Below are 56,907 nucleotides of genomic sequence, written 5' to 3'. Positions count from 1 at the left end.
CCGCGAACTGATCGAAACCTTTGTTAACGAAGATACCGACATGTTCGAATGGATGCTGGAGCACGGCTTAGCCGACAACGAATTCTCGTTAGACAAAGCGACCGGCGGCAAAGCGGTCTTCGCGCCGGAACATCAGTTATATTCCGTTCAGCGGACCTACAAACCGAAGGCCGACGACAAGGAACATTATTCCAGCGCAGCGCATGAGGTGCTCGATCAGTACATCAAGACGCTGGACAACGTTACGATTGATTTCAACACCGACGGCGTGAAGCTGCTGGCGAACGACAAGGGTCAGGTCTTAAGCGTTGAAGCGGTTGCCGAAGACGGCAAGACGATTAAATATACTGCCAACAAAGGCGTCGTGATGGCGACCGGCGGTTATTCCGGAAACTTCAAGCTGATGGGCAAATACGCGGAACACGGCGCGGATTACCTCAGCTCTACAACCTCGATGGGCGAAGGGCTGCGGATGATGCAGGAAGTCGGCGCCAACGTCGATGAGACAGCGATGAGCTACATCCCGACGTTCCCGATGGGCGTGCAGACAGGTCCGCAGAGCGGAACGATCGGTTCTACTTACACCTGGAAGGCCGGCGGCATCTGCGTCAATCAGGAAGGCAAGCGGTTTGTCAACGAACAGGAAGCGCGCGTCGATGTGCGTGAAGTCGCGCTGGAAGAACAGCCGGGCGCGGTTCAATATGATATCTTCACCGACAAGATCGTTGCGGATCTTTCTGCAGCCGGCGGCGATATGATGTATCAGCTTTATTTCAATCCGGAAACCGGACGGGCGAAGAACCTGGTGAAGTCGGCGGCGACGCTGGACGAACTGGCCGCGCTGATCAACGTTCCGGCGGATGCGCTGAAGGCTACGGTTGAAACTTACAACAAAGCCGTCGACGGCGAAGTTGAAGATGAATTCGGACGCAGCTTTGACGCGACGCCATCCGCTTACAGCCTGGCGGTCAACAAGATCGAAGGCGACAAGTATTATGCGATTCCGTTAAAAGCGTTGGTTGTGATGACGCTGGGCGGCGTTTCGATCGACACGCAGACGCATGTTCTGGATGAAAGCGGCAACGTCATTCCGGGTCTGTACGCGGCAGGCGAATGCACCGGCGGCATCTGGGGCAAGTTCGTTTCCGGCGGCACCGGCGTCATGGGCCCGATCACCTTCGGACGGATTGCAGGCCGTACAGCTATGACGGATACCTTGGCGGAAGGCTATACCGTGAAAGCGGCATCCAACCTGTTCGACGCTTCCTTGTTTGAGAAGGAAACGGCGTCCGCGGATCGCTTCGATATGAGCAAGACGCTGAAAGACGGCGAATACACGGCGACGGTCGAAGGTCAGGAAGGTCAGATGACAGTCAAGACAACGATTGCGGACGGCAAGATCAGCGCGGTTGAAATCGTTGAACAGCATGAAACAGCGGGTGTCGCCGATAAGGCGATCAGTGATCTGCCGGCGGCGATCGTTGCGGAAAACTCCGTCAACGTCGACACAATCTCGGGCTGCACGCTGTCCAGCGGCAGAATTCTGGATGCGGTCACCGACTGCCTGAACCAGGCTTCCGCACAGTAATTCAAGTTTACCTCAAGAAAGAAGACAGAATGATCCCAAACGATTGTTCTGTCTTTTCTTATAGTATGAATTGCAAAGAGTTTGCAGCGGATTCAGTTTATCAACTCAATGTTTTCTCCCAAAGTAATTGCTCTAAATCCATTAAATTCAAAGTCTCGCATAGATAACCAAATGCATCGAAATTAAATTTTTTGAGATAGAATAATGTTTTCAAAGGATCAGGTAACTTTCTAATTTCTTTGCAATTCACTAAATTAACGGTTTTTTCAAATTCATGATCCGTGAGTAAGCATCCGCAAAGATATAAAACTTTTGAGGCTTGATCTGCAGCAATATCCGGGTTATATTTGTAACCCAATAGATGTCCTTTTATTTTTCGTATCCCTTGTAAGAATAATTCATAATCATTCTTAAGTATAGAACCTTTAGCCATAATACATAGACAAGAACGTATCGTATCAATTAAACAGTCTTTATAGTGAATGTTCAAATTTCTGAATCCAATTTCCATTTCTGCTGTTTTGATGTAGGTTGCTTTTACTGCGTGAAAGTCCTCAAGTTCATCAAATAAACAAGCAATGTCGTTTAATTGCTTAATAATTTCTAACTCTTTATCCACACCAAATGGAATTCCTATTGTATAGGGAGCAAATGCCGTTAATTTATCTCCTAGAATACAATCCACAGTGGGTATCTTTACAAAAATGTTGGGTTGTTTAACATTCAGAAAACGATTTTCGATATTTCTCTCTAAAAGCTTAACATATGGACATTCCTCAAAAACGACATCTAAAATGATATTAGTATTTGTTGACTGGATAGGTGAGTCATAGTAGAAACGATAATGTCTTTTCTCAATGTTGTTTCCGCCTCTTCTGATATTCTCCTCCATGTGCTTAAATGGAAAAACTTGTTCTGCTTTATGCAAATATTCATTTAAATCAGTATTTGGTTCCACGATGATGTCAATATCCGTAGATAATCGTTTAGGATTATCCAAAAGTAATAACAAACATGTCCCGCCTTTGAAAATGAATGGCATTTTCACTCTCGATAAGGCTTCAAGTAATCCGAAGGCAAAGAGACATCTTTCTACAAGATTGCGGTCTGCTTTTATATCCTCGGTTAAACTTTGAATATAGTTTTGTGTATAAATATTGGTATCAATCATTTCCCCCGTTATCCTTTCACTTTATTTAATAGTTCTTTTATTTTTTTTTCTGCATTTCTCCTTCGCGCATAACGCAGAATTTTTTTTACATCAATGTTATATTGCTTAAAGCAATATTCATAGATGTCAGCAGTCTCTGAATTGTTAATCAGACCTGAAGTGAACTTATCAGCGACCAAATCTACTAATAATTTTTCTAACCTTAGTTGATGTGGAGTATCCATGTCGTATGGAGATTCAGTAATCAGTTTCTTAACGACAATCGTACCCCATTCAGCATACCTATAGAACTCCTCAACAGTAGGTGTTAATTGAACTTTAGAATACTTTTCTTTTAAAATATCAAAAAACGATTCAACAAAGGAAGATTCTACCTCAATGACGTAAGTCTTGTTAGCAAGTAAATGATTCAGAAACTCATTTAATTGAGAAAATTCCCATACTTGAAAGTTAATTTCTGGATATCGTTCTTCTAAAAAATCATGAATTTCTTTTAATTCCTGACTTAACTGATAAGTGTAAGTTTTTTTGTTGGTAATGACTGTGTATTGATCTTTATCTATTTTTTTAATTAAATTCTGTCGCAAATATCTCTCTAATAAAGAGCTAAGATTATTAAAATTAAAATCAGGATTTTTTTGCCTAATTACTTTTCGTAAATCTTTACGGCTAAATTCTCTTTCATCTCGCATAGAATCGATGATTTCATAATAAATCAAGACCATCACCTCCAACGTGATATTTTGGCAAAAATTTAAAATTTTGCCGATAATTCATCTACTGACATATTATACCACAAAATAGAATGAAGATAACTATCACGTGGAAAATTGGCAAATTTTTAAATTTTTGCCAATTTTCCACGTGGATCTTGTGTTGAGTAAATACCTCGTTGCTTGAAGTGTCCTGCTGCCAGTAGTAAAGAACGTGATTTTATGGAAGTTTAGGCCAGGAAAAAGCTTTATTTGGTATCAGATTATTTATCAAAATTGTTTACTGTTTACTGTTAATCAACGCAGAAGTTAAATGATATTGATGTCTGTAATTGAATTTTCATCTTTATATGCTTCTACTATAGTTCCAGATATTTTATTTTATAATAAACTAGGTAAGCTGTTGAAATTCCCTTTGTCAGAAAGCTTTGTAATCATTTCCAGAAATTAACAGGTTGCTTTGGTCAGGGAATTTCGTTACACTGTAAATAAAGCCGGGATAAATTCGAAGAGGCATAAAAAATGAGAAATGAACGGATAATCTATCTGATTATGAAGGAAGATAATTACATTACAGCGAAGCAGATTTCTGAGATTATGGGAATCAGTCGGAAATTAGTGGTTCAGTCAATACAGGAAATTAAAGACGAACTTCCGGAATATGGCGCCCTGCTTGAAGTGAAAAAGGGACGGGGATATCGTATCCAAATTCATGATAAAACGAATTTCGACGCTCATTTTCAGATTCCGCTGACTCAGAACATGATTAAAACACAGACTTCCGACAGTCATTCTGAACGTGTCATTTTTCTCTGCCGTAAATTATTATCCCAGGAAAAGCCGATTACCATCAGCAGTCTGGCAGCCCAGATGTATCTGTCCAAGGGCGCGATTGAAGAAGATCTGAAGCAAGCGTATGAACTGCTTGCCGACTATCAGCTGTCCGTGGAAGCCTGGCAGAATAAAGGCCTGATCGTCATCGGGGAAGAGAAAAACAAACGGTTTGCGATTACTGATCTGATTGGAGTTTATTATAATTTTTATCTGTTAAAGGAAGTCGATCCGGATTACTGGCGATGGATTGCCTGCGAAAATGATGAAGCTTCAAAAATCAGACATCTTATCTACGATGTTCTGCAAAGCTGTCATATCCGGATCAAAGATATCAACGTTCAGAGAATTACAGCCTATCTGATTGTAATGCGGCATCGCTGTTCGGCCTGGTATCCTTTATATTTGACTGACGAAGAGAAAGTTGAAATGCGGACATGGCCGGAAATTCAATATGTTCACCTGCTTTTTGATCAGCTGGTAAAGGAAAATCCGGATTTTTGCGTAGATGAAGATGAAAGAGGGATCGTTGCCCAATTACTCCGCATCAGTCAGGAGACTGCTGGAACTTCCGGTTTTCTTTCCTCGCCAGAACTTTGCAGCCGTGGGTATCAGGTTATCCACGCAATAGAAGAACATCCGGTTAATCCCTGGATTCGCATGTTAATCACGATTGAAACACTGCATGGAGCATTGATAAACCTGATATGCAAAGCATTATTCCGCAAGCAATGGAACTTGCCGGAAAACGGCCATTTCATCAATCAAATTACCGATATTGTCGTCTTGAACTCGCCGATTTGTTATTATGCTGCATGTAAGCTCGCCACCCTCGTTAAAGAAGAAATCCATTATTCATTCAGCGTGGAAGAAATCACAAAATTAGTTCAGATTATTTATCATGAATGCGAACAAATTGAAATTCCGCACCGGCAATTAAAAATGCTTACACACTGTGAGAACGGTATGGATATGGCGGAGCTGATGATCCAAAGATGGAACCGACTTTTCGGTGATTTCATCGAAAGCAATCAAGCTGTTGAGCTTTATGAGGTAAGAGAATTAGCGCGGAAGAATTACGACTGCATTTTACTTCTGACTTTGGATTTTGCATATAAAGAAACGATTCCGCCGTTTTTTACAGCGTTTATTCCTGACAAAGACGATATCAGCCAGTTTATTAACGATTACATTTTGCCTTGTTATGAGTTGGAATTTTATCTGCCAGACAAGGAGAAGATCTCACTTCATGAACACAGCGCGTTCAAAAGTGAAGCGCAGTTCATTCACCAACTCGCATACAAAGTCTGCCTGCAGATAAAAGAAGGAAAACTCCTTGAGAAGCAGTTAAAGCAAGATTTTCTTTCTTCCTTTCTCGTTTTAAACGAAGAAGTCATCGTATTGCTTGGCGATCAGGAAATCGTTAAAAAAGAAATTTTTCAAATTCACAGGTTTAAACATGCCATCCGCTGGAAAGGCCGAACGGTGAAGACGATTTGTTTCGCAGTTCTGGCTCTGGACAATCCTGTCAGGATGAAACTTCTGGAAATTTTATGCCGGAAACTCAGCGCAGGAAGAATTCTTTCCCGTTATGAGGTAAAAAGTAAAGCTTTGATTGAAGCCATGGAGCATGCGGTCAGAGCGGAATTAAAAATTAATTTAATTCGTTGATTTTTATCAGCGACGCTGAAAAGTACTCTTTTAAAGGAGTATTTTTCTTTGTTTCTTAAAAACAACAGTGTTCCTATAATAAAAGTATCTCATGAAAGCGCTTAAATTGAGAGGTGGGAGGAGAAGAGAATGATCACTCTATTTCGAATCGACGAACGTCTGATTCATGGCCAGATTGCGATTAAATGGTCTAAGCATTACAACATCAATCGGATTGTGGTCGCCAATAATCAGGCTGCGTCAAGTCCGCTGATTCAGAATACGCTGCGAATGGCTGCCCCCGATCAGGTGAAAACCGCTATTTTGCCGATTGGCAAGGCGATTGCTTTACTGAAGGATCCCCGCTGTGCGGAGTTAAGAATTCTGGTTTTAGTGGATTGCCCGCATGATGCCCGGCTGATCGTCAGCGAGCTGCAGGACATTGAAATGATCAATGTCGGAAACTATGGCAGGATTGGAAAAGAAGAAGTACTTCGTTCCCGCAGACGATATTCTAAGAATATTTATTGCAACGAACAGGAAGCCTCGGATTTTCTATCTTTGATCGAAACCGGCATTCCTTGTATCTATCAAACAGTACCGGAGGAAGCACCGGTAAATGTTGCGCAGTGGTTTACGCATAAAGGGGGAATTTAAAATGCTGCAAAGTGCGTTAATCTGTACCTTCGTCTTCTGGCTGGCAGGGGCTATGGACTTTACCTGCTTTAGCTGGGCTTTATTTACACGGCCGCTAATCTGCGGGCCGATCACCGGATTGCTTTTAGGCGATCTGAGGACTGGAATCATCATGGGCGGCGCGATTGAAGGCATCTACATGGGCGTCAGCAATATCGGCGGCTCCACGCCGGCAGATCCATGTCCGGCAACCATCATCGCCGTCGCTTACTCCATTCTGACCGGCAGCGATATTGCCACCGGCGTTATGCTTTCACTGCCGATCGGTACACTTATGCAATCCTTTACGAATATCTTAACGCCATTCTATGCTTCATTATCCGTTTACTGGGAGAAATTAGCGGCTTCGGGAAATACGAAAAAAATGGGGCGGCAGGTTGTCTTGTTTGATTTATTCCTGCAGCGGATTGCCCAGATGCTTGTTCTGTTTCTCAGCATCGCTTATGGAATCGAAGGAATCCAAACTGTTTTTAATTCTCTGCCAGGCTGGGTGCTGAACGGATTTAATGCGGCCAGTGGAATGATGACAGCGGTTGGCTTTGCAATTTTGATGACAATGATCTGGTCGAAGGAAGTCGGCGGATTCTTCTTTGTTGGATTTGTTCTGGCCAAGTATCTGGGGCTGGGTACACTTCCGATCGCGATTTTATTGGCGGTCGTAGCGCTGTGTGTCTTCTTTAACGAGAAGCGATTTATTGAAATCTCAGCCGTTTCTAAAAACGTCAAAGAGAGTCAAGAGGAGGATTTTTTCTAAATGGCGAAAAATCAGATAACATCGGCGGAAAAGAAGATTTTAAATTCTATGTATTGGCGGTCAGGATGTTGCTTTGCGACGTTTAATATGGTAAAGATGGAAGGCAATGCTTTTACCCTGACCATGGCTCCGGCGATCAATGAAATTTTTAAAGATGACGAGGAGGAACGCTGCCGGACACTGTTGAGGCATAATAATTTCTTCAATACACATGCGGTTTTCCTGCCCTTTATCGCGGGACTGTGCTTTGCGATGGAAAAAGAAAGAAAAGAAAAAGGGACGGTGGACGCTGATACCATAGAAAGTATAAAAGTTGCGTTAATGGGACCGGCAGCGGGGATCGGCGACGCCTTCTTCTTCAACTGCGTCCGCGTGATCGCCGCAGGGATTGGAATTGGTCTGGCGGCGCAGGGAAATCTGCTCGGATCGATCATTTTCGCGATCATTTATGGCGGTTCCCAGATGCTGCTGCGCTGGTATTTCCTGCATATTGGGTTTCATGCAGGTACGGATTTTATCAATACAGTATTTGAAACCGGATTGATCAAGGCGGTTACGAAGGCAGCTTCCATTTTAGGTGTGGGCATGGTCGGCGCTATGGCGGCTCAAATGGTAAATGTTCCGCTGGCCTGGACGATTCAGATCGGGGAAGCCGCGGTTGTGGTCAACGACGTGATCAATTCAATCATGCCGGGTTTCCTGTCCATCGTTTTGCTCTTTGTTCTGATGAACCTGATTCGAAAAGGCAAACGACCGGCGATGTTGATTTTCAGCATTATGGTTATTTCTCTGATTCTGGCATTCCTGGGTATTTTCTGATATGCTGCGGCAGATCGTCTGCCTGATCCTTGCCATCCCTTTTGCCGCGCTCGGTTCGTCGCTTATATTGAAAGCCGGGATCGGAGTTGGCGCCTGGGATGCGCTGAGCAAGTGTGCGGCGCAGCTGTGCGGAATCAAGATCGGTACACTCGGAATGATGACGAACAGTCTCTGCGTCATAGGACAAATCCTGTTGTTAAGAAAAGCGTTCAAGCCGCTGCAGCTGCTTCAGTTTGGAATGGCCTTTCTGCTCGGCAGTCTGGTCAACTTCTTCTATTATGACATCCTTAGCCAGCTGGCCGTTCCAACCTATGGTCTTTCGATCATATTCCTGCTTGTCGGCAATGGGATCAATGCCGCGGCAGTGGCCCTGATCCTCAGCCTGAATATTGTGACCTTTCCAGTCGGCGGCCTGGTTCTGGCCGTTTCGCAGGTGACAAACCATGCGTATGGGAAATGCCGACAGAGCTTGGATGGAATCTGCATCTTGATGATTCTGATTCTTGTTTTCGGATTTCAAGGGGAAATGACGCTGCGGGAAGGCACGATTGTCAGTATGCTTATGTTTGGTCCGCTGGTGGATCGGTTCATGGCTTTATTTCACACGTATTTAAAGAAGGGAGCAAGAATTTGATTATTGTTCATGGTAAAGTTTTTATTGACGGCCAGTTTCATGAAACTGACTTGAGAATCACCGGAAAGAAAATTTCAGAAATAGCTCCGCGGCTGCAGGATGAAGAAAAGATTGATGTGCAAGGGGCTCTGATTTTTCCAGGGTTTATCGACACGCATATTCATGGAGCGGAGCAGGTTAATTGCGGGGAAAGCGCAGCGGCAATGCGAAAAATCTGTGCGGCATTGCCCCGATACGGAGTAACAAGCTTTACGCCGACGCCGATCGCCGACGATATTGAAACATCGCAAAAGGCGGTTCAGGTAATCAGGGAAGCAAAGGGTTCTTTGGGAAGCGATATCTTAGGGATCTTTTTATACACCGGTTATAAAAACCGATCGATTTCGTATTACGCTCCGCCGACGCTGCCCACACCGGAACATACTCGGGCGTTAGCGGGGCAGGATCTGTCGCTGATTTTTTCGGCCCTGATCGCGCCTGAACTGGACGGCGGCCTGGAATGGATTGATTGGGCAGTGGAACAGGGGATGCTTCCTGTTATCGGCTTTTCAGAAGGAAGTCCGGATATCATTCATCAGGCTGTCGCCCGCGGTGCACGGCTGACCGATCATTTCCCAAATGGTTTTCCGGCGATCGATCATCATCTTTCACAAGGGGTCGTTCAGTGTTTGTTGGAAGATGATTTGGCAATGCAGGTGAATTGCGATTGTATTCATGTCGCGCCGGAGTTTTTAAGAATGATGATCCGATGCAAAGGCTTAGATCATCTCGTAGCGGTTTCTGATAGTTCCTGCCTGCTGGGGTGCCCTGACGGTGAATATCAAATGGGGGATAAGAAAGTGTTTTTGAAGGATGGAGCGGTTCGTGATGTTAACGGGAAACTGGTGACAGGAGCGCATTCTTTTGATGAGAACATGCGGACATTACGCGAAAGGGGTTTCACATTAGAAGAAATCGGGGCCTTGTGTGCTGAAAATGCGGCTAAAGCTTTGAATTTAAAAGATCGCGGGAAGATCGAAGTTGGCCGCAGGGCAGATTTAGTCATCATGGATGAAGGCTTGCATGTCCGGAAAACGATGATCGAGGGTGAATGGTGTTATCAGAATGATTAAGATTTTAATTGCCAGTCATGATCGGATGGCCAGCGGTATGAAGGCGTCAGCTGAATTTTTCACCGGTCCTTGCGACCGACTGATGGCGATTGATGCGTATACCGATGAACAAGATTTTGAGAAACAGATTCGCAATTATTTAGCGAAGCAGAACGATGCGGAACAGATTCTATTTCTTTCCGATCTGTATGGCGGCAGTGTTAATCAAATCATGGCCCGCGTGATGAGCGAAAGAAAAAATATCCAGCTGATTTCGGGCTTCAACTTTTCCTTGCTTCTGGAATTAATGGAGTGGAATGAAGCGTATTTGAGTGAAGCGCAATTAGATATTATGATTGAACAGGCCAGGCAATCAATGAGCCGGGTTATCTTGAAGGAATCAGAAGCTGAAGCATTCTTTTGAGGAACTGCCAGGCTGGGATAAACGAATTGGAAGGCCAATAATTTAAAATAAGGAAGAGGTAATTCTGGTTTAGGATAGTTCTTCCTTTTTTATATTATTTGAGGGAATTCTAAAGCCAGAACGCAAAGAGGTGTTTTTCAAGTAAAGCATTTTCCGGTTTATTTTTGTTTTGATGCTGGAATATCTTCGCGAAGCAGATCAGGATGTTTGACAAGCGCCGGGTTTAATAATAAACTTAGGGTGCAAAAAAACAGGCTAGAAAAGAGGTTTTTTCAATGAACGATACATTAATTCACGCAATCAGTGCGAACGGGCATATTCGGGTGCTGACCTGCACCTCCACGCAGCTGGCGGAACAGGCGCGGAAGCAGCATGATCTGTGGCCGACCAGTGCGGCGGCGTTAGGCCGCGTGCTGACGATCACCGCGATCTTGGGCAGCATGTTAAAGACGGAAAAAGAAAAGGTGACCGTCCAGATCAACGGCGGCGGTCCCATCGGAACGATCATGGCCGACGGCTGGGCGAACGGCAATGTGCGCGGATTTGTCGGCGATCCAGAAATTTATCTGAAATATAACGATACCGGCAAGCTGGCGGTCGGAACGGCGGTCGGCAAGGATGGCTATTTAAAGGTCATTAAGCGGATGAACATGAAGAACGACTTCACCGGTCAGGTTGCGCTGGTCAGCGGCGAGATCGGCGAGGACTTCGCGTATTACTTTACAATTTCTGAACAGACACCTTCCGCGGTATCGCTGGGCGTACTGGTTGATACGGATAACTCGGTGATAGCGTCAGGCGGAATTCTGATCCAGATGATGCCGGAGGCCACGGAAGACGATATCAAGCTGGCGGAAGCCGCAGTCGCGAAGCTGCGTCCGGTTTCGGAGCTGGTGAAGGAAGGCCATGACGCCAGGGCGCTAGCGGCGATGTTGTTTGACGATCTGGAAATTCTGGAAGAAAAGCCGATCCAGTGGCATTGCGACTGCAGCAAGCAGCGCTTCAAAGCAGCGCTGACAACGCTGGATCGCGCGGAATTGGAAAAGATGCTGGAAGAAGACCACGGCTGCGAAGTAAAGTGCGAATACTGCAACAATAAAGTTCAGTTTACCGAAGATGATCTCCGCAGCATCCTGGAGTTCAAAGCGGCATGTGGAAAATAAGAAATCTTGAAATTGCCAATCCGGTCGTCATTGCGCCGATGGCCGGGATTTCCAACGCGGCGTTCCGGACGATCGCGCATGAATTCGGCGCGGGTCTGATCTATACGGAAATGATCAGCGACAAAGCGATCTGTTATTCCAATAAAAAGACGATGGAGATGACACAGCTGGCTCCGAATGAGCATCCGATCGCGATGCAGCTGTTCGGTCATGAAGAAGCGTCGATGATTCAGGCGGCGCAGGTGCTGGATAAAACGGACTGCGACGTGATCGACATCAATATGGGCTGTCCAGTACCGAAGGTTGTCAATTCCGGTTCCGGCAGCGCGATGATGAAGGATCCGGAAGCGACCTGTCAGCTGGTGCGTAAAATTGTGGCAGCGGTGGAAAAGCCGGTGACGGCCAAGATCCGTCTGGGCTGGGACAGTTCTTCGATCAATGTGCTGGAAATGGCGCGGGGATTGGAAGCAGCCGGCGTCAGCGCGCTGGCGGTTCATGGCCGGACGCGCAGTCAGCTGTATGAGGGCAAGGCCGATTGGAGCTGGATCAAGAAGGTGAAAGAAGCTGTTTCGATTCCAGTGATAGGCAACGGTGATCTGCGCAGTGTGGAAGACGCTGTGGCAAAAATTCAGGAGACTGGAGTCGATGCGGTGATGATCGGCCGGGGCGTATTGGGCAATCCGTGGCTGATCCGCGATCTGGTCTGCGCGTTCTCCGGGGAAGGGTCAGCCGAACCCGTCAGCGATCATGAAAAATTTGAGATTGCGCTGGAACACGCCCGCCGGTTGTGCACATTAAAAGGCGAACGGATTGGTATGAAGGAGATGCGCGGGCACGCCTGCTGGTACATCCAGGGCATTCCCTACTCCAACCGGATGAAAGATCGTATCAATCAGATGACAACCTATGCTGAATTTGAGTCGATGCTAAAGCTTTATGAAGAAGCGCTGGTCAGCGGTAATTTCGACAGGCTGTATCCGGCAGAGTAAATGAATCAAGAACGAAAGCCATTCCTGAAATCCGGGAGTGGTTTTTTTCCTTTCGAAATTGACAAACGGAAAAGATTGTTATACTGTATTATTATGAATAGTACAGATTGCGGATACGCAATCCAGCAGATCCTTTTGCGATCTTGGGGGATAATCAGAATGGGAAAGAAATTGTTTGCGATGTTGACGATGGCCTTCATGCTTTGCGGGTGCGCAACGGAAATGAATGCGCTGCAGGAAGAAAAAGTGGGAGAACAATGCACGAAACCGGTAGAGCTGAGAGTCGCTGCATTATCTGAAGTCTGGTCAACCGCGCAGTATTATTATGGATATTGGAATCAGATGCCGGAGGATTTTGACTGAGATGAGAAATATCAGGAATTTTTACCGCGGGTGATGAATGCGGAAACGGATGATGAATATGTTGACGCCATGCGGGAATTTGTTGCTTTGCTTCATGATGGACATACCAACTTTATTCCCGCGTCAGAATATCAGCTGAACAAAGCCTACCTGCCTTTTGACCTGGAAGATCTTGATGGCAGGCTGTTTCTCAAAGCTGCCAGCCGGAATTATGAAGTTCCTTTAGGCAGTGAACTCCTTGAAGTGGAAGATCAGCCCGCACTCGATTACATCTTGAAGAATTTTGAAAAGTATGTACCGGTGCTGACGGAACCCGCCCATGAAATCGAAACGGTAGAGCAGTTTTTAAAAGATGAAAAAGGAAAAGAGATTACATTAAAATGGTTAACCCCGCAGGGTGAATTTGTAGATTCAAAAGCCAGTTATGAAACCTCAGGTTCCATTTATGTAAATCAGTTAAAAACACCGTCACTTTCAGATAAGAAACTTCTGCTTAAATCCAGTCCTTATTTTATGTGTGAACTTAACGAAGATCTTGTGTATTTGGAAATAACATCTTTTATGGGAGACAGTGAAGATCTCTATTATGAACAAGTCATGCCCCTGCTTGAACCATATTCAGGGGTAATTATTGATATTCGTCACAATGGCGGTGGGAATTCATATAATGGGGATATCGTGTTAAATTCTTTTACAGATCAGCCTTTACCAAGAACCTTCCGCTTTGAATCTGAATTTCATTCTTCCTGGATTCCGTATGGAGACAATGATGATTCTCTCTTCTATAGTGGAGGAGAACTTGACGAATCTGCTCAGCGCATGGTAAAACATGAGTATTATGGGATAGATGAAGAAATTGATGATTATCTGAGCCATATCGAAGAGCTTGAGGATCATCGGGAATTTCCTAAGAAACCTTTTACAATGGATAAACCTGTCGTTATTCTTACTTCGCCATATGCTGGATCGGCGGCAGATACTTTTTCTGTTACAGCGAAAGCTATGGATAATTTTACACTGATGGGTCTGAGAACCCATGGAGCGACAGGAAATATTTATGATGTCTCTCTTTCAGATGGAAGCAAGTATACTTTATCAATTATGAATTGTTACGGTCCAAATAAAAAAAGTATTTGGAATCGCGGTGCAGAGCCGGACATTGAAATGTGGACAACGCCGGAAGATTTACTGAGCGGTGAGGATACCGTTTTAAATGCCGCGATTGAAACACTGCAGCGCCAAATCAAGGAACGAACAGGAGAATGACATGTTTACAATAGATCAGCACAGCCGTCAGCCGATATATGAACAGCTGAAGGAACAAATTATCCGGTATGTCAGTCTGGGTGTTCTGCAGCCGCAGGACCGGATGCCCTCGGTGCGGATTTTGGCGCGGGAGTTGGGGATCAATCCCAATACGGTGGTAAAAACCTATCAGGAGCTGGAAGACGAAGGCATTCTGGTCACAGAACCTAAAAAAGGTTTTTTTGTCAGCGATCAGAATGTGCATTCCATTTTAAGTTTGAGACAAAAAGAAGAATTCCGCAAAGCGGTAATCCGTTGCCGGGAAACCGGAATCTCTGAGGATGACGCGCAGAAAATTGTCCGGGAAGTCTATGAAGGAAAGCAGGGGTAAACCATGTTAAGGGTGGAAAATTGCCGGAAGGTGTATGACGAACAAACGGTATTGGAACATTGCAGCTTGGAGTTGGCGTCCGGTTCGATCCTGGGGCTGATCGGAATCAACGGAGCGGGGAAATCCACGCTGCTGCACTGTATCAGCGGCGCGATTCCCGTCGATGAAGGAACAATTACATGGAAAGAACAGCCGGTGCTCGATCATCCGGAGGTGAAACAGAAGATTTTTCTGGTTCAGGATGAACCCGTTTTTGCACAGACGGAAAATGCCCGGGAACTGATCGAATATCTTTCCTTATTTTATCCGGCCCTGGAATCGGAGTTATTCTACGATCTGTTAAGCCAGTTAAAGCTCAATCCGAAACAGCCTTTCTCCGCTTTCAGCAAGGGGATGAAACGGCAGGTTTTGATGGCCGCAGGGCTGGCGGCGCACCCGGAGCTGCTTTTGATCGACGAGGTGTTTGATGGGTTGGATCCGTTTGCCCGGCGGCTGCTTCAAGGTCAGCTGGCGGCGCAGACCGTTGAGGAAGGCATGAGTTCGATATTAACCTCGCACCGGCTGAGCGATCTGGAGAATTTCTGCGATGAATACGCGTTGTTGGACAAGAAGCGGATTCTGCATCAGAACTCCATGTTTCAAACGCAAAAGGAGCTGGTTAAAGTCCATCTCGCGTTTGATCATCCGATCAATCCCGCGATGTTTCAGGATCTTGAGTTGCTGAAGCTGGAAATTCATTCCCGGATGGCGCAGGCGATTCTGCGCGGCGATCATGACGAGGTGGAAGCGAAGCTGCGGAAGCAGAATCCGGTCATTCTTGAAATCTTTGATTGTACGCTGGAAGAAATATTCCTGGCGCAGCTGGAAAAGCGGGAGGAACTGCAATGATCCATAAGAAATTATTAACGGCCATGTTAAAGAAAGATTTTAAATTGTTTCTCTGCCTGCTGCTTCTGGATTTGTTGATCATGCCGTTCGTCTATGTTAATTTTCCAACGATGATGGACGATGCCAGTCTTTTGTTTAACTTTTATTTTATCTATCTGCTGCTGCTCATCATCATCCTGATCCGGCGTCAGCTCGGCTTTACGATGAAGCGGGAGGAAAAAATTCATGACTATCAACTGCCGCTGACGAAAAGAAGTTTGATTTTGACACGGTTAACAGCTGGAATCCTTGTCTTCCTGATTCCTTATCTGATCGCCTGGCTGATCATGGGGATTCTCATGCTTGATCGCCATGCCACTGTGATCTCAATCTGGAATGGAACGGTGCAGCTGATGCTGGCGATGATGATCTATCTTTGTTTTTGCGCCTGGGTATTTCTGCGCAGCCGCAAATCGTTTCAGGCGATGCTGACGATCGCCGTCTGGACGCTGGCTCCAGTCTTTATCGTTTCGGCGTCTGTAGATATTATGCGGGGAACGGTCACATATCGTTATCAACTCAGGGAATTCTTTACACTGCTGCATGATTTCGGATGTCTGCCGGGTTTGTTTACTCTTGCGGCGAAAGGGTTGATTTGCGACTCTACATTTCCTTCATTAGGAAGCTGTCTGCTTGTTGACGGTGTTTATCTGGCTGCGGCGTTGCCTGCAGTCTATCAGGTAACCAAGAATTCAGCAGAAAACGAGCATAAAACGTTAAAGCAAAGCGCGTTATTCAAACTGATGCCGCTTGCTTCCGCGGCTGGCGTGATGATTTGGGGATCGTTGACGGCGGTCAGGCCCCAGCAATGTCTGCTTTCCGTAATTTTGGCAGCTGTCCTCTACTTGTTGATCCGTTTCCTTTCTTACTCGAAGATTCAGTTCAACAAAATGATGCTGCTGGTACTGACCGTTGAGTTTCTGGTGGTTCAGGGAATTTTCTGGTCGTGGCGGGTCAGCGGCGGCTGGGGCATGACCCATCATACAACCGTCGAAGACGTCTACTTTATCACTTACTATGATGGTCTTGGCAAAATCGGAAGCTATTATAAATACTTTAACGTGGAGAATACTGCAAGTTTAAGTAAGGAGGATAAAGAAATCCTGATCCAGGCTCAGGTGGAAACGGATAAGCGGTATCGCCGCCAAGGATTGAAAGACGCGGTGGGTATGATCCAAATAATTTATCGCACGCATGACGATAAATACAGTTATTATCTTCCTTATTATGCGGATATTATGGAACCGGCGATAGAACTGCTGGAAGAACAGGATGTTCCGATTTCCACTTATCTTCGTGTTGATTATCCGGGCTGGGAAAATTACTTCTATTTACAAGGATTGAGCATCAAGCTGTTTTAATCTGGTTTGAGGTTATCTCCGGCAATTAAGCTGCGATCCAATGAAGAATAAGCTAAACGCAAATTCAATCCGCTCCGGTTTTCCTTCCTGGAAAATATGTAAAACGCGTTCATTAAGCCCTGAAATGACATTTCCCCCGTTGACAAACAATTTGAAAATGCTATAATCTAAACGATTATTTGCGCGAGGAACAGAGGAGTAATCCGGAAACGCTGCAGCGAGAGAGTCCCGGCTGGTGAAAAGGGATATGCAGAATCCGGACGAATAAAGGCTGGGAGCGTCAACGCAGACCTGCGTTACGGGCAGACTGATACGATCAGTCACTAAGATGATTAAAGCGATTTAATCATGAATTAGGGTGGTACCACGATGACAACTCTCGTCCCTATCGGATTTGAGAGTTTTTTTATTAGCAAAAAGGAGGAAAAGAAAATGGAACAGAAGTTATCAGAACAAGAACTGGTTCGCCGTCAAAAGATGGAGGATCTACGGGCTAAAGGCATCGATCCATTTGGCCATGCGTTTGCGCGCACGCACCGTTCCGCACAGCTGCGGGAAGAGTATGGCGAAGTAAGCCAGGAAGAGCTGGAAGAAAAGAAGATTCCGTGCGCCATTGCCGGCCGCATCATGACCAAGCGCCGGATGGGCAAGCTGGGCTTTATGCACTTGCAGGACCGCGACGGCCAGATTCAGGTCGTCGTCAACAAGGGCGTGGTTGGAGAAGAGGTTTACGAGCTGTTTAAGGCTGCCGATCTGGGCGATATCGTCGGGATCGAAGGCTATGTCTGCAAGACCAACACCGGCGAACTGTCGGTGAAGGCGGAGAAACTGGAGCATCTGACCAAGGCGCTGCGGCCGCTGCCGGAAAAATTCCACGGCCTGCAGGATGTTGAGGAACGTTTCAGAAGACGGTATGTCGATTTGATCATGAATGAAGACAGCCGCAAGATCGCGATGCTGCGCCCGAAAATCATCCGCGCTGTCCAGCATTATCTGGATGGTCAGGGCTTGATGGAAGTCGAAACCCCGGTGCTGCAGCCTATTTTAGGCGGCGCCGCGGCAAGACCGTTTGTGACTCATCACAACACGCTGGATATGGATTTCTATCTGCGGATTGCGACGGAGCTGCCGTTAAAGCGTCTGATCGTCGGCGGATTGGAAGGGGTCTATGAAATCGGCCGCCTGTTCCGCAACGAAGGCATGGATCCGAAGCACAATCCGGAATTTACAACCGTGGAAGCGTATGTGGCTTACAGCGATATCGAAGGGATGATGGCGCTGAACGAAGGTCTGTTTGAAAGCGTCGCAATGGAAGTCTTCGGTAAGACTGACTTTACGCTGGGCGACAAGCAGATTTCCCTGAAAGCTCCGTATAAGCGCTGGCACATGGTCGACGCGGTAAAGGAAGTCACCGGCGTTGATTTCTGGAAAGCCATGAGCGTTGAGGAAGCGCTGGCTTTGGCTAAGGAACACGGCGTTGAGGTCCAGCCGCATGAACGCACGGTCGGTCATATCATCAACCTGTTCTTTGAACAGTTCTGTGAGGAAAAGATCACGCAGCCGACGTTTGTCTATGGTCATCCGGTAGAGATTTCACCGCTGGCCCGCAAGAATGCAAAGGATCCGCGATTCACAGATCGCTTTGAGCTGTTGATCTACGGCACGGAATATTCCAACGCGTTCAGCGAGCTGAACGATCCGATTGATCAGCGCCAGCGTTTTGAGGAACAGCTGAAGCTGAAGGAAATGGGCGACGCGGAAGCCAGTGAAATGGACGTCGATTATGTTGAAGCGCTGGAATACGGCTTACCGCCGACCGGCGGCATCGGCATCGGCATCGACCGCTTCGTGATGCTGCTGACAGGTCAGGAATCAATCCGCGAGGTGCTGTTATTCCCGCACATGAAGAACCGCAACGAGTAAGAAAAAACAGAACCAGAAGAGGAATGGCTGATTCAAAGGCGATTCCTTTTTTTGTTGAATCAAGGAGGATGTTTCATTGGAATTTTTGTCAGTCATGCCTGTTTGTTTCCCAAGGGATCCGGAAATAAAAGAAACTGATAATTCAATCATGAATAATGGTAAAATGATAGCCGAGAGGTGAAGCCTATGTTTAAAACCGGCCAGTTATCCCGGGCTTTTGAAATTGATCGAACGAGCTTGAACTATTATGTCCGCACCGGTCTGCTCAATCCGGAAATGCTGGACAATCAATATCATACCTACTCGTTTCAGGATTTCGTCGCACTTTCCTATATCCGCCATTACCGCGGTCTCGGCTTTTCCATGAGCGAGATTAAAGCGCTGACACGGCAGAGCGACAACGAGGAAAAACTCCAATATTGCCAGAATGAAATGCAGACGATTGACGATCAAATCCGCCTGCTGCGGCTGAAACAGCGCTTTCTGGAAAATTTCATCAACCTGCTTCGTTTCTATGAAAGCTATCGCGATCATCCCATGCTGCTGATGACGGAACCTTATTATTTTATCAAACGGGAAGCGTTGGGCGATCCGGTGCTGAAGGCGTTGTATAAGCAGCTGCCCAGCAATGAATTCACGGCGGTTTGCGATCAGGACTTCAAAGTGACGCTGCGGCCGCAGTCGGCGCAGGGACTGGTGCTGAAAGAAGCGTGGGCCAGGGAATTTCAGCTTCCGCTACCGGAACAGGCTATTTTTTATCCGGCGGAACAGCGCTGCCTCTGCGCGTTTCGCGTCGGGGGAACTGCGTTTGAAACGCAGCTGCAGGCGTCCTTGCGCGGTCTCTATCAGACAATGGAAAACCAGGGGGTGCGGCTGCAGCGGGAGTTCGTCATTTATCTGTTGATCAGTAAGTACAATCAGGCGGACGAATATTTCGACGTCTATGTCGATATTCCTCTGAAAACGCTTGACTGATGAATAGTTCATCAGTTTATACTTGCTTTGTGAGCGGATGAACGAGATCTGCTTTCAAGGAGGGAAAGATTTTGAAAGAGTGTTCAAGAAGAAATTTCATCAAAGGCATGGCCGCGTCAGCGGCAACGCTGGCTGTCGGCGGTTTGTTAGCCGGATGCGCGGCGAATGAAGCGCCGAAAGCTGAAAACCAGGACGGCGGGGAACAGCGGACCTGGGATAAGGAAACGGACGTTCTGATCTTAGGCGCCGGCGGCGCGGGCATGTGCGCAGGTTATGAAGCAACCCAGGCCGGTGCGAAAGCGTTGATTTTGGAAAAAGCGGAAAGCTTCGGCGGCACGTCGATCCGTTCCGGCGGGATTATCCAGGCTTCCTGCACCGCGGCCCAGAAAAAGCTGACGAGCTATCAGGAGGATACGGCGGAAAAGCATGCGCAGTATTATCTGGAAGAGGGCGAAGGCACGCTGGACGAGGAACTGGTCAAGGATATGACAGCCGGCTCGGCGGGCCATATCGAATGGCTGGAAAGTCTGGGGCTGGAGTTTACCAACGTCACCGGCTCCGCTCATGTGCCGATGGCGGATGAGAGCAATTATGCCGACCGGATTCATGGTACGGACGTCGGTGCTTCCGGGATGTTCACGGCGGTTCATGACGCGGCGGAGAAGAGCGGCGTTGAATTTTTGTATAACACGGAAGCGACCAGGCTGATCGTTGAAAACGGCAAGGTTGTCGGCGCGGAAGCGTTATCGGAAGGTAAAACCATCGCGATCAAAGCGAATAAGGGCGTGATCATCGCGACATCCAGCATTGACCACAATCAGGAAATGAGCAAGGCGCTGAGTCCGAATCAGTATTATGACAATGCCAATTCGATCTGCGCGGCGGCGCCGACCAACACCGGCGACGGAATCCGGATGGCGGCGGCGATCGGCGGACAGCTGACGCATTTCGGCGGGGTCATCGACCTGACGGGCAAGACCAGCGCCGGCATTAACCGCCAGACGCCGCTGATGCCCTGTTTCTTCGTAAATAAATACGGCCGTCGTTTCGCCTGCGAAGATACGACGTATGCTCTGACTTCGCGCGAACTGTGGCGGGAGATGACCAAGACGAATCACGCCTGCTACACGATCTGCGGCCCGAATGCCGTCATGACCAAAGAAAAGCTGGATGAAATGGTGGCGTCCGGCAAAGCCTTCACAGGGGCGACGATGCAGGAGTTGGCGGCGCAGATTGACGTCGACGGCGAAAATCTGCAGGCGACGCTGGATCAGTGGAACAAGGATATCACAGAATCCGGGAAGGATCGTCAGTTTGACCGTGCGACCGGATTGGAAGTCATCGAAGGTCCGTATTATGCGTTTGAAGAAGGGTTCATGAACCTGGGCTCGATCGGCGGTCTGAAGATTACCCTGAACTGCGAAGTCGTCAACACCCAGGGCGAAGTGATTCCGGGGCTGTATGCCGCAGGCATGGCGTCCGCCGGCTGGGTGGGTCCGTTCTATCCGGGATCGGGAACCGCTTTGCTGGGTGCGATTCACTGGGGCCGCAAAGCCGGCAAGGTCGTCGGCGCGCTGTAAGTCTGCGGGCTTAAGCATTGATCAGCGAAAGTTAAATTTGATCTATTTAAAAACGACAGGATGCAGATAATGGCCTGTCGTTTTTACGTTCAAAAAGAGTGGCAAAGGTCAGAGCGGGGGGAAATTCGCCATGAAATCGTCCTTCCTGCACTAATGCTTCATCTGATAATCCGTGCCCCACGCCTGCATCGCATCGAGCACCGGCTTTAAACTATACCCCAGTTCAGTCAGCGCGTATTCCACCCGCGGTGGCACCTCGGCATACACGGTGCGCGTCAGTAAGCCGGAAGCTTCCATTTCCCTTAACTGCGCCGTCAGAACCTTCTGCGTCACCGTACCGATCGACTTCTTCAATTCCCCGAAGCGTTTCGCTCCGGGCAGTAAATCCCGCAGAATGAGAACCTTCCATTTGTTGCTGATAAGCGTCAAAGTGACTTCCACCGGGCAGGCCGGCAGTCGCTTCTCCTGGATTGCTTCGCTCATAATCTTCCTTCTTTCCTCATTAGTATCTTTTTGGAACCTAGAGCACAATTAAGTGCTTACTTTCGTTTTGATCCCTTTAATGCTATTCTAATCCTGACAAAGGACAAACACAAGTCCTTCTGTGGAAAACCTGAAGGAGGAAAAGAAAATGCAGGAAGTGATTCAGTTCTTAAACGAAAATCCGGTTCAATATCTGGCGACGATTGGCCGCGATGGCAAGGCGAAGTGCCGTCCGTTCATGTTTGCCGGCGAAAAAGACGGCAAGCTGTGGTTCTGCACAAACAACACGAAGGAAGTCTATCAGGATATGCTGACGAATCCCAACGTTGAGCTCAGCGCAGCCAGTCCTGCTTATGCCTGGATTCGCCTTAATGGTAAAGTTGTTTTTGAGGATAACCGTGTAGTTAAGGAAATGTGCCTTGAAAATCCGATCGTCAAAGGTCAGTATCAGACGCCGGACAATCCGATCTTCGTCGTCTTCTATCTGGCGGATGCGCACGCTGTGATCGCTGATTTCTCCGGTAATCCGCCGCAGGAATACTCGTTCTAATCGACAAACCGGCAGACCGTTGAGGTCGGCCGCTTTTTAGCACAGAAAGGGGACGGAGTCATGGAAAAGGAAGATATTTTAAAAATCTTGCAAGAAGACATTCATTCGGTAATCGTCGCGACGCTGGATGACGAAGGCCGGCCGCAGACCCGTGCGATCGACATCATGTTGATCGAAGACGGGAAACCGATCTTTTTAACGGCGCGTGGAAAAGCCTTCTATGATCAGCTGACAACGCAGAAGTTTATCGCGTTGTCAGGCGTAAAGGCCGGCGTTTCCGTCTCGCTGCGAGGCAAGGTCCGACCGGCGGATCCGGAATTGCTGGAGCGGGCTTTCCAACAGAATCCCTACATGCAGACGATTTATCCGGGAACGACCCGGCAGGCGTTGGTCATGTTTGAGCTTTATGAAGGACAGGGTGAAATTTTCGATCTTAATCCGCGGCCGGTTTACCGCCAGCGCTTTACGATCGGCCTAGCTGAACCGGCAGGCATGCGGTATAGGATCACGGCGAAGTGCGATGGCTGCGGCGTTTGTCTGAGTGTTTGTCCGCAGCAGTGTATTGCGTTGATCGGTAAGCAGGCGCAGATTCAACAGGAACATTGTCTGCATTGCGGACAGTGCCAGCTGCATTGCCCGAAGCACGCAGTGGTGCGCGAACCATGAATCAGGATGAACGCTGTACCTGGCTGATCCGGTTTTTGCTGAAAGAACAGCGTTGGGAAGAGCAGATTGAAATCCCCGATCAATTTTCCCAGCGCCAGCGCTTGCTGCGCGGTCTGATGAACGTGCGCCCGCCCTGGCCGATGGATCCAAAGTGGCTGCGGATTCAGGACGATTATTTACAGACAGAGCTGAATTCTTCTGTCATATCCGACGCCGCCACGTTGCCTGAGTTGGAACCGGACATCAGTTTGTGGCAGGGCGACATTACCAAAATCAAGGCGGATGCGATCGTCAATGCCGCTAACAACGCGCTGCTAGGCTGCTTCATACCCAATCATGGCTGCATTGACAACGCGATACATTCTGCCGCCGGGATTCAGCTGCGGCTGGCATGCCAGACCTTGAGGGAAAATCAGAATATGCCGGAGCCGGTCGGTCAGGCTGAAATCACGCCGGGATTCAATTTGCCGGCTTTGTGGGTGCTGCATACCGTCGGTCCGCAGGTCCGCGGCGTGCTAACCTCACGGCATTGCGAGCAGCTGGCAGCCTGTTATACCGCATGTTTACAGAAAGCGGCCGCCTGTCAGCTGAAAACGCTGGTCTTCTGCTGCATCTCGACGGGAGAATATCATTTTCCTTCCCAGACTGCCGCGCAGATTGCGATCCGTACGGTCCGGACGTTTTTAAGGAAAAATGACGAACCGTTGAAAGTCGTATTTAATGTGTTCCGCGATCACGACGCCCGACTTTACCGCGCAGGATTGGGCTGCGCTGAAGAGGAAGACAACCGGTGAAAATTGCTGATCTGAAAACAGGATCCGCGGCTTCTATCCGAGCGATGAAAGAACGTTCAATACGTCAGAAAGGTGAGATTTACGATGAAAGATCAACGAGCCAGCACTGTGGAAAATTCCATCACAGCCTTGCGGAAAGCGCTGAATGAGGCGCAGGCGGTTGTGATCGGCGCGGGGGCCGGCTTATCCATCAGCGCCGGCTTCACGATTTCCGGTCCCCGGTTTTATGAATATTTTCAGGATTTCGCGGATACGTATGGATTTCAGGACATGTATTCCGGCGGCTTTTATCCGTTTACAACGCTGGAAGAATATTGGGCTTACTGGAGCCGTTATATTGAGCTGAACCGCTATCGCCCTGCGGAGTGTCCGGTTTATGAAGAACTATGGGAACTGGTAAAGGGAAAGGACTACTTCGTGATCACTACGAATGTCGACCATCAGTTTCAGAAAGCAGGTTTTGACCGCCGCCGGCTGTTTTATATGCAGGGAGATTACGGATTATGGCAATGCAGCGTGCCGTGTCATCAGAAAACCTATGACAATGAGGTGCTTGTGCATGAAATGGTCCGGTTGCAAAGCCATCTTCGGATCCCCTCCCGGCTGATTCCCTGTTGTCCCCGCTGCGGCAAACCGATGAGTATGAATCTGCGGATTGATTCCTCATTTGTCGAAGATGAAGGTTGGCATGCGGCATCACAGCGTTATGGTGAATTTCTCCGGCAGCATATGCACAAAAGAATTTTGTTTCTGGAACTGGGCGTGGGCTTGAACACGCCGGGGATTATAAAATACCCTTTCTGGCAGATGACAGCGCAGAATTCCAAAGCAATTTATGCCTGTATCAATAAAACGGAAGCGCTATGCCCGGAAGAGCTTGCAAAACAGGCGATCTGTATTCAACAGGATATCGGTCAGGTTCTTGCCCTGCTGTAATTACACATCTTCGTTTGAGCGGAGAGAGAAGTGCTGAAAAGAAGACGTCTGTCTGAATTTCATTTTTGTCCGCCTGGTAATGAATAAGAGGAACGACCAGAGAACTGGTCATGAATCGAAATGGTCAGGAGACTGACCTTTTTGACGTGGGAATCCACAATGGGATGGAAAGCAGGCCGATGTTTTGATAAGACCCGGATTCTGCGGTTTCTAACGAAGGGGATTGATGAGAAGCGGACTCTGCGGTTTCAATGAGCGGAGTTTTGATCATCATGACGAGCGCAGCGGCAAAGTGAAAATTCACGATAGAAGTGAAAAAGGGGATCAAAAAAACTTGAAACTTGTCCTGATCTGTTAGAAACTTACATCAGAAGACTCTGGATCTTCATCGGTAATCCGGAGGATTAAAGGAGCGGAACCAATGAAATTAGAATTAACGGCAACAGGGAAAATCAAATACTGTGTTTTTCATGCGGAAGCTGTACCCTTTCGTCAGGATGACTATGGCGGCCCGGCGTGGCAGTGCCGCTTAGGAGAGGAACTGCGCACGTCAACTTCGCCGCGTTTTAAGGAAGGCTGGTTTAAGGAAGCGTTCTTCGGGGTTGAGCTGCGCTATCGTTTCCAGATCGAAGGGGATAGTCTGATCATCGAGGCAGAAGCGGAGAACCAAAGCTCGCAGACAATGCCGCTGGATCAGCTGGGGCTGCGCATCGGTCTGGATTGCTGCATGGAAAGCTATCCGCAATGGGACACGGTATTTGCGCCGACGCTATTGCGGTGTGAGAAAACGTATTTCTGGGGTTTTCTGTCCAGTCCTTCAGGCCGGCGGCTCGGAATTTACAGCCCGGATCCGATCGCCAGCTGGCATCTCGACTACAACCGGTTTTTCGCGGATGGCGGACATCGGATCATGACGTTCTGTCTGGACTTTCTGCAAAGCGGGAAGCTGCCGGACCGGCATCCTCAATCCCGGCCGCTTAAGCCGTGGGAAACGCGCCGGTGGCGGATTGAAATCGCCGAGCTGGCTGCGGAACAAGCGGTGCCATCGTGGCTGGCGGAAAAGGGCGTACCGGTTTTTGCGGGCGAGCGCTGGAGCGCGGAATGCGGAAGTGTGCTGGAATTTGAACTGTTGTCCAGGACCGAACCAACGCTGTCGGCAGAGGGACGGGCGGTGCCTTGTTCACTGAAAAAGCCGGGCGTGTATACGGTGCGGCTGGAATCGGACCAGCCCAGCGAACTTCGTCTGACGGCCTCGAATGGGAAGCATCAGAGTGAAGCGTGGGTTCAGTTTATCCATCCATGGCGGACGATCATGGAAGAAGCGGCGCGGCAGGCGCTGAGTCAGCCGCAGAAAATGGGAACGCATTGCGAAAGCTGGTATGGTTTATTTACCGGCGCGGCCGCGATCCTTCATGATCTGGATTTTGACCGTGCGGCATATCTTAAAAAGGTTCGCGAGCTGGTGCCGCTGGGCTTCGACGTTGAACAAGGCTGCCCGACTGTGCATCCTGGCCGAATTCAGAATACCGCCTGCATGATCGGTTTGATGGCGGATCTCGGCGCTGCGCTGCACAGTGGTGAAGCGCTGGAGCTGGGCGCGAGACTGGCTGACTGGCTGATCGAGCACAGTCAGCGGGAAGACGGCGCTTTCTGCAACGGCAAAGGAAAGCACTACACGAGCGTTATTTATATCGCGAAAAGCCTGCTCGAACTGGTTCTGGAAGAACGCCGGCATTCAGAGGCTTTATGGCAGGCCCGTGCCCAACGGCATTTTGAGGCGGCGAAGCGGGCGGTTGACGAGCTGGCGCTGCATCGGGATAACATAGAAACCGAAGGCCAGGCCACGCTGGAGGACGGCATGCTGACCTGCTCCGTCGCGCAGCTGACGATGCTGGCGAAAATGCTGGAGCCGGAAGCACGCCGGCCGTATATTGAAGCAGCAGAATGCTTAGTCCGCAAGCATCGCTGTCTGGAACGGACCGTCGTGGCGGACAGCCGCTGCAGCGGGACGACGCTGCGGTTTTGGGAAGCGCAGTACGACGTGCTGACGATGGGCAACATGATCAATTCTCCGCACGGCTGGAGCGCCTGGAAGGTGTACGGCATGATCGATCTGTATCTGCTGAGCGGCCGGCGTGACTATCTGATCGACGCGATGAATACGCTGATGAGCTGCGTCAGTCTGCTGGATGTGGAAAACAAAACGCTGAACTGGGCGTTTGTGCCCGATCCGCACCGCGAGGTCATGTCCTTCGTTGGGGATCCGGAAAACCCCGGCAGCGGAAAGTTTCAGGCGCGGACGATCGCAGAGGAGCGCGTCGGGATGATCAGCGGCTGGTACCATGCGCCTGAAAATACCGCGGTGTTTGGATATCTTGGCAGCTGGCCGGACGTGACGACCGATCAGGGCGGCTGCTGTGACAACGATGTGCATGAGATTTTCAAATGTGTGGAGGAAGTCATCTTAACCCGCGCCTATGTTCATGAAGAAGACGGCCGATGGGACGCATTTCACTGCACCGTGGAAAACACGGCAGAGGGACTGACGATCCGGCCGCGGGAAGCGTTAGTGGATCAAGTTCATGTCCAGCTGACGCAGCCGATGAACATCACAGTGGAGTTTGCCGGAGAGCGAGTGACCGCCCGGCTGCAAAGCGGCTGGATCATTCGGACAGGAACTTGGGCAGAGTGAGGCGGCAGGGAGGAAGAGAATGTCGGGAAAATGGAAGATCGGGGTTGCGGTCAGCGCCCTGTTGTTAGGCGGCTGCGTCAAAGCGGGTACGCTGCCGAAGAAGAACGAACCGCTGACGCACGTCATCGCCACGGATCTGCATTATTTAGCGCCGGAGCTGCACGATCAGGGCGAGCGCTTTCAACGATTGATTGAGGAAAGCGACGGCAAGCTGACGGAAAAGAGCGAAGCTCTCGTTGATCAGTTCGTACAGGAAATGCTGCAGAAGAAACCGCAGGCCGTCCTGCTGAGCGGCGATCTGACCTTCAACGGCGAAAAGCTCAGCCATCAGCGGCTGGCGCGGAAGCTGCAGGTTTTGACGGAAGCGGGCATCGACGTGTGGGTAATTCCCGGCAATCATGATCTGAATAACGCCTCGGCGGCTTCGTTCAGTCAGGCTCAGGCTCGTCACGTCGAATCGGTCGACGCGGCGGAGTTTGCCGCGATCTACCAGAATCTGACCTGTCATCCCGCAATCAGCTGCGATCCTCAATCGCTGAGCTGCCTCGCTCCATTAGCGGAAGACGTTCAGCTGCTGCTGATCGACGCCAATCGTCCGGAAGATCCAGGCGTTGTGAGCGAAGAAACGCAGCGCTGGATCGAGCGTCAGCTGGAAAAAGCGCAGGCAGATCAACAAACCATACTCTCCCTCAGCCATCAGAATCTGGCCGATCACACGGCGATGTTCTCCTATGGATTTACCGCGCGGGGGGCAGCATCCGTCCGAGCGCTGCTCAGCACTTACGATGTGCGCGTGAATTTCAGCGGACATATGCATATTCAGCATATCCAGAAGCAGGAGGGGCTTGTGGATGTCGCAACATCCTCCTTGTCCGTCACGCCGCTGCACTACGGTGTGATCACGCTGGATGCGGACCGCACGCTGCATTATCAGACCGAATCGCTGGCCGATCCTGACTTGCAAAGTCAGGCAAAGCTTTGTTTTGATCAGACGACCCGGCGGCAGATGCAAAGCGCGCTTGAGGCGCTGAAACTGAGCCCGCAGGAAACGGCGGCGATGATCGAGCTGGCGGTAATGATGAATGATGAAATTTTTGACGGAACACTGGCGGAAAACAAGCCGCGGATCCGACAGGAACCAGCCTGGTATTTATGGCAAAGGGAAGGGAAAGACTTGTTTTTCGGTCAGTATCTGGAAGCGATGTGGAACGAAGCGACGCTGGACAATAATGAAATCACGCTCCCGCTGCGGTGAACTAAAAACCGGACGATATTCCTTTCGCCAATATCCGAAGCCGGACGCAATCCGGCAATTCAATTTAACAGGGATCAAGAGGGAACCTTTGTTGCTTTGCGGAAAATGAATCGCAGACCAGAGAAGATAAGCATTTTACATTTGCAAAATCTGGAACTATACTGAAGATGAATCAGGAAGAATCTGAGCGTCTGCGGTATTTTTTCATTCCTTTCGTTTATTCGGACAAGGAAGATCCATGGAGAAAGTATAAAATGCCGGGGGCGGACAGGTTAAAGGAGGCATGAAAGATGGAATTCACTCAAGTTGTTCAAAACCGTTACTCGTGTAAGAAATTCGACGGCCGGCCTGTGGAAAAAACGCAGCTGGAAGCGATTTTAGAAGCTGGAAGGCGGGCGCCGACAGCGAAGAATCTGCAGGAACAGAGAATTTACGTCATCCAGTCCCAAACCCTACTGGCAAAGCTGGATCAGGTCACGCCATGCCGGTATAACGCGTCCACGGTCGTGGTGGTCGCTTTCGATAAGAACAATGTGTTCACCTATCCGGGCGGACAGCGTGACTCCGGCGTCGAAGATGCGACGATCGTCGCGACGCACATGCTGCTGGCAGCGGAAAACGCAGGCGTCGACAGCTGCTGGGTCAATCTCTTCAATCCGGAAGAAATGGCAAAGATGTTGAATTTGCCGGAGAATGAAGAAGTGCTGATGGTTCTCGATCTGGGGTATGCGGCAGAAGGCTTTAAAGCACTGCCGGCGCACAGTCAGCGCAAGCCGCTTGCCGAGACCGTGACTTATTTGGAGTAGAAGGAGGAAAAAGGGATGAGTAAAAAATTAGTCGCTTATTTTTCAGCCAGCGGAGTAACCGGAAAAGTTGCCAAAACTCTGGCTTCCGCCATCCATGCCGATCTGTTTCAGATTGAGCCGGCGACGCCCTATACCGATGCCGATTTAAACTGGAATGATCCGCAATCCCGCAGTTCCGTGGAAATGCGGGATAAAACATCCCGGCCTCAGGTGAAAAACAAAGTGGAAACGATGGAGGACTATGACACAATCTTCGTCGGATTTCCGATCTGGTGGTATGTCGCGCCGACGATCATCAACACTTTTTTGGAACAATATGATCTGACTGGGAAAAAGGTGATTCCCTTTGCGACCTCCGGTTCCAGCGGGATGGGCAATACCAACGCGGAACTCCGGGGTTCCTGTCCCGGCGCACTTCTTTGCGAAGGCCAGCGCTTCGCTTCCTCGATTGGGGCTGATGCGCTGAAAGCCTGGGCTGATTCATTCTAAAATACTGCTGAAGCACTGTGGAGAACCGCGGTGCTTTTTTTCATATTGAATCTAAAAAATAAAATGTGATCTATTTATCTCAAAGTGATTGACTTTTGAAAAATATGTGATATATTTATCTCATAAAGAGAGAAATATATCTCTTGGAGGTGCTCTGATGAATCGAAAGTCAATGACACGTTGGCTGCTTGCCGGGGGTCTGGTTCTGGCGGTGATGCTGGCGTCCTGTGCTTACTCTGTCCTTTACAATGAAAGCCGTTGGGTCGCACCGATGGACTTATCCACCTATCAGTTCAGGATTCAGGATCTGCCGATGTTGATCGCGGTGCCGCTGTTTGCCGTATATATTCTGGCGCTGGGCTTCCGTTTATTTCAAGCCGCAAGACGGCAGCGTCTGCAGGATCAGCCGGGCTACACCCGGCATCTGGATCCGCGGATGGGGTTGTTTGGTTTATTTGGATTTCTGGGCTTTCTTGGTTTCTGGACCTATGCAGCCCAGCGCGTGATCTTTCCGTTTTTCTTCTTCATCTTCTTCGGCTTTTTCGGCTTCTACTACGAAGGCAAGCTGTCTGATACGCTGGCAGATGAAATGTTTGAGGAACACCGTCTGAAAGCGCAGTTAAAAGCGTATAAGATCGGCATGAGCCTGATCTTCCTGATGCTGTGGCTGGTCGGCTTTGGTTTATTCAGTCAACAGCTGGACTATGTCGCGATTTATCTGACCATCGGAATTTCCCTGGCCTATGCCGTTACGGTGTTCATGAGCGAATATCTGTTATATCGCTATGAACGTCAGGAGTAGAACGATGCCGGAATTTACCTGTCAGTTAAAACAATATCGCCTCGCCAGGGGTCTGACGCAGGAACAGCTGGCGGAGCTGGTGCATGTCCGCCGGGAAACGATCATGCGGCTGGAAAAAGCCCAGTACAACCCGTCGTTAAAGCTGGCGATTGATATCTCCCGCGTTGTTGAACAGCCGATCGAAAAGCTTTTTATCTTTGATTGAGGAATTTTGCTTGACTCGGACGCCTCGTCCGGGCTTACACTGAGGCTGCGAGGTGAAAAAGATGCGAATGAACGAAGCGGCTGAACAGCTCGGACTGAGTCAGCGGGCGATTAAATACTATGAAAAAGAAGGGCTGCTGAAAGTGAAGCGGGATGAAAATGGCTACCGCAACTTCGATGAACATGATCTGGAACGTTTGAAAAAGATTACGCTGTACCGCAAGCTGGGGATCGCAGTTAAGGATATCGAAAACTTACTGAAAACGGAAGATTCCGCGCGGCTGTGGGAAATTCTTGCGCAGAAGCGTGATCAGCTGCGGCAGGATCAGACACAACTGCAGTTGCTTGAAAAGTATCTCAACGACGGCAATCTTGACGAAGCATTCCAGCAAATCGACTATGAAACGATCGGTCAGGCAATTCAGGACATGTTCCCGGGCTTTACCGGCTATTACTTTATGCATCATTTCATGCCCTATTTACAGATCCGGATCACAACGCCCGAGCAGCAGGAAGCTTATCAGCGGATCGTGGCGTTCTGGGATACGGCGGCGATCAAAATCCCGCTGGTGACGCGGTTGATCAGTCATCTCCAATACAAGCTGAATCGCCTGGATTTATTTGATCAGACGGAAATGATGGAAAAGCGCATGCGGCAGATGCTTGAAATGAGCGAGCACGATTATGAAAAACTGAAAAAACAGGTGTTAAGCGGGGTGAAGCTGAAGACGAGCTTCCCGATGAAATACCATCCAGTCTTCGTCAGTCAGCGTAAATTCATGAAGCGGCTTCAAGATGCCGGATATAACGATCTTTTTATTCCAAGCATGATCGCGCTGTCGCCTGCTTACAAACGCTATCACGACGCATTGACAGCGATTAATCGGCGGTTGTGCGACGATCTGGGCCTGTATTACGATTCCAACTATGTGCTGAGGCTGAAGAAAAAGACTCCGGCTCAATAAGAGGCCGGCGCGAAGAAGGGGCAGATAGCTCTGGACGCGCCGATTTTTCTGTGATTTCCAACCGGAAATACAGAAATAGCGCAAATTCAGCGTTGGCAGTCTCTTAGCCTTTTTCATTGAAATCACAAAAAAAAGCTTGACCTGGAGCTAACTACAGGTGTTAATGTAATAGAAGACGAAATGAGGGATCCTGGATGAAAACAGACGCACCGTTAGTTGTGGTTATTGATGGCCAGGGCGGCATGATCGGACGGAAACTGTGCGATCAGCTGCTTGAAACAAAGCCGGAAATGAATCTGTTAGCGCTGGGCACCAACAGCGCCGCTACGTCCGCAATGCTCAAAGGCAAGGTGCATCAGGCAGCGACGGGGGAAAACCCGGTTCTGGCCGCAGCGCGGCGGGCCGCGGTGATCGCGGGCCCGGCTTCGATTGTCGTCGCGGATTCGATGCTTGGGGAAATCACGCCGAAGATGGCGGCCGCGATTGGACAGAGCGAGGCGGAGAAGGTTCTGATTCCGCTGAACCGCTGCGGCATTCTGATCGCCGGGGTGCAGGAGTGCCCAGTCGACGAGCTGATTGAAAAAGCGGCGGCGATGATCCTGAAGCTGATCGTCTGATTCAGGATTCCGGCTGCAGCCGGAATCTTACGTCTTACCGGAAACAAAAAAAGCGAATGCGGAAATCACGAAGGTTTCCAAGCGGCAGAGCACTGTTGTTTTTGAGTAGGAGCGAACAAAGATGAAAAACACGAAACACTTGATTTTTACTGCCTTGTGCATGGCCTTAGGCGTCGTTTTGCCGATGGCTTTCCACATGATTCCCAACGCCGGCAGCGTGATGCTGCCGATGCACATCCCGGTTCTGCTGTGCGGCCTGGTCTGCGGTCCGGTTCTCGGCTTGATCTGCGGAATTTTCACCCCGGTTTTATCGTCGTTGATCACGGGGATGCCGGGGCCGGCCTATCTGCCAAGCATGATCTGTGAGCTGGCGGTGTATGGTTTGCTTGCCGGAGTGATGATCAAGCTGATCAAAACGGAAAAACCGCTGGTGAACCTGTACGCTTCGTTAATCACAGCGATGATCGGCGGACGGATTGTCTATGGCTTGATGAACGCTTTGATTTTCAGAGCTGGGGCATATTCAATTCAGATGTGGATGACGGCGTCGTTCGTCACGGCGCTGCCGGGGATTATCCTGCAGCTGCTGCTTCTGCCGGCCGTCGTTTACGCGCTGCAGAAGGCGAAACTGGCGTGAGTGAGCTGAACAAGATTCTGCTTTGGCATGCCGGACAGTATCCGGCGATGCAGCCGCAGGATGCGGTGAAGCTGATTTATCAGAACGAATTCGGCTGCGAGCATCTGATCGAAGATCCATCGGGGATACTGGCATATTTAAAGCGGGAGATCGCCGAGAACGCCCAGCCAAAAGCGGAACGTTGTTGGGATGAGATCGGCAATGGGTTGGTGCGGCTGCATCTGGCCGGGCTTGAGGAACACGACGCGGAAGCGATCCTGGACGCAATGCGGCAGACGGCCGCTCAGCACTCAGGCTCAGAAGACAGCTTTCAGTCGAAATTGAAAGAAATGCGCCGGTTATGTCAGGCGAATAAGCTGCCGTTTGACGAACAAACCTTGAACGCCTGGCTGGCCGGTTATCCAGGCGGCCCGGTTCATCATTCCGCCATTTTCCGCAGTCAGCATCATCCTGCCTACCGGGTCATGTTGCGAAGTCTGGCTGAGGCCCTGAGAAATCAAAATTCCTGAATATGAATTTCCCCAGATCAAACGAAAGTTAAAATTGGAAGCAGGGAAAAGAAACTGAGAAGCGGCCGGCAAAAGCGCGGTGATCTCAGTTTTTTTGTATATTTGTTCATACAAATTGTGAATGAATTTCTATTTTTGATGTCACTGAGTCATAGAACATTCTGATCTAAGTTCTGCTTCGAATTAATATAATTTCAATTATAGAAATAATCTATTCGTCTGATCTAAGTTAACATTTGATTGATCATTATTTCAATCATACTCATGAGCTATGCATGAAAGCTTTTAGAGCATTCTTTTCGTATTTATATTTATGGAAATCATTTTTATAGGAAATCAATAAAAAAAGCTTGACCTGGAGTCAGCTCTAAGGATTACGATAAAGAGAGAAAAAGGAATGGATAAACAGGAGGGGTTTAAGATGATCTATCGTACGTTGGGCAGCGCCGGTTTGCAGGTCAGTGAAATCGGATTGGGCTGCGAAGGGTTTACGGAACAGGAAGGCATGGGAACCTATGCGTTAGTCGACGCGGCGGCGGAAGCGGGAATCAATTATTTTGATCTGTATTCGCCGGATCCCAATCTTCGTCTGCATTTAGGCAAGGCGTTGGCGGGACGGCGCGATCAGTTTATCATCCAGGCCCATTTGTGCTCGGTGTGGAAAGACGGCCAGTACAAGCGGACGCGCAAGCTTGAGGAAGTGCAGGCTGGTTTTGAGGATTTATTACATCAGCTGCATACCGATCATGTGGAAATCGGCATGATTCATTACGTGGATTCGCTGAAGGATTGGCAGGAGGTCGCGGAAGGACCGGTGATGCGCTATGCGCAGCAGTTAAAGCAGGAAGGCCGGATCGGCCACATCGGGTTGAGCAGTCATAATCCGCAGGTGGCGATTCAGGCGGTGGAAAGCGGTCTGATCGAGGTGCTGATGTTCAGCATTAATCCGTGCTATGACCTGCAGCCGGGCGATGAGGATTTGGAAAAGCTGTGGGCGGATGAAAGCTATGCCCGACCGTTAGTCAATATGGATCCCCAGCGGGAAGCCTTATATGAATTATGCCAGCGTCAGGGTGTCGGGATCACGGTCATGAAGCCGTTTGGCGGCGGCGATCTGTTAGATGAGAAGCTGTCGCCGGCAGGCAAAGCGCTGACCCCGGTACAATGTCTGCATTACGCTTTGACCCGGCCGGGCGTTGCGACCGTATTGCCGGGCGCGCATACCGTTGAGGAGCTGCGGCAGAGCGTAGCCTATGAAACGGCGAGCATGGAAGAACGGGATTATGCTTCTGCGCTGGCTTCCTTCCCGAAGATCAGCTGGAAGGGGCATTGCATGTATTGCGGTCACTGTGCGCCATGTCCAATGGGCATTGATATCGCGACTGTGACGAAGTTCTTAAATCTGGTGAAGGCGCAGGGGGAAATGCCGGAGACGGTACGTGAACATTACGCAGTCTTGGAACATACGGCTTCCGAGTGCATCCGCTGCCATGCCTGTGAAAATCGCTGCCCGTTTGACGTGGAAGTCACTGAGAATATGCGGCAAGCGGTCAACGTGTTCGGTAAATAAGATTCCGGCTTTCATCATGAAAGAGAAGTTGGTTTTAAGCCGAAGAAAGAGAAAGGAGATTGTAGATGAATATCGCTGAAGTCAGTAAGAAGTATGATTTAACTCAGGATACGCTGCGTTATTATGAGCGCGTCGGTCTGCTTCCCCGAGTGAACCGCACAGCCAGCGGAATCCGCGATTACTCAGAGGAAGACTGCCGCTGGGTAGAGTTTATTAAATGCATGCGGCAGGCAGGTCTTCCGATCGAGGTGCTGATCGAATATGTCGCTTTATATCAGAAGGGAGATGAAACGATTCAGGCCCGCAGGCAGCTGTTGGTTGAACAGCGGGAACAACTGATCGAACGCATCCGCGAGATGAACGAAACGTTGGAGCGGCTGAATTACAAAATTGACGCCTATGAGCGCAACGCCGAATGCCGGCCCTGAAAGCTGCTGCGATGAAAGGCGTTTAAAATAAAATAAAAAAACCAGTGAAGCATTCAGAACAGTTGATCTGAGATGATCATTGGTTTTTCTCTTTTTACAATTCGAGTTTCTTTCTTAAATCCAACATCGTTTCCGGAGCGACCTCGCTGAGATGCGCGATGATGGAATTCAGGTCGCCCTGACTCAGCGAACTCAGCGCTTCCATGACTAACGGCAGGTTGACGCCGGTGAAGCACTGGATAGGAATGTCGGAGAGCTCAGCCAGCGCCAGCGCGGTCATGTTGCACGGCGTGCCGGCGAACAGATCGACGAACATCAATACCCCTTCGCCCTCTTCAATTTCCCGGACTTTGGCGACGATCCGGTCTTTTAATTCCATCGGATTGTCCTGCGGATTCAGGCTCAGCGTTGCAATCTTTTCCGCCTGCGGGAAGAACATCCCGGCACTGACCTTCAGCGCCTCAGCCAGCGGCCCGTGGGTAACGATTAAAATTTGAATCATGACGGTTTCCTCCTTCTCGACGGAATTGTCATCTCGGGATGGGACGAATGCTCCTCGGCCTGCTTTTGCCAGCGCAGCAGATCCTGACAGAACGCTTTAATTTCATCGCTATTGCCGATCACGCGGGTGGGCACGATGAACATTTGATCCTGATGATGGAAAAACAACAATGTGTGTTTCAGCGGAACGACCGTCTGAAGATCGGCGGCGGCCAGCGACAGATCTCCAATCTTCATTTGTTCTCCAAATGAAGCGGTGATCGGCGTATAATGCACCTCCGGCAGCTTCTGAAGCAGACTGCTGACCTGATTGTGCAGATAAATCGTCCACAGCCAGCCGCTCACCTTGCCGATCCATAAGCCGCAAAGTCCGGCCGCAGCCACCCAGGCTGCCAGCTGTCCATTCCAATGAAAATAGAATACGGTAAACAAGGTCAGGACTGGAACGCACAGGAGAATGGCCAGCCGGCGTCGTTTGTTGCGCGGAAGCAGGGAGGCCATGAATTGATACGCTTCGGCCAGTTCCGCCTCTTCCAGCGTGAACGTCCATTCCTTTTGCATGCGGCCGGTCCGTTATTTTGCCAGCCGCTGCCGGTAATGGCTGAGAAACCGCTCGGTGATCAGATGCGGCCGGGTGATCGCCGTGCCGATCGTGATCATATCCGCACCCGCGTCGACGACAGCGTCGATATCTTTTAATTCCCAGATCCGTCCCTCGGCATTGACCGGTAAGGTAAAATCGTGTTTCAGCCGGCGTACCAGCTCGGTATCCGGGCCTTCGATCGGATTGACCAGACCGGATAAGGTGGTCGACAGGATATCGACGCAGCCGCTTTCCGCGCAGAATTTGCACTCCTCATAGGTCGCACAGTCGGCCATCATGGCCAGATCCGGGTATGCCTCGTGGATTTCATGGAGCAGCGCCAACAAATCAGCTTTTCCCCGCTTCGCGGTGATCCGGGTGTCCAGCGCCAGAATATTCGCACCGGCTTCCACAACGGCTTTCGCCGTTTCAAACGTTGGGGTGATGAAAATATCGTCCAGCTTCCCGCTGTCTTTGGGCATGACTTTGTTGATACCGATGATGATCAGCTCGTCGCTGAGCGAGCGCGCCGCCCGGATGTCCTGCGGCCAGCAGCACCGCACCGCCTTCGCTCCACCCAGCATGGCGCACTGGACCATCTTTTTCATGGTTTCCGCGCCATACAGCGGCGTGTCTTCGTAAGCCTGGCAGGAAACGATCAGCTGACCCAGGCAGGCTTTTACTTGGCTTTTCATCAGACGGTTAAGATTCCTGAGAAGTAACCGAGGATCGCGATGACCAGATACAACAGAATCATCTTCGTCGCGCTCCAGTTCTTCTTGGCCATCAGATAATACGTGCCTAACGCTGCCAAAAAGACCGGAAGCTTCGGCCAGACGCCGTTGATCAAGGATTGCAGATCCACGATGACGACGCCGTCTTTAACATACTGGAAGCCCAGATTGATGTTCGCGTAAGCACAGGCGATACAGCCGACAACCATCAGACCGACGATGTTCAGGGCGCTGATGATGTCATCCTTCAGATCATTGCCTAAAATCAATTCCGCCGCCTTGGCGCCAAACGCCACGCCGCGGTTGAATAAGAACCAGGTCAGCGGCACCATGACCGCCAGAAAGACGATCATATAGAAGATCGCGCCGGTAATCTGGCCATCCGCGCTTAAGCCGCAGGCGATCGCCAGCAGAATCGGGATGAAGGTGCCTGGAAGCAAGGCGTCGCCGATACCCGCGAACGGACCCATCAGCGCCGATTTGATCGAGGTGATCAGATCCTCCGGAATTTCTTCGCCGCGCGCTTTTTCCGCTTCCATGCCGAGGGTGATGCCCGGGATCAGACAGCCGATAAACGGTTCGGTATTGAAGAACGGCAGATGGCGGGCCATCAGTTCCTGCTGCTTCTGCGGATCGTTGGGATACAGATCCTCGCGGATATCGCCGAACATCTTGACTAACGCCGGAGCCTGCATCGTTTCCGGCTGGTATAAGGACAGGTTGTAGCACATCCAGTTGATATAGCACTTGCGGATCAGTTTCTTGGAAAGCACGGAAGCTTTTCTGGTTTCCTGTGTATTCGTCATCAGTTCTGCACTCCTTTCCGGCTGCGGTTAATCTTGAATTCATACAAGGCGAACAACAGCGCGAAGACTAAGACCGTCAGCATATCGACGCCCAGAACGCCGACAAACGCGAAACCGACGGTGAAGAAAATCAGATCGGTCGGGTTCTTGACCAGCAGCTTCATTAAGATGGCGAACCCGATCAGCGGCATCGGATTGCCGAAAATCGTCATGATGTCGATCAGCCACTGCGGCGAGTTGGCGACGAGCATCTCAATCGCGCTCTGGCCCCAGTACAGGCAGATAAAAGTCGGAATGAAACGGAACAAAAACTTCACGATATTGCCCCAGACCGGAACCCAGGTCGCGGCTTCCAGCTTGCCCTGGTCGACTAATTTCTTCTGATAGTTGACCGGCAGCAGCGTCGCGGCATAACATGGGGTCGCCATGATCTGTCCAACGGCGGAGGCGGTAACGGCCAGCGCAACCGTCGTGCCGGAATCCAGATGCGCGACGACGCCTAACGGAATCGCGATAAACGTCGCCAGGTTCATATCCGGTGTGATCGAACCACCCGGCGTGACCAGACCGATGAAGATCAGCTGCACATATGTGCCCAGAATCATCGCGTTTTTGACGTCTCCCAAAATTAAACCGATAAACAACGCGGAGACCAGCGGTCTGCCGATACAGTACCAGCCGATCAGGCCGCCGCCGAGAAACGGCGTGTGGATATAAGTCAGATAGCCCAACAGCGAGATGAGTGTTACCTGAAGTAGATTCATAACCAACCCTCCCTATTTGATTTTATTTTTGAATTCTTTGAATTCGATGCGTTTCATGTCTGGGACCACCTGAAAGAAGATTTCGATTCCCCTGGAATTCAGATCGTCCAGATCGGCGATTTCCTCCTTTGTCAGATAGGTTCCATCCTGAACGGTAATCGTGTTGTCCCGCTTCTGTACGGGGCCGATCATCAGACTTTTCGGCAGCTCCGGCACCTGGTCGAACAGTGTCCGGGCAATCGCCGGAAAGCGGAAGACGATCATCGTACCGACCTTGCTGTTGATCGCCTCGCGGATCGGATCAGCGGCCTGATCCACCGTGTAGACCTCGTTTTTCATGCCCGGCATCGCGATTTTTTCCACAACATATTTCATCGTGGGATTGGTCGCTGTGAATTCGTCGATGACAATGATGTTTTTGATGAAGTAGTGTTGAACCAGACGGGTCATGCATTGGCCGTGAATCAGACGATCGTCGCAGCGAATGAGATTAATCATGATTTTCCTCCTCTCTTGTGCGGATCCTTTCGCGGATCTTCGTCATCCGGTTAAACCATAAAGCACCGCCCCTTTTCTCTTTATATATACTCCATTTCTGTACAAATTGGAGTATTTTACTCCAAACAAACAATACACCTCTTTTCATTGAGAATCAATACCCATTTCAAAGTTTGCCAGAGAACTGATTGCAGCGAGGGTTCTTTTTCAGTTGGAAAGTTTTGAGGATTTCTTTTTTCCCGGGCAGGAAAGGTGGCTGAACCGGGTATTTTCATGGTATGATTGATACAGGAATGACAATCACTTCAGAATGAAAGGCAGGCATTTTCTGTGTCTATTTACGGCAAAATCAAAGATCATTATGACTATTTCACCAAGAGCGAGCAGCGCGTCGCCAAGTATTGTCTTGATAATTACATGGAAGTCAGCGGCAATACGCTTTTCCAGCTGGCGGAAAAGGCAAAGTGCGGGGAAGCGACGGTCGTTCGTTTCTGCAAGAAAATCGGCTGCGAAAGCTATCATGATTTCAAGGAAGAACTGACGGATGAAACGCAGGAGCATTTAAAAAGTGAGAATGACTCGTTTGTGTCTCAGATCTATCAGAACATCCAAACCTCTATTGAATATACGATCCAGAACCTGGATTTAGAACAGCTTGACGAGATCGCCGCGCTGATGGATAAGGCGGATATCATTTTCTGCGCCGGCGTCGGCAATTCCGGAATTCCGGCGGAGGCTTGTGCGATGCGGCTGGTACGAAACGGAAAAAACGGGATATACTTCAAAGACAATCATTTTCAGTCGATTTATCTCAACGAACTGAAACACAACGATATCGCGATTCTGTTCAGTGCTTCCGGGGAATCCATTGATACGATTCACTGCGCCGAGATTCTCAAACAGCGGAAGGTGAAGACGGTCTGCGTCACTTCTTCCATCGTTTCTTCCCTGGCCACACTATGCGATTACTGCATCCTGATGAAACGCTGGCTGGGTCCTTTGGGCGGAGGCAGTATGATCGGGCAGATTACGCAGATGTATATCGCCGATCTGCTTTCGACGCGGACTGGCATGATCGATCAGAAGACGACGTTGAAGGCGAAGGAAACAACGTTTGATTACATCATCGACAAGATGCGCAAGGAACGGATATGAACGACAGGGAGATTAACGCTCCCTTTTTCTTTTTTTGTGATCGGGCGATTCGTTTGTTTTTTTAGCGGAAGCGGAAGGAAAGATCTGAATTTTGCCCTGAACCGGGGCAAAACTGAAAATAGGAAAGGGGTCGGAAATACTGGATAATAAGAGGGAAAAGAGGCGAGATTATGGAATATCCTCATTTGTTTTCTCCTATCCAGTTCAATCAGCTGATGCTGCGCAATCGCATTGTCGCCGCGCCGATCGGCGAACTGTATGAACCGAAGGCTCGCGGCGGGGCGGGGCTGGTCGTCTGCGGGCATACGATTGTGGAACCGTTCCGCAGCTCGTTTGCCAGCGGCGAGGAACCGACGGCGTTTTTTAAATATGAAGTGGAAAAGACCCGGCAGAAGATCCGGGCCTGTCATCGTTACGGCGCGAGGGCGTCGATTGAAATCTTTCATGCCGGCCAATATGCCCGGGTGAAAGATCATGCCTGGGGACCTTGTTCGTTTCTCCGTGAAGACGGCATCGAGGTCAAGGCGCTGGATCGGGCGGAAATGGAGCGGATTGCCGGACTGTTTGCGGAAGTCTCACGGCAGGCGAAGGCGCTGGGCTTCGACGCGATTTTCCTGCATTTCGGTCATGGCTGGCTGGCCGCACAGTTCTTGTCACCTTTGTTTAATCATCGAACAGACGAGTATGGCGGAAGTCTGCCGAACCGCGCCAGGTTCCCGTTGTTGATTCTGCGGAAAATCCGGGAAGCTGTGGGAGCGGACTTTCCGGTGGATATGCGGATTTCCGGCGAAGAGTGCGTGCCGGGCTCCATTCGCTTTGAAGATACGCTGGCTTTTATCCAGATGGCAAAACCGTATATTGACGGGGTTCAGATCTCAGCCGGGCTGGATATCAACCACGAGGGCAACGTTCACATGGCAACGACGAATTTTAAGGAACACATGCCGAATCTGAAGTGGGCAAGGACTGTAAAGAAGACGTGTCCGCAGCTGGTGGTTTCAGTTGTCGGCGCGATCATGAATCCTTCTGAAGCCGAACAGATACTGGCCAACGGCGATGTCGATCTGGTGGCTTTCGGGCGGGCATTTCTCGCCGATCCCAACTGGCCGAACAAGGCGCGGGAAGGACGGAGTGGCGATATCGTGCCGTGTTTAAGGTGTCTGCAATGTTATCACATCGCGACCAACCGTCAAAACGTCGGCTGCAGCGTCAACCCGCGGTATGGCAACGAAACGCTGATTCCCGAACGGATGATCCCGGCTGAACAGGCCCGGCGTGTCGTCATCGTCGGCGCCGGACCGGCCGGACTCAACGCCGCAATCACAGCCTGTCGCCGCGGACATGAAGTGATCGTGCTGGAAAAAAGCGGGATGATCGGCGGGGCACTGAACACGATCGCCCGGGAGTATTATAAGGAAGACATCCGCAATTATCTGGAATACTTAAAGAATCAGTTTGCCCGATACGATATCGACCTGCGTCTGAATACCGCGGCAGATCGTTCGGTGATCGAAGCGCTGCACCCGCAGGCGCTGATCATTGCCTGCGGAGCCCAGCCGGTAACGCCGCCTGTTCCCGGAATGGATCAGTCCTTTGTGATGGGGTTTACGGAAGCTATTTGTCATCCGGAACGGATCGGAAAGCAGGTCGTGATCATCGGCGGGGGAACGATCGGCGCGGAGATCGGGCTGGAGCTGACGGAGCGGGAAGGCCGGCAGGTAACGATCGTGGAAATGACGGACACGCTGGCTTCGCAGGGAAATCTGCTTTACCGGATCGCGCTGCGACAGAAGCTGGATCCGCTGACGAATTTCACGGCTCTGACCCAGACTCGCTGCATTCAGATCGGCGATCATGAAGTGGAAATTCTCCATCAGAAAGAGCAGCGGAAGCTCAGAGCCGATACCGTCATCATCGCCGCGGGCGTGCGCACGAACCGGGCCTTTGTGAACAGTCTGTATGGGATTTGCCCGCAGACCTTTGAGGCCGGCGACGCGCTGCAGCCGCGCAAGATTCAGGAAGCGGTGTTCGAGGGAACCGGCGTGGCGCTGTCGATCGGATAACTTCAGATTCGACACTTAAAACAAAACGCATAAGGCGAATAAAAAAGCTCGATCATATCGCACATCCGCGGCGGTGATCGAGCTTTTCTTGTTTGACAGCGTTTTTCCTGTCCTTTGTTGCATAACGAGTTCTGATTCCAATCATTCCCAACGCTACAACAAGCTTTCCCAAGCGATCTGCCTGTCCGATTTTCATCCTACGCCATTCGCGGTTTATCATTCGGCAGCGCTCACCTGCGTGCCGGCCAGCTTGTCGTGCAGCATGCATCGTTTCGTTTTCAACAAAAGCAGCACGGAAACCAGACTTGCGGCCAGACCGAAGACATAATATCCCTGAACCAGCCCGGGATTCAGAAATCGTGTCAGCAGCGTGCGCACCAGGAATGCCGCGTTGTTAAACGTCTGTTCCAGAAAAAGAAAACTCAGCGCACGAGTGCCGAGCTGCGCCGGGGAAGCCGGCTTACCCTCCCGGTTAGTGATGCGGATCTGAGCCAGACGCTTGCCCGGCGTCTGACCTTCGAAGCCGGGGACGAGCATCGGTATCATTACAAAATAAGCCAGCACCGCACAGCTGGAACAACAAACCGCGGCGATAGCCGGCCCCGGTGAAAGGCCGGCGATGGAAGCTGTGACGAGCAGCTGACCCTGGGTCAGACTGGCAATCAGGGTGATGATCAGGTTGGCGCACAAAGCGGAACCATACCAATCCATGGCGGCCGCCAGAAACCGCCGCGGTAAGGACGCTGCCGGTAGGACTTTTAGCTGGATTCGCTTCGGTTTTGCTCCCGACATTTCAATGACGGTTGGACGGGACGTCCGTCCTTTTTTCATGAAGATTCCCCCTTTATCAATAACATGATACTAACAAGCTTGTGAACTCCTCGAAGCTGCTGACTTCCATCATCTTGCGGAAGGTTTCCTCGTCCTTCATGATGTGAACGATGAAATCAAAGATATTGGAAAACTGCTCTTTATCCTTTTCCATCAGCGATAACATGAAGACCAGATTGACCTGATTAGCGCCCCACTGGATCGGCCGCGGATTGACGGAAACGGCGATCGCGCTGGATTTCGCCTTGTTGTCCAGAGGATGGGGAATCGCGATGTTGCCATAGGCCGACGGGCTTAATTTCTCATGATAATCAATCTGTTGACGATAATCCTCGTCGACGTAGCCGCCAGCCGTCATCGCCGCGCACATGACCTCGACCGCATCGGTATGGGTGGCAAACTGACGGCATGAGAAAAACAAATCCGGATGGAAGAAATACAGGATTTTCTCGCGGATGAAATCTTTCATCTTCCGCTTTTTGATCTCGTCGATCAGCTCGAAGATCCGGCGGATATCCTTCTCCGACAGAAACTGGTCGATCTGAACGAAGCCCAGCGGCTGGGGCTGCAGCTCGCACGGTGCGGTGGACAGCACCAGATCGGCCGGCGGTAGCGGCTGAGGCAGGGCGGTGTGGGTCAGCACGTCGCTGATCAACAAACTTTCCGAGAAGATGGCGGATAATTTTTTGATCAGGCGCTGGCCGATCTGTTGATAATCGTTGCACAGCACCAGACAACTGATCTTGTCGCTTTTAGCCCGCGTTTCCTCCATCAGCACGCCGATGTGCAGCGTGATGTAGGCGATTTCGTCTTCCGGCAGGACGTGGCCGGTGAATTGATAGATGACGTTGGAAATATGCACTGAAATCGCGTAAATCAGCGGATAATCCGTCTTGATGCTTTCAAACTGCAGATTGGTGATCTGGATATCGTTTTCCAAGCGCAGAAGCAGATTTTTTAAGTGAAATGCAAATTTGATCAGAAAGCTTTCATTATTCAGATCAATGCAATAAGTGTTTTCCACCGACTGCACGATGTTGTCCAGCAGTTTCTGAAGATCGCTGCCCAGAATGGCGCCGATCTGATCGTAGGTAATCGAAGACATCTGCGAGGACACGGCGCGGGTCATCATCAGCACCGACGCTTCATACAAGTCATATAACGTGAAATCTGTATCATAATTTTCTTTCAGCAGCACGTACAGATCGTTGACGATGCTCTGGACATGCGCCGAAGCCAGACGGAGCATATCGGCGTGCGATACCAGCTCCTGACGGGACGCGTTAAATTTGCGTGCGGGATTGGAACTGCGCAGTTCAACGGTCAGCGCGATATGCAGCACATAATTCAACAGGCTGTAATCATCCAGAAAATACTCATACCTGTGCATGACCTGTAAGATCAGCTGCTTGATCCGCGCCAGACTGACCGACGTGAAAATTTCCTGAATCCGTTCCAGACTGAAATAGGAACTTTTGATTTCCTCGTTGATCAGGCTCAGGATTACCGCCCGTTTGTCCTTGGCCAGACCGGTGATGTTAACCATATCGTTTTTCGTGTGGATATTCAGGTGGAACTGTGTGAGATCGGTACGCATCCGCGACAGCTCGTTCTGCAGCGTGATCGGCGAGATGCACAGCTTGTTCGACAGATCGCTGATCGACATCCGCTGGTTCTGCAAAAGCAGCGTGTTGATGATATAGCGCTTGCGTTCCTCATAGCTGGCGGGAATTGTCTGGGAGGGCAGAAAACTGAGGATCTTTGCGGCGGTCAGTTTGTCAATTTTATATCCCTTGTTGCTGGAAAGAATCAAAGCGCCGTATTCCTTGTTCAGCTCCGCGACGCTGTACTTGACGCTGCGCACGCTGAAGCCGAAGCGCTGGGCGATCATCGCGGTTGTCGTCCAGCCCGTCTGATGGTTCAGAAACGACACGATCTGCATCTTGCGGTCTAAATTCGCCATACAATTCAACCCTTTCTGTCATTTATTGTACAAGGGAACGCCAGCGCGTACTTACCGGCTTTTGCCCTGTGGCCGGGCAAAGTCAGACGTTGAATCCGGCCGCGCGGCGCTTTACAGTTAGGGTGCAAGCAAGGAGGTCAGAAAACGTGACGATTCAGGAAGTAAACAATCTTTCATGCATGATTATCGCGAATGCCGGGGATGGCAAAAGCAGCTGCATGGAAGCGCTCGATTACGCGGAAGCCGGCGATTGGGAAGCGGCGCGGCAGGCTCTGGCCGTCGCTGATGAAGCGATCGTCAAGGCTCATGAAATTCATACGAAGCTGTTGGTGGAGGAAGCCCGCGATCCCGCCGCGCTGCCGATGACGATGATGCTGATCCACGCGTCCAATCATCTGAGTGCGGCCGAGATCAGCCGGGAATTTGCCGAAAGGCTGCTCAGAATGCAAGCTCAGAAAGACGGGGAGGAGGTGAAATAATGGTCAATATCATTCTTGTCTGCGAACATGGCGCCAGCACAAGCCTGCTGACGGAGCGGATGAAGGACGCCGCGCAGCAGCTGGGTATCGACGCTGTGATCAACGCCTATCCCTACACGAAGCTGGACGAGCTGATCGACGGGGCGGACATCGTTCTGTTAGGTCCGCAGGTCCGCTTCAAAAAGAAAACCTTTGACGCGAAATATGCGGAAAAAGGGGTGGAATTCATGGTCATCGACACGGTGGATTACGGCATGATGAATGGGGAAAAGGTATTGAAAACGGCATTGGAACATCTCAAGTCCTGACTAAAAACTGAGTTTATTTGAAAAGAGGAGAAAATACAATGGATACATTGATGGAAAAAATATCCAGCTTCGTTGAACCGCTGGCGGAATGGGTCCACAAGATGACCTTCTTGAACGCCATGGCCGAAGCACTTCAAGTTCTGCTTCCAATCACGGTGATCGGTTCCTTTGCCTGTCTGTTCGCGTTTATCGACGTCGGCGGGTGGCAGGCATTTTTAGGCGCGAATCCGATGATACTGATGGTCTTTATGAATGCTCAAAGCTGGACGTTAAGCATCATCGCGTTTTACACCGTGCTGGTGCTGCCGTATTTGTACGCAAAACGGCTGGGCATGAACGAACCGCTGGCCTGTGTGCCGCTGACCGTCGCGTCGTTTCTGCTGCTGACGCCGACGGAGCTGTACACCGCGATCCCATCGGCCTGGCTCGGCCACTCCGGCATGTTCTCAGCGTTTATCATTTCGTATCTGGTCGTGCGGTTTGTCAAGCTGTGCCAGGATCACAATGTGACGATCAAGATGCCGCAGGGCGTTCCGCATTATATTGAAGCAACCTTCGCGGTGCTGATTCCGGCGTTTATTCTGGTCTTCGGCTGTTCGCTGATCGGTCAGGCGCTGGCGGCGACGCCGTATGAATCGATCCATCAGCTCATTTACACGTTTATCCAGACACCGCTGTCCGGTTTGGGCACCAGCTTCTTCGGTTTGTTAGTCACCGAACTGGTCATGACGCTGGCGATGTTCTGCGGCATTCATGGTTCCTCGGTCGTTCCGTTTATGGACGCGCTGGCAACGGCGGCGAACGAACAGAACATGGCGGCGATGGCGGCCGGTTCCGCTTTGCCGAACATCTATACGACCGGCTTGCTGAACTCCATTCAGATGGGCGGGATCGGCGCAACGCTGGGATTGGGCATTCTGTTGTTCTTCCTGGCGAAATCCAAGCGCTACAAGCAGCTCTCGCGGGTTGCGATTGTCCCGCAGATCTTCAATATCGGCGAGCCGTTATTGTTCGGCATCCCGATCATGCTGAACCCACTGCTGTTCATTCCGTACATGCTGGGCGTGATCGCGAATACCTGCATCGCTTACGGATCCGTCGCGATTGGTCTGTGCGCCCGGTTTACCGGCGTCAATCCAAGCTGGACGATGCCGGGAATCCTGCAGGGAATCCTGACCTGTTCAGTTCCGTGGCAGGGCGCGGTCTTGCAGATCGTGATTCTGGCTGTCGATATGCTGATCTGGTATCCATTTGTTAAAATGATCGACAAACAGGCTGTGGAAGAAGAAAACAGCGCTGTTTCTGAAGCTGCGTAAGCAGCTTCTTCACTTTGTTCCAACAAGTTCCGGATGGAGATCCGGACGTTTATCCTCAAAAGGAAGACCCTGATTCTTAATCGAACGGAATCCATTAAGGATTCTGGAAAGAAAACTGGAAAACAAAAAAAGCCGGGAAGAACACAGCCCGGTCTCTTAAAAACAAGGAGGAATTTTATGCTTCAGATCGGATGTCCCAAAGCGAAATTGCTGAAAGAAAAAATCGATCAGCTTGATTTTGAATTGATCCATTTCGAGGTTGTCCGCCTCAGCGGGCTAACGCTTCAGGTCAAGCATACCGCAGCCAGCGACGAGGCCGCAAAGGCAGCGATGAAGAAATACATCAAAACAATTCCAGAGCTGGCCAATCTATATACCAACATCCAGCTGATCGACGCGCAGGGGCGGATTCTGTGAGTCCGCTGCATTTAGGCGATCCTGCGCTCACCCGGAAAATGACGCGGATTTACGGCTGGATTCTGCCCGGCTGTTTCGCGGCGGTGACGCTGCTGCTTTTATTGGCGCAGGCCTGGCTGGCGGCAATTCCGCCGCTGCTGATCGTTCTGATGACGCTGCCGCCGTTAGTCCGGTATCAGCGGCTACGCTCAGGCGGACTTCGATTTCTGATCGGCGCCGGGCTGACGCTGGTGACGTTCTGGCTGTCCGGATTGTACGTTTAAAAAATTTACTGAAAAGAAAGGCAGGGAGAAATGGAATGAAAACCCCTTATCCGCATTTATTCTCACCGCTGCAGATCCGCGGCCTGATGTTGAAAAACCGGATCATCGCTGCGCCGATGGGAATCATCCCCAGTCATAAAATCATCTCGAGCGTCAATTACGGCGGGATGAGCGCGCTTGACCGCTCACTGGGCGGCTGTGCGATGGTGCATACCGGCGGCATGAATCCTCTTGATAAATATGAATTGGATACAACCGTGGAGGATCTCAGCGTCGCCCATCAGAATGGGGCGCGGGCCGCTTACGAGCTGGAATTCTTTTCGCTGCCGGATGAAGAAGGCTTTGTCCGCGGTCCCAGCGCGGGGATCCGGTTTGACGGCGTGAAGATGAAAGCTTTCGATCGGGAACAAATGGATCAGCTGATCGCCGATCAGGTGCGGCGGGTCCGGGGCTGCCTGCGGTTGGGCTACGATGCCTTGACCCTGCATTTTGGTCATGATTCCCTGTGCGGGCAGTTTTTATCGCCGGTGTGGAATCAGCGGACCGATGAGTACGGGGGTTCACTGGAAAATCGGATGCGGTTCCCGCTGGAAGTGCTGCGGGCGATCCGTGCGGCCGCGGGACCGGAGTTTCCGCTGATCCTGCGGATATCGCGCCAGCTCACCGTTCCGGAAAGCTATTCTGAGAATGAGATGGCTGCGTTCTTAAAGGCGGCGGAAGGGCTGGTCGATATGGCCAATATTAGCTGCGGAATGGATGTAGTTCACGCCGGCAATGTCCATGCGGTGCCGACGATTTTTGAACCGCATTGCTACAACGCGGAATTTGCCTGGCGGATCAAGCAGGAAACCTCGCTTCTGATCTGCCTGGTTGGCGCGGTGATGAGTCCGCAGGAAGCGGAAGCTGTGATCGCAGAGGGGATTGGCGACGCCGTAATGTGCGGCCGCAGCCTGATCGCCGATCCGTACTGGCCAAAGAAAGCGCTGGAAGGCCGGGATGCGGATATCGTTCCCTGCCTGCGGTGCATGCATTGTTATCACATCGCGACAGAACACTGGAATATCCAATGCAGCGTCAATCCCCGCTTCCGCCGGGAGAACCGGGTGCCGCTGCTCCCGCAGCCGGCGGCCCAACGCCGGCGGATTGTGATTGTCGGGGGCGGCCCGGCCGGGATCCAAGCGGCGTTAACCGCGGATCAGCGTGGGCATAAGGTTATTTTAATCGAGAAGCAGCCCAAGCTGGGCGGTGCGTTGAAATGGGCCAGTGCCGGGCCGTTCAAGGAAGACCTGCGGCGATATTGGGATTATCTTCTGCATCAGGTTCGCAACAGTACGATCGACGTCCGCCTGAATGAAACCGCGACACCGGAAACCGTGGAAAACCTGAAACCGGACGCGCTGATTCTGGCGCTGGGCGCTGAACCAGTTCAGCCGCGGATCGAAGGCTCCGAACACGCGGTGCAGGCGCTGGCGGTCATCGAAAATCCGAAGCTGGCGAAAAGACGCTGCGTGATCATCGGCGGCGGCACGATCGGCTGCGAACTGGGACTGGAGCTGGCGGAAAGCGGACATGAGGTGACGATTGTGGAGCTGTCCCAACAAATCTATGCCCAAGCGAATCATCTGACTCGAACCGCGCTGTTCCAGCATTTTGAAAGGGCAGAATCGCTGCGCACGCTGACGGGATGGACTTGTGAACAGATCGGCCCGGACTTCGTCGACGTTTGCGACGGTGCGGGTCAGAGGCAGCGGCTTGCGGCGGATACCGTAATTCTGGCAACCGGCATGAAAGCACGGAAAGCAGAGGCGATGGCGTTTTATGGAATTTGTCCGGAAACGGCGATGGTCGGTGATTGCAACCGTGTCGCAAAGATTCTGGAAGCGACCAACGAAGGTTATTTTCTTGGCGCAACGGTGTAATCGCTTATTGGCGGAGCATCAAAGGGAGAAGGCAGGCGAAAGTCTGTCTTTTCGTTTTCTTTGAAATTGCTGCCGGCTTTAATTGTCTTTCTTAGCATTGGTAATCACTTTCTTTACCAATGTTGCAGGGATTGGCAATGTCCCCTATAATGGTTAACGAAAGTGAACGAAAGGGATCAGATCATGGATAAACTTCAAGTCGTCGTAGAAAAAAACAAATGTATTGGCTGTTCCTTGTGCGTGAAGACCTGTCCGACACATAACTTAAAAATCCAGGAGGACAAAGCGCAGGTCATCCTGGAGGACTGTTTGTTCTGCGGACAGTGTGAAGCGGTTTGCCCGCGCAAAGCGGTGACGGTCAGCGGGTATGATCATGCACCGGAAGAGAAGAACAAAGAGGAAAGACTGGATCCCGGGCAGGTTTTAAATACGATCCGGTTTCGCCGGACTGTTCGCCAGTTTCAAAATAAGCCGGTCCCAACGGAAGTGGTGAAGCAGATTCTGGAAGCGGGATGGATGACGCATACGGCTGAAAACAAACGAGATGTTTCCTTTATAGTTTTAGATCAGGAAAAAGGTCGTTTTGAAAAGCTGGCCGTCAATTTGTTCAGAAAAATAAAACCGCTGGCCGATCTAATCAATCCGCTGGCGCGTAACAATGTCATTGACGATCATTTCTTTTTCTTTAAGGCCCCGCTGGTCATCCTGGTTGTGGCGGAAGATAAGACCAACGGTCTGCTTGCGGCGCAGAATATGGAATTTGTCGCGGAGGCCAACGGCTTAGGTGTGTTGTTCAGCGGCTTTTTTACAATGGCTGCCAACCTGTCGCCGAAAATAAAAAAAGCGTTGCAAATACCGAAAGGGAAGAAAGTTGCGATGACCCTGGTTATGGGGTATCCCGGCGTGCGTTATCTGCGCTCGGTACCGCGAAAGGAGATGAATGTCCAGTGGAAATGAGGCACAAAGCGGTAGAATGCGAAGCGCGGACAAAGCAAATCGCGGAAGGGTTTCAGAACTGCCGCAGCGCTTTTACCGCGATTGGCGATGAAACCCGCCAACTGATATTACAGGTCCTGTTGGAAAGTGATTTATCAGGAATCCGGGTGGGTGAGATCGCGTTAAAAACCCATCTCACACGGCCTTCGGTTTCACATCATCTTCAGATTTTAAAGGAAGCTGGGATCGTCGCAATGCGTAAGGAAGGGACGAAAAACTATTATTATTTAAGTGTGCAGGGGACGCAGTGGAAAGCGATCGCGGATTTAGTCAATTTAATCTACGAAAGCGTGCGTCATATCAGCGAAGACGCTGACAGATAAGGGAGGAAACAGGATGATTTGTTATTTTTCAGGAACCGGCAACAGCGCGTTTGCCGCGCAGCGGATCGGCCGGCTGACGGGCATGGAGGTTCTCGATTTGTTTGAAAGGATCCGTGATCAGGATTACTCGCCGCTGCAAGCCAGTCAGCCCTGGGTGATCGTGACGCCGACCTATGCGTGGAGAATTCCGCGGATTGTCAGCGAGTGGCTGGAAAAGACACCTTTAACCGGGAATTCCAAAATCTATTTTGTCATGACCTGCGGCGGCAGCATCGGCAATGCCGGAGCTTATTTGGAAAAACTCTGCGAACGGAAGAAGATGGATTACCTGGGTTGTTTTCCGATCGTGATGCCGGAAAATTATATCGCGATGTTTTCTACACCGGCGCCAGAGGAAGCGGAGAAGCAGCTTGCGGCGGCTTACCCTGTCATCGAGCAGGCCGCACAAAGTATCAAAAAAGGAGAATGTTTTCCTGAACTGCCGAGAACGATAAAGGACAAACTGAACAGCGGCATCGTCAACGATTTGTTTTATCCGATGTTTGTCCACGCAAAGAAATTTACGGCTACCGAAGCCTGCGTCTCCTGCGGTCAATGTGTTCAGGAGTGTCCGTTGAAAAATATTAAATTGGAAGCAGGACATCCTGTAACTGCACGCATTGCATGGCCTGCATCAGCCGCTGTCCGATGGAGGCCATCGAATATGGCAAGCACACGCAAGGTCTGCCGCGCTACACCTGTCCGGAATCCCGATAAAGAATAGGAAAAAGCCAGTGTTTTCTTTTTTCAAAAAGAGAAAGCATTGTTTTTTTTATTCTCAGATACTGAAAACGGCGTAGAGTGGATCAATGCTTTTAGCACGGAGTAAACTAAATCTGAATCCTAAATTTTAAGTGAGTCAATATCGCGATCGTTTTCCAAGGGATTTTTAATTGGCTCAACACGATAAAAACGCGATGCAATACTATGTAGACATAATCATTCGGCGGCATTCTCCAATTTTGATCGTCTTTTCTTCTATCCAGGCTCGGATTAACATGTTTTTCTCTCCGACGACTGGACTGTGAGATTATCGTACACGAGGAGAGTTTTTTTATTTACGCAAAATTACATGAAAATATCTTAAGCTTTCATAACAAGCGCGGATAATGAAAAACTTGGAATTAAGAGATTCTATAATCTGGAAATCAATCCGTTTCTGCCCGGTCAACAGGCAAACGGCAGTGTGGAAAACGATCACGGAAAACTGGATAATGAGGACAGAAAGCGAGGTTCGTTATGAAAACTTCTTTTCCGCATTTATTCAGTCCGATTCTGATCAATTCTCTGATGTTGAAAAACCGTGTGCTGGCAGCGCCGATGGGCGTGCCGAGAGCACATTTGGTCTCGTCCACCTATTATGGCGGCATCTCTTTGCCGGATAAAGCCAGAGGCGGCAGCGCCGGCGTCGTGGTATCCAGCTATGGGCCGGCGGATATTGTTGGAGCCGCGAATCCCTTTGATAAATATGCGCGCGATGTGACACGGGAAACGCTATCCGTCCTGGAAGAGGGCGGAGTGGCAGGTATTATGGAATTCAGCTTCCATCCGTTAAAGAATCCGGACGGCACGGTGCAGATGCCCAGCGACGGAATTTGTTATACCGGCGAAATGGGCAAAACCATGACCGTGGAACAAATGGAGGACCAGATCCGGGATTTAGCGGATAACTGTAAAAAGGCGAAGGATTTTGGCTTTTCAATGATCATGCTTCATTTTGGACATGACAGCCAATGCTGCCAGTTTCTTTCACCGGTGTGGAACCGCCGCACCGACAGGTATGGCGGCAGTCTGGACAATCGCATCCGCTTTGCCCGGGAAGCCCTGATTGCTGTGCGGCAGGCCGTTGGCCCGCACTATCCGATCATGATGCGGATCTCCCGCCAGCTGATAGTGCCGGAATCGTATTCCGAAGACGAGATGCTTTATTTTCTGAAACAGGTGGAAGATCTGGTCGATATCGTCAACGTCTCGGCCGGGATGGATTGTTACGGTGGGACTGTTGAACACTATGAAGCTAACGTTCATACCCATACCACCGTTTTTGAACCGCAGTATTACAACGCGGCATTTGCGCGCCGGGTCAAGCAGGAATGCAGAGTGAAGGTCGCGCTGGTCGGCGGAATCACGGATCCCGCGGTTTGCGAACAGCTGATCGCGGACGGAAGCACCGATCTGGTCATGCTTGGCCGGCAGCTGGTAGCGGATCCCGACTGGCCGCAAAAAGCCTGCGAGGGCCGGACTGAGGATATCGTTCCCTGCCTGCGGTGCCTGAATTGTTATCACATCGCGACGGAACATGAAAATGTCCAATGCAGCGTCAATCCCCGCTTTCGCCGGGAAAACCGCGTGCCGCGGAAACTGGAAAAGACCGTCAAGCCTAAAACGGTCGTCGTGGTCGGCGGCGGACCGGCCGGGATGAAAGCGGCGCTGACCGCTGAGGAACAAGGCCATCATGTAATCTTGCTGGAGCGCTCGGCCAAGTTGGGCGGTCAGCTGAACTGGGCGGATTATGACGACTATAAAAAAGAGCTGAAAGCATATCGCGAATACCTGATCCGGCAGATCGCCAAGTCCAATGTTGAAGTCCGGCTGGAGACTGAAGCGACGCCTGAAATGATCGCCTCGCTTGCACCGGATGATCTGATTCTCGGATTGGGAGCGAAGTTTATTACGCCGCGCATTCCCGGCGTGGAGTATGCCCGTCAGGCGGTGACGCTGTATCCCGAGCTGGATTCAGCGCAGGGACGGTTTGTGATCATCGGCGGCGGCACGATCGGAACCGAGCTGGCTCTGGAATTGGCAGAACGGGGGAAAACGGTCACGCTGATTGAAATGTCGGATACGTTGTCGGCCAAAGGCAATAAGCTGTACCGGATTGCGCTGCATCAGCATCTTCGCCGCTGTTCAACCTTGACCTGTCTGCTTCAATCGCAAGTGTTGGAAATCAAGCCGGACGGCGTAGAAGTCCGGACCCCGCAGGGAATCCAGCAGATTCCCGCCGATCACATTCTGCTTGCGGTCGGTCTGCGCTCACGGGCGGAAGCAGCTCAGCAATTTTATGGGATTACGCCCAACACCGTGATGATCGGCGATTGTAAGCGGGTGGCGAAAGTCATTGAAGCGACGCACGACGGTTATTTCGCAGGTGCGAATATTCGTTAGATCAGGATAAGAAGGAAAAGGATAACAAGGAGAAGCTTATGTTAAGAAGTGATTTTCTGTGGGGCGGCGCAGTGGCCGCCAACCAATGCGAAGGCGCCTGGAATGTAGATGGCAAAGGTCTGAGTACCGCCGATTGCATGACGGTCGGCGGGATCGGAAAAGTCCGCGAATTTACCGACGGCGTGCTGCCGGGCGTCTATTATCCCAACCATGAAGGCATTGATTTCTATCATCATTATAAAGAGGATATCGCGCTGTTTGCGAAGATGGGTTTCAAGTGCTTCCGCACTTCGATTGCCTGGACGCGGATCTATCCTGACGGCGACGATGAAATCCCCAACGAGAAGGGGTTAGCGTTTTACGACGCGGTTTTCGACGAGTGTTTAAAATATGGCATCGAACCGGTCGTCACGATTTCCCATTATGAAACACCCTATGCGCTGGTAAAAAACTACGGCAGCTGGCGCAGTCGGGAGATGATCGGCTTTTATCTGAAATTCTGCGAAACAATTTTCCATCGGTATAAAAATAAAGTGAAATACTGGATGACCTTCAACGAGATCAACGTGCTGCGTCTGCACAGTGAGATGAGCGCGGGCATCCGAATTGGGGAGAACGAAAATGCCGAACAGGTTCAGCTGCAGGCAGCCCATTACCAGCTGACCGCCAGTGCTCTGGCCGTCAAGCTGGGCCATGCGGTCAATCCGGATTTTAAAATCGGCATGATGATGTTGTATCCGACCTTTTATGGTGAAACATGCAATCCGGCCGATCAGCTGGAATGCATGCGTCAGCTCGATTTGCATCTCTATTTCTCGGACGTGCAGGTCCGCGGTGCATATTCTTCCAAGGCGAAAGCCTATTGGAAGCGGCAGGGGTTGACGCTGGATATCACGCCGGAGGATGAAGCGGCACTGCAGGATGGAACTGTGGATTATATCGGGTTTTCCTATTATAACTCCAACGTGGCAACCGCCCGGGAAGTCGAGCTGATCGGCGGCAACATGTTGAACGCGGTGAAGAATCCCTACCTGAAGGCCAGCGACTGGGGTTGGCAAACTGATCCGATCGGTCTGCGGATCGCGCTCAATCAGTTGTATGACCGGTATCAGATTCCGCTGTTCATTGTGGAAAACGGTCTGGGCGCCGTGGATACGATTGAGCCGGACGGCACCATTGTGGATGATTACCGGATAGAATATCTCCGTCAGCACATCGAAGCGATGAAAGCGGCGGTGGAGGAAGACGGCGTCGATCTGATCGGCTACACGCCGTGGGGCTGTATTGACGTCGTCAGCTGCGGCACCGGGCAGATGAAAAAACGCTATGGCTTCATTTATGTCGACCGGGATGACGAAGGACGGGGGAGCTTAACGCGGTTGAAAAAGAAGTCGTTTGACTGGTACCGCAAGGTCATTGCTTCCAATGGGGAAGAACTGTAAAAAAGCAGGAATACGCGAAGCGATACCGTTCCGGTCCTCCGGTTACGTACAGCTTGAAAAATTGAGGCAATCAAATGGTTTGACAGGGCATTTTGACAGGGCATGAAGATTTAGAAAGTAAAGATCTATAAAAAGGAAAACCGGCAGGAAAGAAGCCGGTTTTCTTGCTTTAAACCTGAGATTCCGGTTATCACTGAATTGAGACACAAGCGGCGATATCCAATCAAGGAAGTCTCAGATTTACATTGAGTGATTGTTGGATTCGCATAGGACTTGCGTCCTCGAAGGAATCTCAATTCTTTAGAGTTTTACTAAACCTCAAAAGTAATTTTACTTTTTCCATTTTCTCAGGTGGCTTTTTTGAATTTTGCGCAATATTAAAGATGTAGGGTCATTGATTAAGGGATTGCCCGTCCTGGATGGATCATTCTTTTGATTCATTTGTTTTTCGAGCTTGTTTACTCAGCTCTGGAAAGGAGGGGCTTTCTATGAAATTTTTCATGGAACTTTTGTCTTCTTTAACGATAAGGGACATTCTGGCGATTGCCCAGCTTCTGACAACCAGCCTGGACTGCATCTTAAAAATTATAGAACTCAAAAGAAATTAGATAATAAAAAACAAGAGTTTTTTGCGTGAATTTGAAAAATCTC

At 50.3% G+C, this 56,907-nt stretch carries 58 protein-coding genes, 2 pseudogenes and 1 other annotated feature (1 of these 61 only partly in view); of the genes and pseudogenes, 49 read left to right on the top strand and 11 right to left on the bottom strand.

The annotated features are described in order from the left end of the window. On the top strand, positions 1-1,588 hold the 3' portion of the coding sequence (locus I2G61_RS08305) for an FAD-dependent oxidoreductase (RefSeq protein ID WP_072685472.1). It extends 374 nt beyond the left edge of the window; only the last 1,588 of its 1,962 coding nucleotides appear in the window; the start codon falls outside the window, past its left edge; its stop codon occupies positions 1,586-1,588. A 100-nt stretch (positions 1,589-1,688) separates the two neighbouring features. On the opposite strand, the gene I2G61_RS08300 is transcribed toward I2G61_RS08305, so the two are convergent. Together I2G61_RS08300 and I2G61_RS08295 are read right to left on the bottom strand one after the other, a co-directional pair. Then, on the bottom strand, positions 1,689-2,759 hold the full coding sequence (locus I2G61_RS08300) for a nucleotidyl transferase AbiEii/AbiGii toxin family protein (protein WP_072685473.1): 1,071 nt from the start codon (positions 2,757-2,759) through the stop codon (positions 1,689-1,691). Between the two features lie 8 nt (positions 2,760-2,767). After that, on the bottom strand, positions 2,768-3,478 hold the full coding sequence (locus tag I2G61_RS08295; RefSeq protein WP_139248657.1) for a DUF6577 family protein: 711 nt from the start codon (positions 3,476-3,478) through the stop codon (positions 2,768-2,770). A 516-nt stretch (positions 3,479-3,994) separates the two neighbouring features. Between I2G61_RS08295 and I2G61_RS16770 the strand changes: the two are divergent. From I2G61_RS16770 to I2G61_RS08215, 18 genes and pseudogenes are all read left to right on the top strand, one after another. Next, positions 3,995-4,477, top strand: a pseudogene (locus I2G61_RS16770) (HTH domain-containing protein); the annotation flags it as partial. A gap of 255 nt (positions 4,478-4,732) precedes the next feature. After that, positions 4,733-5,974 (top strand): hypothetical protein, encoded by a 1,242-nt coding sequence (locus I2G61_RS16450; protein WP_229100716.1) that lies wholly within the window; start codon positions 4,733-4,735, stop codon positions 5,972-5,974. Between the two features lie 129 nt (positions 5,975-6,103). Next, positions 6,104-6,610 carry a PTS sugar transporter subunit IIB gene (locus I2G61_RS08285; RefSeq protein WP_072685477.1) on the top strand — a complete coding sequence of 169 codons (507 nt, stop codon included), beginning with the start codon at positions 6,104-6,106 and terminating at the stop codon, positions 6,608-6,610. 1 nt (position 6,611) lies between these two features. Beyond that, positions 6,612-7,403 carry a PTS sugar transporter subunit IIC gene (locus tag I2G61_RS08280; protein WP_006057420.1) on the top strand — a complete coding sequence of 264 codons (792 nt, stop codon included), beginning with the start codon at positions 6,612-6,614 and terminating at the stop codon, positions 7,401-7,403. Continuing rightward, on the top strand, positions 7,404-8,222 hold the full coding sequence (locus tag I2G61_RS08275) for a PTS system mannose/fructose/sorbose family transporter subunit IID (RefSeq protein WP_072685478.1): 819 nt from the start codon (positions 7,404-7,406) through the stop codon (positions 8,220-8,222). A gap of 1 nt (position 8,223) precedes the next feature. After that, positions 8,224-8,856 carry a YitT family protein gene (locus tag I2G61_RS16445; protein ID WP_072685479.1) on the top strand — a complete coding sequence of 211 codons (633 nt, stop codon included), beginning with the start codon at positions 8,224-8,226 and terminating at the stop codon, positions 8,854-8,856. A 116-nt stretch (positions 8,857-8,972) separates the two neighbouring features. Then, entirely contained in the window at positions 8,973-9,968 is a 996-nt protein-coding gene (locus tag I2G61_RS08270; RefSeq protein ID WP_234973207.1) for an amidohydrolase family protein, read from the top strand. Next, on the top strand, positions 9,961-10,371 hold the full coding sequence (locus I2G61_RS08265; RefSeq protein WP_072685482.1) for a PTS sugar transporter subunit IIA: 411 nt from the start codon (positions 9,961-9,963) through the stop codon (positions 10,369-10,371). Before I2G61_RS08270 ends, I2G61_RS08265 begins: the two co-directional genes overlap by 8 nt. A gap of 275 nt (positions 10,372-10,646) precedes the next feature. Then, positions 10,647-11,534 (top strand): Hsp33 family molecular chaperone HslO, encoded by an 888-nt coding sequence (gene hslO, locus I2G61_RS08260; RefSeq protein ID WP_195548138.1) that lies wholly within the window; start codon positions 10,647-10,649, stop codon positions 11,532-11,534. Next, positions 11,522-12,523: a tRNA dihydrouridine synthase DusB gene (dusB, locus tag I2G61_RS08255; protein ID WP_195395282.1), complete on the top strand. Its 1,002-nt coding sequence runs from the start codon at positions 11,522-11,524 to the stop codon at positions 12,521-12,523. Before hslO ends, dusB begins: the two co-directional genes overlap by 13 nt. 159 nt (positions 12,524-12,682) lie before the next feature. Beyond that, entirely contained in the window at positions 12,683-12,886 is a 204-nt protein-coding gene (locus I2G61_RS08250) for a hypothetical protein (protein WP_195548137.1), read from the top strand. A 33-nt stretch (positions 12,887-12,919) separates the two neighbouring features. After that, positions 12,920-14,152: a S41 family peptidase gene (locus I2G61_RS08245; protein ID WP_229100715.1), complete on the top strand. Its 1,233-nt coding sequence runs from the start codon at positions 12,920-12,922 to the stop codon at positions 14,150-14,152. Position 14,153: 1 nt separating this feature from the next. Continuing rightward, positions 14,154-14,522, top strand: coding sequence for a GntR family transcriptional regulator (locus I2G61_RS08240; RefSeq protein WP_072685486.1), 369 nt, complete (start codon positions 14,154-14,156; stop codon positions 14,520-14,522). Between the two features lie 3 nt (positions 14,523-14,525). After that, positions 14,526-15,410 carry an ATP-binding cassette domain-containing protein gene (locus tag I2G61_RS08235; protein ID WP_072685487.1) on the top strand — a complete coding sequence of 295 codons (885 nt, stop codon included), beginning with the start codon at positions 14,526-14,528 and terminating at the stop codon, positions 15,408-15,410. Further along, the gene (locus I2G61_RS08230) at positions 15,407-16,810 is read left to right on the top strand and encodes a hypothetical protein (protein WP_195548135.1); all 1,404 of its coding nucleotides are present in this window, start codon (positions 15,407-15,409) and stop codon (positions 16,808-16,810) included. Before I2G61_RS08235 ends, I2G61_RS08230 begins: the two co-directional genes overlap by 4 nt. 177 nt (positions 16,811-16,987) lie before the next feature. After that, positions 16,988-17,200, top strand: a binding site (T-box leader). Between the two features lie 42 nt (positions 17,201-17,242). Further along, the gene (gene lysS, locus I2G61_RS08225; RefSeq protein WP_072685489.1) at positions 17,243-18,733 is read left to right on the top strand and encodes a lysine--tRNA ligase; all 1,491 of its coding nucleotides are present in this window, start codon (positions 17,243-17,245) and stop codon (positions 18,731-18,733) included. A 186-nt stretch (positions 18,734-18,919) separates the two neighbouring features. Continuing rightward, entirely contained in the window at positions 18,920-19,708 is a 789-nt protein-coding gene (locus I2G61_RS08220) for a MerR family transcriptional regulator (protein WP_072685490.1), read from the top strand. A gap of 71 nt (positions 19,709-19,779) precedes the next feature. Beyond that, positions 19,780-21,288, top strand: coding sequence for an FAD-dependent oxidoreductase (locus I2G61_RS08215; protein ID WP_083538650.1), 1,509 nt, complete (start codon positions 19,780-19,782; stop codon positions 21,286-21,288). Between the two features lie 150 nt (positions 21,289-21,438). On the opposite strand, the gene I2G61_RS08210 is transcribed toward I2G61_RS08215, so the two are convergent. After that, positions 21,439-21,771, bottom strand: a complete 333-nt coding sequence (locus I2G61_RS08210) for a helix-turn-helix domain-containing protein (RefSeq protein ID WP_072685491.1) — start codon at positions 21,769-21,771, stop codon at positions 21,439-21,441. A 148-nt stretch (positions 21,772-21,919) separates the two neighbouring features. On the opposite strand from I2G61_RS08210, the gene I2G61_RS08205 reads away from it, so the two are divergent. The 16 genes from I2G61_RS08205 (at position 21,920) to I2G61_RS08130 (ending at position 35,691) form a co-directional block, all read left to right on the top strand. Continuing rightward, positions 21,920-22,321: a pyridoxamine 5'-phosphate oxidase family protein gene (locus I2G61_RS08205; protein ID WP_072685492.1), complete on the top strand. Its 402-nt coding sequence runs from the start codon at positions 21,920-21,922 to the stop codon at positions 22,319-22,321. A gap of 60 nt (positions 22,322-22,381) precedes the next feature. Then, on the top strand, positions 22,382-22,987 hold the full coding sequence (locus I2G61_RS08200; RefSeq protein WP_072685493.1) for a 4Fe-4S dicluster domain-containing protein: 606 nt from the start codon (positions 22,382-22,384) through the stop codon (positions 22,985-22,987). After that, positions 22,984-23,781 carry a protein-ADP-ribose hydrolase gene (locus I2G61_RS08195; protein WP_072685494.1) on the top strand — a complete coding sequence of 266 codons (798 nt, stop codon included), beginning with the start codon at positions 22,984-22,986 and terminating at the stop codon, positions 23,779-23,781. The genes I2G61_RS08200 and I2G61_RS08195 overlap by 4 nt, the downstream gene beginning before the upstream one ends. 84 nt (positions 23,782-23,865) lie before the next feature. Further along, the gene (locus tag I2G61_RS08190; RefSeq protein WP_072685496.1) at positions 23,866-24,717 is read left to right on the top strand and encodes a Sir2 silent information regulator family NAD-dependent deacetylase; all 852 of its coding nucleotides are present in this window, start codon (positions 23,866-23,868) and stop codon (positions 24,715-24,717) included. Positions 24,718-25,138: 421 nt separating this feature from the next. Continuing rightward, positions 25,139-27,409 (top strand): hypothetical protein, encoded by a 2,271-nt coding sequence (locus tag I2G61_RS08185; protein ID WP_195548134.1) that lies wholly within the window; start codon positions 25,139-25,141, stop codon positions 27,407-27,409. 19 nt (positions 27,410-27,428) lie between these two features. Next, positions 27,429-28,664, top strand: a complete 1,236-nt coding sequence (locus tag I2G61_RS08180) for a metallophosphoesterase (RefSeq protein ID WP_195548133.1) — start codon at positions 27,429-27,431, stop codon at positions 28,662-28,664. Positions 28,665-28,954: 290 nt separating this feature from the next. Continuing rightward, complete coding sequence (locus I2G61_RS08175; RefSeq protein ID WP_195395294.1) at positions 28,955-29,470, top strand: nitroreductase family protein; 516 nt, start codon at positions 28,955-28,957, stop codon at positions 29,468-29,470. A gap of 15 nt (positions 29,471-29,485) precedes the next feature. After that, positions 29,486-29,959 (top strand): flavodoxin, encoded by a 474-nt coding sequence (locus I2G61_RS08170; RefSeq protein ID WP_195548132.1) that lies wholly within the window; start codon positions 29,486-29,488, stop codon positions 29,957-29,959. Between the two features lie 157 nt (positions 29,960-30,116). Next, positions 30,117-30,761, top strand: coding sequence for a DUF3796 domain-containing protein (locus I2G61_RS08165; protein ID WP_229100714.1), 645 nt, complete (start codon positions 30,117-30,119; stop codon positions 30,759-30,761). Between the two features lie 4 nt (positions 30,762-30,765). Next, on the top strand, positions 30,766-30,966 hold the full coding sequence (locus tag I2G61_RS08160; protein WP_072685506.1) for a helix-turn-helix transcriptional regulator: 201 nt from the start codon (positions 30,766-30,768) through the stop codon (positions 30,964-30,966). Between the two features lie 61 nt (positions 30,967-31,027). Further along, positions 31,028-31,930, top strand: coding sequence for a MerR family transcriptional regulator (locus tag I2G61_RS08155; RefSeq protein WP_195548131.1), 903 nt, complete (start codon positions 31,028-31,030; stop codon positions 31,928-31,930). 194 nt (positions 31,931-32,124) lie between these two features. Beyond that, positions 32,125-32,547 carry a DUF3842 family protein gene (locus I2G61_RS08150; RefSeq protein ID WP_072685511.1) on the top strand — a complete coding sequence of 141 codons (423 nt, stop codon included), beginning with the start codon at positions 32,125-32,127 and terminating at the stop codon, positions 32,545-32,547. A gap of 121 nt (positions 32,548-32,668) precedes the next feature. Further along, on the top strand, positions 32,669-33,184 hold the full coding sequence (locus tag I2G61_RS08145; protein WP_072685512.1) for an ECF transporter S component: 516 nt from the start codon (positions 32,669-32,671) through the stop codon (positions 33,182-33,184). Beyond that, positions 33,181-33,693: a hypothetical protein gene (locus tag I2G61_RS08140; RefSeq protein ID WP_072685513.1), complete on the top strand. Its 513-nt coding sequence runs from the start codon at positions 33,181-33,183 to the stop codon at positions 33,691-33,693. The genes I2G61_RS08145 and I2G61_RS08140 overlap by 4 nt, the downstream gene beginning before the upstream one ends. 421 nt (positions 33,694-34,114) lie before the next feature. Then, positions 34,115-35,263, top strand: a complete 1,149-nt coding sequence (locus I2G61_RS08135) for an aldo/keto reductase (protein ID WP_072685514.1) — start codon at positions 34,115-34,117, stop codon at positions 35,261-35,263. A 65-nt stretch (positions 35,264-35,328) separates the two neighbouring features. Beyond that, the gene (locus I2G61_RS08130) at positions 35,329-35,691 is read left to right on the top strand and encodes a MerR family transcriptional regulator (RefSeq protein ID WP_072685515.1); all 363 of its coding nucleotides are present in this window, start codon (positions 35,329-35,331) and stop codon (positions 35,689-35,691) included. Positions 35,692-35,785: 94 nt separating this feature from the next. On the opposite strand, the gene I2G61_RS08125 is transcribed toward I2G61_RS08130, so the two are convergent. Genes I2G61_RS08125 through I2G61_RS08100 form a run of 6 tightly spaced genes read right to left on the bottom strand, consistent with a single transcriptional unit; the run spans position 35,786 to position 39,577 of the window. Next, positions 35,786-36,193 carry a PTS sugar transporter subunit IIA gene (locus tag I2G61_RS08125; protein WP_072685516.1) on the bottom strand — a complete coding sequence of 136 codons (408 nt, stop codon included), beginning with the start codon at positions 36,191-36,193 and terminating at the stop codon, positions 35,786-35,788. Then, positions 36,190-36,753, bottom strand: coding sequence for a hypothetical protein (locus tag I2G61_RS08120; protein ID WP_072685517.1), 564 nt, complete (start codon positions 36,751-36,753; stop codon positions 36,190-36,192). Before I2G61_RS08120 ends, I2G61_RS08125 begins: the two co-directional genes overlap by 4 nt. A 12-nt stretch (positions 36,754-36,765) precedes the next feature. Next, positions 36,766-37,470, bottom strand: coding sequence for an N-acetylmannosamine-6-phosphate 2-epimerase (locus I2G61_RS08115; RefSeq protein WP_072685518.1), 705 nt, complete (start codon positions 37,468-37,470; stop codon positions 36,766-36,768). Beyond that, on the bottom strand, positions 37,470-38,315 hold the full coding sequence (locus tag I2G61_RS08110) for a PTS system mannose/fructose/sorbose family transporter subunit IID (protein WP_072685519.1): 846 nt from the start codon (positions 38,313-38,315) through the stop codon (positions 37,470-37,472). Before I2G61_RS08110 ends, I2G61_RS08115 begins: the two co-directional genes overlap by 1 nt. Next, positions 38,315-39,079 carry a PTS sugar transporter subunit IIC gene (locus I2G61_RS08105; protein WP_072685520.1) on the bottom strand — a complete coding sequence of 255 codons (765 nt, stop codon included), beginning with the start codon at positions 39,077-39,079 and terminating at the stop codon, positions 38,315-38,317. Before I2G61_RS08105 ends, I2G61_RS08110 begins: the two co-directional genes overlap by 1 nt. 12 nt (positions 39,080-39,091) lie before the next feature. Further along, entirely contained in the window at positions 39,092-39,577 is a 486-nt protein-coding gene (locus I2G61_RS08100; RefSeq protein WP_072685521.1) for a PTS sugar transporter subunit IIB, read from the bottom strand. Positions 39,578-39,907: 330 nt separating this feature from the next. Here I2G61_RS08100 and I2G61_RS16765 point away from each other — a divergent pair, with 330 nt between their 5' ends. Together I2G61_RS16765 and I2G61_RS08090 are read left to right on the top strand one after the other, a co-directional pair. After that, complete coding sequence (locus I2G61_RS16765; protein WP_195397695.1) at positions 39,908-40,732, top strand: MurR/RpiR family transcriptional regulator; 825 nt, start codon at positions 39,908-39,910, stop codon at positions 40,730-40,732. 170 nt (positions 40,733-40,902) lie between these two features. Further along, the gene (locus I2G61_RS08090) at positions 40,903-42,795 is read left to right on the top strand and encodes an FAD-dependent oxidoreductase (protein ID WP_195397696.1); all 1,893 of its coding nucleotides are present in this window, start codon (positions 40,903-40,905) and stop codon (positions 42,793-42,795) included. 216 nt (positions 42,796-43,011) lie between these two features. Here I2G61_RS08090 and I2G61_RS08085 read toward each other — a convergent pair whose 3' ends face one another. Continuing rightward, complete coding sequence (locus I2G61_RS08085; protein ID WP_195397697.1) at positions 43,012-43,626, bottom strand: RDD family protein; 615 nt, start codon at positions 43,624-43,626, stop codon at positions 43,012-43,014. A gap of 16 nt (positions 43,627-43,642) precedes the next feature. Continuing rightward, entirely contained in the window at positions 43,643-45,589 is a 1,947-nt protein-coding gene (locus tag I2G61_RS08080) for a transcription antiterminator (RefSeq protein WP_195397698.1), read from the bottom strand. A 146-nt stretch (positions 45,590-45,735) separates the two neighbouring features. Between I2G61_RS08080 and I2G61_RS08075 the strand changes: the two genes are divergently transcribed. The 12 genes and pseudogenes from I2G61_RS08075 to I2G61_RS08025 all read left to right on the top strand — a co-directional run bounded on the left by I2G61_RS08075 (position 45,736) and on the right by I2G61_RS08025 (position 56,256). Beyond that, positions 45,736-46,068 (top strand): PTS lactose/cellobiose transporter subunit IIA, encoded by a 333-nt coding sequence (locus I2G61_RS08075; protein WP_083538651.1) that lies wholly within the window; start codon positions 45,736-45,738, stop codon positions 46,066-46,068. Beyond that, entirely contained in the window at positions 46,068-46,376 is a 309-nt protein-coding gene (locus I2G61_RS08070; RefSeq protein WP_072685531.1) for a PTS sugar transporter subunit IIB, read from the top strand. The genes I2G61_RS08075 and I2G61_RS08070 overlap by 1 nt, the downstream gene beginning before the upstream one ends. A 38-nt stretch (positions 46,377-46,414) precedes the next feature. Continuing rightward, complete coding sequence (locus I2G61_RS08065; protein WP_072685533.1) at positions 46,415-47,692, top strand: PTS sugar transporter subunit IIC; 1,278 nt, start codon at positions 46,415-46,417, stop codon at positions 47,690-47,692. A gap of 177 nt (positions 47,693-47,869) precedes the next feature. Continuing rightward, on the top strand, positions 47,870-48,109 hold the full coding sequence (locus tag I2G61_RS08060) for a hypothetical protein (RefSeq protein ID WP_072685535.1): 240 nt from the start codon (positions 47,870-47,872) through the stop codon (positions 48,107-48,109). After that, the gene (locus I2G61_RS08055; protein WP_072685537.1) at positions 48,106-48,372 is read left to right on the top strand and encodes a hypothetical protein; all 267 of its coding nucleotides are present in this window, start codon (positions 48,106-48,108) and stop codon (positions 48,370-48,372) included. The genes I2G61_RS08060 and I2G61_RS08055 overlap by 4 nt, the downstream gene beginning before the upstream one ends. A gap of 35 nt (positions 48,373-48,407) precedes the next feature. After that, on the top strand, positions 48,408-50,291 hold the full coding sequence (locus I2G61_RS08050; protein WP_072685538.1) for an FAD-dependent oxidoreductase: 1,884 nt from the start codon (positions 48,408-48,410) through the stop codon (positions 50,289-50,291). Positions 50,292-50,474: 183 nt separating this feature from the next. Further along, positions 50,475-51,248 (top strand): nitroreductase family protein, encoded by a 774-nt coding sequence (locus I2G61_RS08045; RefSeq protein ID WP_072685539.1) that lies wholly within the window; start codon positions 50,475-50,477, stop codon positions 51,246-51,248. Then, entirely contained in the window at positions 51,245-51,610 is a 366-nt protein-coding gene (locus I2G61_RS08040; protein ID WP_072685541.1) for a helix-turn-helix transcriptional regulator, read from the top strand. Before I2G61_RS08045 ends, I2G61_RS08040 begins: the two co-directional genes overlap by 4 nt. A gap of 13 nt (positions 51,611-51,623) precedes the next feature. Continuing rightward, positions 51,624-52,199, top strand: a pseudogene (locus I2G61_RS08035) (EFR1 family ferrodoxin); the annotation flags it as partial. A 74-nt stretch (positions 52,200-52,273) separates the two neighbouring features. After that, positions 52,274-52,366 (top strand): hypothetical protein, encoded by a 93-nt coding sequence (locus I2G61_RS16760; RefSeq protein ID WP_229056928.1) that lies wholly within the window; start codon positions 52,274-52,276, stop codon positions 52,364-52,366. Between the two features lie 522 nt (positions 52,367-52,888). Next, entirely contained in the window at positions 52,889-54,814 is a 1,926-nt protein-coding gene (locus I2G61_RS08030) for an FAD-dependent oxidoreductase (protein ID WP_195548130.1), read from the top strand. A 38-nt stretch (positions 54,815-54,852) separates the two neighbouring features. Further along, entirely contained in the window at positions 54,853-56,256 is a 1,404-nt protein-coding gene (locus I2G61_RS08025) for a 6-phospho-beta-glucosidase (protein WP_072685545.1), read from the top strand. Positions 56,257-56,907 lie beyond the last annotated feature (651 nt).

The organism is Holdemania sp. 1001095H_141210_F2 (assembly GCF_015558105.1).
In the GTDB taxonomy this organism is placed as follows: domain Bacteria; phylum Bacillota_I; class Bacilli_A; order Erysipelotrichales; family Erysipelotrichaceae; genus Holdemania.
The sequence above is the reverse complement of the archived record's forward strand: the minus strand, read 5'-3'. Positions and strand labels throughout refer to the sequence as shown.

What these genes read in the sequence shown, in the direction of transcription:
- I2G61_RS08070 (WP_072685531.1), top strand. Translation starts at nt 46,068, where the DNA reads ATGGTCAATATCATTCTTGTCTGCGAACATGGCGCCAGCACAAGCCTG.
- lysS (WP_072685489.1), top strand. Translation starts at nt 17,243, where the DNA reads ATGGAACAGAAGTTATCAGAACAAGAACTGGTTCGCCGTCAAAAGATG.
- I2G61_RS08235 (WP_072685487.1), top strand. Translation starts at nt 14,526, where the DNA reads ATGTTAAGGGTGGAAAATTGCCGGAAGGTGTATGACGAACAAACGGTA.
- I2G61_RS08060 (WP_072685535.1), top strand. Translation starts at nt 47,870, where the DNA reads ATGCTTCAGATCGGATGTCCCAAAGCGAAATTGCTGAAAGAAAAAATC.
- I2G61_RS08230 (WP_195548135.1), top strand. Translation starts at nt 15,407, where the DNA reads ATGATCCATAAGAAATTATTAACGGCCATGTTAAAGAAAGATTTTAAA.
- I2G61_RS08200 (WP_072685493.1), top strand. Translation starts at nt 22,382, where the DNA reads ATGGAAAAGGAAGATATTTTAAAAATCTTGCAAGAAGACATTCATTCG.
- I2G61_RS08080 (WP_195397698.1), bottom strand. Translation starts at nt 45,589, where the DNA reads ATGGCGAATTTAGACCGCAAGATGCAGATCGTGTCGTTTCTGAACCAT.
- I2G61_RS08030 (WP_195548130.1), top strand. Translation starts at nt 52,889, where the DNA reads ATGAAAACTTCTTTTCCGCATTTATTCAGTCCGATTCTGATCAATTCT.
- I2G61_RS08250 (WP_195548137.1), top strand. Translation starts at nt 12,683, where the DNA reads ATGGGAAAGAAATTGTTTGCGATGTTGACGATGGCCTTCATGCTTTGC.
- I2G61_RS08115 (WP_072685518.1), bottom strand. Translation starts at nt 37,470, where the DNA reads ATGAAAAGCCAAGTAAAAGCCTGCCTGGGTCAGCTGATCGTTTCCTGC.
- I2G61_RS08045 (WP_072685539.1), top strand. Translation starts at nt 50,475, where the DNA reads ATGGATAAACTTCAAGTCGTCGTAGAAAAAAACAAATGTATTGGCTGT.
- I2G61_RS08090 (WP_195397696.1), top strand. Translation starts at nt 40,903, where the DNA reads ATGGAATATCCTCATTTGTTTTCTCCTATCCAGTTCAATCAGCTGATG.
- I2G61_RS08050 (WP_072685538.1), top strand. Translation starts at nt 48,408, where the DNA reads ATGAAAACCCCTTATCCGCATTTATTCTCACCGCTGCAGATCCGCGGC.
- I2G61_RS08130 (WP_072685515.1), top strand. Translation starts at nt 35,329, where the DNA reads ATGAATATCGCTGAAGTCAGTAAGAAGTATGATTTAACTCAGGATACG.
- I2G61_RS08170 (WP_195548132.1), top strand. Translation starts at nt 29,486, where the DNA reads ATGAGTAAAAAATTAGTCGCTTATTTTTCAGCCAGCGGAGTAACCGGA.
- I2G61_RS08210 (WP_072685491.1), bottom strand. Translation starts at nt 21,771, where the DNA reads ATGAGCGAAGCAATCCAGGAGAAGCGACTGCCGGCCTGCCCGGTGGAA.
- I2G61_RS08195 (WP_072685494.1), top strand. Translation starts at nt 22,984, where the DNA reads ATGAATCAGGATGAACGCTGTACCTGGCTGATCCGGTTTTTGCTGAAA.
- I2G61_RS08240 (WP_072685486.1), top strand. Translation starts at nt 14,154, where the DNA reads ATGTTTACAATAGATCAGCACAGCCGTCAGCCGATATATGAACAGCTG.
- I2G61_RS08220 (WP_072685490.1), top strand. Translation starts at nt 18,920, where the DNA reads ATGTTTAAAACCGGCCAGTTATCCCGGGCTTTTGAAATTGATCGAACG.
- I2G61_RS08205 (WP_072685492.1), top strand. Translation starts at nt 21,920, where the DNA reads ATGCAGGAAGTGATTCAGTTCTTAAACGAAAATCCGGTTCAATATCTG.
- I2G61_RS08180 (WP_195548133.1), top strand. Translation starts at nt 27,429, where the DNA reads ATGTCGGGAAAATGGAAGATCGGGGTTGCGGTCAGCGCCCTGTTGTTA.
- I2G61_RS08190 (WP_072685496.1), top strand. Translation starts at nt 23,866, where the DNA reads ATGAAAGATCAACGAGCCAGCACTGTGGAAAATTCCATCACAGCCTTG.
- I2G61_RS08285 (WP_072685477.1), top strand. Translation starts at nt 6,104, where the DNA reads ATGATCACTCTATTTCGAATCGACGAACGTCTGATTCATGGCCAGATT.
- dusB (WP_195395282.1), top strand. Translation starts at nt 11,522, where the DNA reads ATGTGGAAAATAAGAAATCTTGAAATTGCCAATCCGGTCGTCATTGCG.
- I2G61_RS08145 (WP_072685512.1), top strand. Translation starts at nt 32,669, where the DNA reads ATGAAAAACACGAAACACTTGATTTTTACTGCCTTGTGCATGGCCTTA.
- I2G61_RS08280 (WP_006057420.1), top strand. Translation starts at nt 6,612, where the DNA reads ATGCTGCAAAGTGCGTTAATCTGTACCTTCGTCTTCTGGCTGGCAGGG.
- I2G61_RS08120 (WP_072685517.1), bottom strand. Translation starts at nt 36,753, where the DNA reads ATGCAAAAGGAATGGACGTTCACGCTGGAAGAGGCGGAACTGGCCGAA.
- hslO (WP_195548138.1), top strand. Translation starts at nt 10,647, where the DNA reads ATGAACGATACATTAATTCACGCAATCAGTGCGAACGGGCATATTCGG.
- I2G61_RS08175 (WP_195395294.1), top strand. Translation starts at nt 28,955, where the DNA reads ATGGAATTCACTCAAGTTGTTCAAAACCGTTACTCGTGTAAGAAATTC.
- I2G61_RS08275 (WP_072685478.1), top strand. Translation starts at nt 7,404, where the DNA reads ATGGCGAAAAATCAGATAACATCGGCGGAAAAGAAGATTTTAAATTCT.
- I2G61_RS16760 (WP_229056928.1), top strand. Translation starts at nt 52,274, where the DNA reads ATGGCCTGCATCAGCCGCTGTCCGATGGAGGCCATCGAATATGGCAAG.
- I2G61_RS08105 (WP_072685520.1), bottom strand. Translation starts at nt 39,079, where the DNA reads ATGAATCTACTTCAGGTAACACTCATCTCGCTGTTGGGCTATCTGACT.
- I2G61_RS08110 (WP_072685519.1), bottom strand. Translation starts at nt 38,315, where the DNA reads ATGACGAATACACAGGAAACCAGAAAAGCTTCCGTGCTTTCCAAGAAA.
- I2G61_RS08085 (WP_195397697.1), bottom strand. Translation starts at nt 43,626, where the DNA reads ATGAAAAAAGGACGGACGTCCCGTCCAACCGTCATTGAAATGTCGGGA.
- I2G61_RS08245 (WP_229100715.1), top strand. Translation starts at nt 12,920, where the DNA reads ATGAATGCGGAAACGGATGATGAATATGTTGACGCCATGCGGGAATTT.
- I2G61_RS08300 (WP_072685473.1), bottom strand. Translation starts at nt 2,759, where the DNA reads ATGATTGATACCAATATTTATACACAAAACTATATTCAAAGTTTAACC.
- I2G61_RS08160 (WP_072685506.1), top strand. Translation starts at nt 30,766, where the DNA reads ATGCCGGAATTTACCTGTCAGTTAAAACAATATCGCCTCGCCAGGGGT.
- I2G61_RS08185 (WP_195548134.1), top strand. Translation starts at nt 25,139, where the DNA reads ATGAAATTAGAATTAACGGCAACAGGGAAAATCAAATACTGTGTTTTT.
- I2G61_RS08065 (WP_072685533.1), top strand. Translation starts at nt 46,415, where the DNA reads ATGGATACATTGATGGAAAAAATATCCAGCTTCGTTGAACCGCTGGCG.
- I2G61_RS08155 (WP_195548131.1), top strand. Translation starts at nt 31,028, where the DNA reads ATGCGAATGAACGAAGCGGCTGAACAGCTCGGACTGAGTCAGCGGGCG.
- I2G61_RS08125 (WP_072685516.1), bottom strand. Translation starts at nt 36,193, where the DNA reads ATGATTCAAATTTTAATCGTTACCCACGGGCCGCTGGCTGAGGCGCTG.
- I2G61_RS16450 (WP_229100716.1), top strand. Translation starts at nt 4,733, where the DNA reads ATGCGGACATGGCCGGAAATTCAATATGTTCACCTGCTTTTTGATCAG.
- I2G61_RS08100 (WP_072685521.1), bottom strand. Translation starts at nt 39,577, where the DNA reads ATGATTAATCTCATTCGCTGCGACGATCGTCTGATTCACGGCCAATGC.
- I2G61_RS08040 (WP_072685541.1), top strand. Translation starts at nt 51,245, where the DNA reads ATGAGGCACAAAGCGGTAGAATGCGAAGCGCGGACAAAGCAAATCGCG.
- I2G61_RS08025 (WP_072685545.1), top strand. Translation starts at nt 54,853, where the DNA reads ATGTTAAGAAGTGATTTTCTGTGGGGCGGCGCAGTGGCCGCCAACCAA.
- I2G61_RS16445 (WP_072685479.1), top strand. Translation starts at nt 8,224, where the DNA reads ATGCTGCGGCAGATCGTCTGCCTGATCCTTGCCATCCCTTTTGCCGCG.
- I2G61_RS08150 (WP_072685511.1), top strand. Translation starts at nt 32,125, where the DNA reads ATGAAAACAGACGCACCGTTAGTTGTGGTTATTGATGGCCAGGGCGGC.
- I2G61_RS08165 (WP_229100714.1), top strand. Translation starts at nt 30,117, where the DNA reads ATGAATCGAAAGTCAATGACACGTTGGCTGCTTGCCGGGGGTCTGGTT.
- I2G61_RS08265 (WP_072685482.1), top strand. Translation starts at nt 9,961, where the DNA reads ATGATTAAGATTTTAATTGCCAGTCATGATCGGATGGCCAGCGGTATG.
- I2G61_RS08135 (WP_072685514.1), top strand. Translation starts at nt 34,115, where the DNA reads ATGATCTATCGTACGTTGGGCAGCGCCGGTTTGCAGGTCAGTGAAATC.